The organism is Paenibacillus sp. FSL H7-0703 (genome assembly GCF_038003485.1).
Classification (GTDB): domain Bacteria; phylum Bacillota; class Bacilli; order Paenibacillales; family Paenibacillaceae; genus Paenibacillus; species Paenibacillus polymyxa_B.
In genome coordinates this window covers 3,140,001-3,197,671 of the sequence record NZ_JBBOPF010000001.1, presented here as the reverse complement: position 1 = coordinate 3,197,671, position 57,671 = coordinate 3,140,001, and the positions used below count along the sequence as shown (strand labels likewise).

Below are 57,671 nucleotides of genomic sequence, written 5' to 3'. Positions count from 1 at the left end.
TGACGCATGATGGAGAAATGGAACGTGGTACATTTTCCGGGGTTAAAATCTAGAAAGTCCAAATCCAAAGAGCGTACGGAAGGTTGGTCTTCCAGACTCAAGAAACGGCTGGATTCACATAAAGTGGTGCAATGGGTAACGGCGCAAAGATGGATGCTGCTATTGTCAGCTATGGGAGTTCTACTGGGACGCGCCACTATTTTGGACGAGCTTTCTCCGTTTGCCCTCGCTTATTTTGCGGTCATAACGTTTCTTCGGCGTGATCTGATGCTGCCTGTAGCTGTATCCGTTGTGTTAGGCAGCCTGTTAGCTCCTTACCCATCGTTATTTATGATTGGTGGCGAGCTACTGGTATTTTATCTCCTGTATCGCGGACTACGAACCTTCGACCGTCTGGAATTATCCTATGCCCCGCTTATGGTTTTCTTGTCGGTGTTTATGGTCAATTTATTTAACGCCGTGATGGCTCCAACTTTCACATGGTATGAGCTTATCATTGTGGGAACGGATGCGGTTCTCAGTTTTATGCTTACGCTGGTGTTCACGCAGGCCATACCGTTGTTTACGTACCGCAAGAAGACAAGCCAGCTCAAAAATGAGGAAATTTTATGTCTTATTATTTTATTAGCCTCTGTGATGACGGGAGCAGTAGGCTGGACTGTTCATTCATTGTCTGTCGATCATGTACTGTCGCGATATTTGGTCTTGGTGTTTGCTTTGGTGGGAGGTGCTTCGCTGGGTGCATCGGTCGGTGTAATTACCGGTTTAATTTTAAGCTTGGCCAATATGTCTGCAATTGTGCAGATGAGTTTACTCGCTTTTGCAGGTTTGCTGGCAGGAATGCTGCGTGAAGGGAAAAAGGGTGCTGTTGCACTTGGAATGCTGCTAGGCTCCTCAATTCTGACAATCTATTTGGACGGGACCGGAGACGTGCTGACGTCAACCTGGGAGAGCTGTGCGGCGATTCTATTATTCTTAATGACCCCCAAAAGTTTCTTTAAAGCGGTTTCTACCTATGTTCCCGGTACGCAAGACCACGCCAAATCTCAGCATGAATATGCCAAAAGGGTCCGCGATCTCACCGCAGAGCGGGTAACGAAGTTTTCCCGTGTATTCAGTCAGCTATCCCGCAGCTTTCACCAGATATCTGCGAGTGAGAGCACGAAGTCGGACGGAGAAATCGAACACTTTATGAATGCGGTGGCAGAAGGGACATGTGCCTCCTGCTTCAAGTGTGAGCAGTGCTGGGACGGCAAGTTTATGCAAACCCATCAGTATATGACGGAAATGATGAGCGCCATTGAGGATAACCCGGATTTGGAGCCGGAGCAGATCCCCCCGCAATGGAGCAAGGCATGTGCTAAAACGGGCGCTGTCCTGCAAGTGATGAAGCAGCAGTATAGCCTCTACCAACATAATATGCAGTGGAAGCGCCAAGTATACGATAGTCGTCAGCTTGTTGCTGACCAGCTATCGGGTGTTTCACAAATCATGGAGGATTTAGCGCGAGAAATTCAGCGGGAAGGGCAGACCATGCATCGGCAGGAGGAGCAAATACGAGAGGCTCTTGATAGACTGGGCTTGTCCATTCAATCCATCGAGATTATTAACCTGGATGCAGGTCAGGTAGAAATTGAGATTGTCCATGCCTATACAAGGGGATTTGATGAATGTCGGAAAATCATTGCTCCACTTCTGTCGGACATACTGGACGAGCATATAGCTGTGATGCGCGAAACGGAGGCAGATCGCCGCCAAGGCTTGGCTACAGTCATGTTCGGCTCTGCTAAAACGTATGAGATTGCTACAGGGGTAGCTAGTGCCGCCAAAGGAGGCGATTTTTTCTCAGGTGACAGCTACAGCATGATGGAGCTAGGGAACGGGACTTTTGCAGTCTCATTAAGTGATGGTATGGGGAACGGAGAGCGCGCGCAGCAAGAAAGCAGCGCAGCACTTAACATTTTGGAGGAATTACTGCAATCGGGTATGGACGAAAAGTTGGCGATCAAGTCGGTTAACTCTGTCCTGATGCTGCGATCACCTGAGGAAATGTACGCTACGGTCGATATGGCGCTGATTGATCAGTACACGGCCCAGACAACTTTTATGAAGATTGGGTCTACGCCGAGCTTTATTAAAAGAGGGGAGGAGGTCATCCCTGTATCTGCCAGCAACTTGCCGATTGGCATTATACAGGATATTGAAATTGATTTGGTATCACTGCAGCTCCAGCCAGGCGATATTCTCATTATGATTACAGACGGTATATACGACTCACCGGGTTACGCGGTTAATAAGGAAATATGGATGAAACGCATGATTCAGGAAATTGAAAGCGAAGATCCTCAGCAGTTGGCCGACTGTTTGCTAGAACGGGTTATTCGATACCAACAAAATCAAATCTATGATGATATGACTGTAGTTGTTAGTAAAATCGACCACTTCCGCCCAGAGTGGGCAACTCTCCATGTACCTGGCATGAGGTGGTTGGAACGTCCACGGACGGTGAGCTAAGCCGACATTGCCCGGGAAATTCCTTACCCATTTTTAAAAATCCGCATCCTTCGTTTGAATCGTTCCGGATTAGGCAAAGATAGAATCTATCGGGATAGATTAAGAGGAAGCGGAGGTCAAAAAACGATGAAGCAAATTTTGATCATTACAGACGGATGCTCGAATGTAGGTGTTAGTCCAGTCATGGCGGCTGCCCAGGCTTTACGGGAAGGTATTACAGTGAACGTCGCCGGAGTCATAGATTATGGAACTATTGGCGAGCTTGGCAGTGCGGAGATTCAAGAAATTGCTAAAGCAGGGGGAGGGTTTAGCCAAATCGTAGGGACAAAACAGTTGGCGCAGACCATGCAGATGATGACGCGCAAAACGGTGGTTCAAACCATTCAGCAGGCGGTTAATAGAGAGTTAACGCACATTCTGGGTAGGGGTGGCGCCAAACATATCGGTGAACTTCCTCCGGCCAAACGAGCCCAAGTGGTTGAGGTGATGGATGAACTGACAGAAACAAGCACCCTGGAGATTGCTTTGCTCATTGATGCAAGTGCGAGCATGAAGCCCAAGCTACCTGCTGTAGAGGACAGCATCCGCGATTTGCTGCTCAGTTTACAGTCCAGAAGCGGACACAGCCGTATATCTGTATTTCATTTTCCGGGCGGCAAAATGGGAGAAGACGCAGTCATGGATATCGGTTGGACCTCTGAGCTTAACCAGATCAAATCGATATTTGGACGCTTGCGGATGAAAGGGGCAACACCGACAGGTCCTGCCATTTTACAAGTGATTGATTATTACCGATATGTTACACTAGGAGAACAGAAAGATCTGGAAGAATCCTATGGCAAAGGAGAAGGGATGCTCGGTGACTACGTCGTCTGATCCCGTTCTTGCACCCGGAACGGTCATCAAGGGCAAGTGGAAGCGGAGCAGCTATGTCATCCAGCGCTTGCTGGGCCGGGGAGCGAACGGAACTGTATATTTGGTAAAAGAAGCACAGGCCGATCGGCAATTTGCTCTGAAAATGGGAAAGAACACGCTTGATCTGCAATCAGAGATTAATGTGCTGACCACATTGCAGTCTCAGGGGACTCAGGCCGCCCTTCAGCGAAATGGAAATCCTTCCTTTTTGTTTGAGGTGGATGATGTAGTGTTACGCAGCGGAGAAATCCCCTTTTATGTTATGCGATATGTTAAGGGTGATCCGCTTCATCGTTTTGTGGCAGCCAAAGGGCCGGAATGGTATGGTGTGGCTGGAACCGGTATACTGAATCGTCTGGCGGATCTCCATCAGGCAGGATGGGTGTTTGGCGACCTGAAGCCGCAGAATATTTTGGTCAATGCCTATGGAGAGGCTGAATTAATTGACTACGGTGGGGTGTCTCTTGCTGGTCGGAGTGTTAAACAATTCACAGAGTGGTATGATAGGGGATTCTGGAATGCTGGTAGCCGAAATGCCGATTCCCAGTATGACCTGTTTGCCTTCGCTCTTCTAACGATTCATATATTGGAGAGCGAATCGTTAAAGGCGGCTGCGAGCAGGCTGCCACAGTTGCGTAATACGGCAGAATTGACGGTCATCATTCGCCGTAGCCGTGTATTACGCCCCTATGCCGAATGGCTACTGGGTGCAGTGCGTGGAGAATATTCCGATACTCGTGCAGCGGCCCGATCTTGGTCACGTTTGGCTTCCGCACATGTCAGGCAATCGTCGGTCAAAAAAGGGAACCCACGCTGGCTGGGATATGCTTTCACGGTATCGCTTTTGCTGCTTGCCGGAGCGCTCTGGATTGCGTTAAGGTAGCAGCAGACTTACATAAGATAACAGATGATCATCATTTTTACGGTCGGGAGAAAAGAGGGTCGTAAATGGGAACAACAAAACCGACCGGTGTTGTACAGGAAGTGCTCGCCTTGGCGCGAGATCATTCACTGTGGAGCCCCGGAGACCGCATTGTGGTTGCTGTATCCGGTGGGCCGGATTCGGTGGCCCTTTTGCACATTTTACATGAAATATCCGTTATACATATGCCTTTACAACTCGTCTGCGCTCACGTTCATCATGGCTTCAGACCAGAGGAATCGGATGCGGAGGCTGAAGAGGTACGCAATATTGCCCGAAAGCTCGAACTACCATTTGAAATGACTCGGGTGGATGTACCCGCTTATATGAAGGAGAGCGGGAAGGGACCACAGGAAGCAGCCCGCGAGCTGCGCTACAGCTTTTTACATGATATGGCTACAAAGTGGGAAGCACAGCATATTGCAATGGCTCACCACGGCGACGATCAAGCCGAAACGGTTCTCTTGCACTTGCTGCGTGGTAGCGGCCCAGCAGGTTTGGCAGGTATGCGTTTGGCGCGCAGGGAAAAAAATGTGCAACTCATTCGCCCGCTGCTACGTATGTACAAGGCTGACCTGATTGAGTTTTGTAACTTTTATGATCTTTCCTATGTGATAGACAGCACTAATTTATCATCCAAATACCGTCGTAACGCCATTCGCATGGATGTGCTTCCTTTTTTGGGGCAATATAATGAGCGACTGACACCGTCCCTAAACCGGCTGGCCGAAACGATGGCTGACGAAAATGACTTTATGGAGGCATCCACGCTGTCGGCATACGAGAAAATGGTGCGCTTGGATAATGGCAGGTACATGTTTCCCATCGCTTCATACCGTAAGCTATCCGTTGCTTTACAACGGAGGTTGATTAAACTAATATTAAATTATCTGCCTTCGGACAGTGAAAATTTTGATTTTCGTAAAATTGAGACCGTTCGACTAAGACTTCTCCAAGAGGCATCGTCTACATGGAGTTTGGATTTGGGAGGCGGTGCGGTTGGAGTCCGCGAATATGACCAGGCGGTTTTGTTTGACCGTACGCAAGTCGTTATGGGCGAATGGTGCTATGGACTAAGTGTATTGCCTTTTTCCGGTGAGCTAGAGTTGCCTGAGGCAGGTGGTATACTTCGGTGGCGAAGGGCTTCCTATTCGGATGCGGACCATCCGGCGAATAAGGAGGAAGCGTGGTTCGACGCAGATCAATTGAGTCTGCCTTTGACTGTACGCTCGCGATTACCTGGAGATACCATGTATGTAATGGGATTAAACGGAAGAAAAAAGGTTAAAGATATTTTTATTGATGAAAAAATACCTCCTTCAATGCGTTCCGTTACTCCCATCGTCTGCGACCACGCTGGAGCTATTCTCTGGATTCCTGGCGTACGACGTTCTGTACATGCCGCAGTGCAAAAGCACACGTCTTCGGTTATATATATGTCATGGCAAAGACGAGAGAGTCCGGGGCACCGGTAATTGCGCAGGAACGGCTTTCATAGTATAAACTTAGGAGGTTTACACCGTTGCAAAATGATATTCAGGAAATATTGATCAGCGAAGAAGAAATTCAGAGTAAAATTAAGGAATTGGGTGCACAGCTCAGCGTGAAATATGAAGGTAAAAATCCATTGGTGATTTGCGTACTGAAAGGTGCGTTTATCTTTATGGCTGATTTGGTTAAAACCATTACAGTGCCGTTGGAGCTTGATTTCATGGCTGTATCAAGTTACGGAGCATCCACAAAATCCTCAGGTATCATCAAAATCATTAAGGATTTGGACGCATCTGTAGAAGGACGCGACGTTCTGATTGTCGAAGATATTATCGACAGCGGCCTGACGCTGACCCATTTGATTGAATTGCTTAAAAACCGTAATGCCAATTCGGTATGTGTCGTAACCTTGTTCGACAAGCCTGCACGCCGGACAGTTAATCTTGAAGCAGATTATACTGGATTTACGCTTCCAGATGCGTTTGTTGTCGGCTATGGTCTGGACTATGCCGAGCACTACCGGAACCTCCCATACATAGGGATCTTAAAGCCGGAAATCTACACCAGCTAATCTCAGCCTCCAGTCCTAGGACTAAATAAGGCCCTTTGTTGAGAAGGACTTACAGGCTATGGTAAAATAACTTAAGTGTCTCGAGAGGAGGTAGGGGATGAATCGGTTCATCCGGAATTCTGGTTTTTATTTGATTCTTTTTTTAGTTGTGGTGGGTATCGTTCAGTTTGTTAGCAACAGTAACGAAGCCTCCGATCTCCCTAGATATGACCAATTACGGCAAGAGGTTAAAGCTAATAACATCTCTAAAGTAACGGTCCAATTTGACGGTTACGCCTATCTTGTAACCGGTGCATATAAGAAGCAGCCGGCTAATGCTAAATCGACCAATTTTTCCGTATATGTTCCACCAACGGATCAAGCACTAAGTGAACTGGTGAATGCCAGCGAAACGAACGGGTTTGAATACGTGCAGAAGAAAATGGAAGGCGAAAGCATTTGGCTGACGTTTTTGACTTCTATCATTCCTTTGGTGATCATGTTCCTGTTGTTCTTCTTCCTGTTTAATCAGGCACAGGGCGGTGGCGGCAAAGTTATGAACTTCGGCAAGAGCAAAGCCCGTCTGTATAACGAAGAGAAGAAGAAGGTTACGTTCGAGGACGTGGCAGGGGCTGACGAAGAGAAGCAAGAGCTTGTCGAAGTTGTAGAATTCTTGAAGGACCCACGCAAGTTTGCAGCTGTGGGCGCTCGTATTCCAAAAGGTGTTCTGTTAGTGGGCCCTCCAGGTACGGGTAAAACACTCTTGGCGAGAGCTGTTGCAGGCGAGGCCGGAGTACCGTTTTTCAGCATCTCGGGTTCTGATTTTGTAGAAATGTTCGTCGGGGTCGGGGCTTCCCGTGTTCGTGATTTGTTCGAGAACGCGAAGAAGAACGCACCTTGTATCATTTTCATTGATGAGATTGATGCCGTTGGACGTCAACGTGGCGCCGGATTGGGTGGCGGACATGATGAACGTGAGCAGACGCTCAACCAATTGCTCGTAGAGATGGATGGATTCGGCGCAAACGAAGGTATCATCATCGTAGCGGCTACAAACCGTCCGGATATCTTAGACCCGGCGTTGCTTCGTCCAGGACGTTTTGACCGTCAAATTACGGTTGACCGTCCAGATGTTAAAGGCCGTGAAGCAGTATTGTATGTACATGCTCGCAACAAGCCATTAACGAAGGATGTTAAACTGGACGTAATTGCGAAACGTACAACAGGCTTTACGGGCGCTGATCTGGAAAATCTGTTGAACGAAGCTGCCTTGTTGGCGGCTCGTCGTAACCGCAGAGATATTTCGATGCGAGAAGTAGATGAAGCTATCGACCGTGTTATCGTAGGTACAGAAAAACGCAGCCGCGTAATCAGTGACCGCGAAAAACGAATTGTTGCTTATCATGAAGCAGGCCATACGATTATTGGTTTCTTCTTGGAAAATGCCGACATGGTTCACAAGGTAACGATTATTCCACGTGGACGTGCAGGCGGATATGTCATCATGCTTCCGAAGGAAGACCGCATGCTGACTACCAAGCAAGAATTGCTGGACAAAATCACTGGATTGTTGGGTGGACGCGTATCCGAAGAACTGTTCATTGGTGAGATCGGAACGGGAGCCTATAGCGACTTCCAGCAAGCGACAAGCATTGCACGCAGCATGATCGTAGAATACGGTATGAGTGATAAGCTTGGTCCGATGCAGTTCGGTACTTCACAAGGCCAAGTATTCCTTGGACGCGATATCGGTCATGAGCAGAACTACAGTGATCAGATCGCTTATCAGATTGACCAGGAGATGAATCGCTTCATCACTGAGTCTTATGAGCGTGCTAGAGAACTCCTGACCAAGTATTCCAAAGAGGTTCATTTGATTGCTCAAACCTTGCTGGTAGAAGAAACTCTGGAACTTGAACAAATCAAACGTTTGATCGAGACAGGTTCTTTGGATGGTGGCACGACTGAGGGAGAAGGAACACCGGAAAACGGTGAGCCTGTGATCGACAACATTGGAGACGTCCGTGTACGTATTCAAGGTAAGGATGACGAGCCTAAGAATACAACGGATCAACCGAATGATATCCCTAATCTGAAAAAGCCAGAGGATGATAACAATTCGGGCAACTCCGGTGGTACTCCACCGACAACAACCTAATCATCCGATGGATAGTTGAATAAGCGTATAGGTAAGCTCCGGGGAACCAGGTATTATTGGTTTTCCGGAGCTTTTTAAATGGAAGATTATTGCTAACGTGATTTGACAGACATCGGAACGTTGTGTACATTTATTGTTAAATAAACGGCTGTCGTCTTCTTAGCGTATAAAAGCCAACAGTCGCTGCAATCGACTCTCTATCATTTTGAACATATACGTGAGCGCATACTGTAGAACTTATGGTGTGCGCTATTCTTCTGTGAAATCAGGTGAAGGCATGATTCCAAGATATCTAGTTGATTTTGATGTAGCGGACTTGACCCGATTGGAGGCCGACGTGTTAATTATCGGCTCGGGGATTGCGGGCTTATATACGGCGATTAAGGCTGCGGAGAATCGGAAAGTGTTGCTGATTACCAAGAAGACTTTGATGGAAAGCAACACGCGTTATGCTCAAGGCGGCATTGCTGCTGTCACATCGGACGAGGATACACCTGCTTATCATATGGAAGATACTCTGATTGCTGGTGCAGGTCTGTGTGAATCTGAGGCGGTCAGTACCCTTGTTCATGAAGGTCCAGTTGGTATTCAAGAGTTAATACGTATGGGAACGGCTTTTGACCGTGTGGATGGTGAACTAGCGTTGACACGGGAAGGAGCGCATAGTCACCGGCGTATTTTGCATGCGAATGGAGATGCTACCGGTTATGAAATTGTACGTGCCTTATCAGACCAGGTTGCTGCCCATCCCGGTATCGAAGTGTGGGAAGAATGCATGGTAATTGATCTGCTGACGGAGCATGGTGAGTGTATTGGAGCCCTCGTCCAAAAGCCAGGTGGGGAAAGGTCGTATATCACTGCTAATGCAACGATTTTGTGCTCAGGAGGTAGCGGGCAATTATACCGTTATACGACCAACCCGGATATTGCAACCGGGGATGGTATCGCTATGGCATATCGTGCGGGGGCGATTGTACGGGATATGGAATTCATACAGTTTCATCCTACGGCGTTGTGTCATCCGGGCGCTCCAAGGTTTCTAATTTCCGAAGCTGTACGGGGAGAAGGAGCCGTATTACGCAATATTCACGGAGAACGCTTCATGGACAAGTATGATTCCCGGCAGGAGCTTGCACCCAGAGATATCGTAGCTCGTGCTATCATTCATGAAATGGAACGCATCCAAGCTGCGTTTGTATACCTGGATATTACGCATGAGCCACCTGAGCGGGTGAAGCAACGTTTTCCAACCATTTATCGGACATGTCTGTCATTTGGTTTGGATATGACGACAGACTGGATCCCCATTGCGCCTGCTGCCCATTATATGATGGGTGGTGTTCAGACTAATCTACACGGGGAAAGCTCCATTGCGCGTTTGTTCGCATGCGGGGAAACCTCTTCTACAGGTGTTCACGGAGCTAATCGTCTGGCGAGCAATTCGTTATCTGAAGCTATTGTATTCGCCAGCAGGATTATTGAGCGACTGCATTCATTGCCACCGCTAGTCGGCCATACGTTGATATCTTATAGCGATAACCGTACAGAGTTCCCGGCTTCATCCGTCGCGGAGCAGCGGCATAGGCTGCAAGAAGCAATGGTTCGTTATGCTGGAGTTCGTCGGCACGGCGAAGGGCTGCAAGCAGCATTAGATGAGTTGCAAGGGCTAATGCCTATTTTTGAGGCTGCGATCGCTAGCCGGGAAGAGATCGAATTTGCCAATTTGCTCACCTGTGCTTTATTAGTAACAGATGGTGCGCTGCTGCGTGAGGAGAGCCGGGGAGCGCATTATCGCGAGGATTTCCCTGAGACAGATGATAGCGTCTGGCGAAAGCATGTTCAGCAGCGACGTGAGCAAGGGATAACGGAGGAGTACGTTCATGACATCTAACAGCGAGCTTTATGGAGAGTTTAGTGGATATCAGGAAGAACTGACGGCACAAATTCGCAGCTGGCTGCGAGAAGATACGGGCTCTGGCGATGTGACCACGCGCTGGACGATTGAGCAGGGCCACCAATCCAAGGCTGTCATTCATGCCAAGGAGAGCGGCGTGGTTGCGGGGTTACCCGTGGCTGCCCTTGTATTTCAGGTAGTGGACCCTTCCTTGTCGTTCACTCCGCTGGTAGTCGATGGACAGTGGATTGAAAAGGGGAGCGTTTTGGCAGAAGTAACGGGGAGTACCCATGCAATCCTGACCGGGGAGCGATTGGCGTTAAATCTGCTCCAACGGATGTCTGGTATTGCCACGCGGACTCGGGCTTTTATAGATCAATTGCATGGTCTGTCCACTCGCTTGGTGGATACACGTAAAACAACACCGGGACATCGGCTGCTGGAGAAGTATGCTGTGCGTGTAGGCGGTGGCTCGAATCATCGCTTTGGCCTGTACGATGCTGTTATGATTAAGGATAATCATATTAAGGGTGCAGGTGGAATTGAACAGGCTGTAAGTCGAGCGCGCGCGAATATACCGCATACGATGACCATTGAAGTAGAGACGGAAAACATGAAACAAGTTCAGGAAGCCCTGGAAGCTGGGGCGGATATCATTATGCTGGATAACATGTCTGCCCAAGATATGAAGGAAGCCGTTCGGTTCATTCGGGAACGGGCACCACATGTCAAAACAGAAGCCTCGGGCAATGTATCGCTGGATACAGTGCGTGAGATGGCTGAGAGTGGCGTAGATGTGATTTCTGTAGGCAGGCTGACATACTCTTTTCATAACCTGGATATCAGTCTTGACCTTAACGCAAAGAAAGATAGGTGACACCCATTGATTCTTGTAGTGGATGTAGGTAATACCAATATTGTTCTGGGGATATACGAAGGGCGGGAGCTGTTGCACCATTACCGGATCAGTACCTCCAGACAGGCAACCGCAGATGAATACGGCGTACTCATACATAATCTTTTTAGTATGGGTGGCGTATTAAAGGATGACATCCAGGGAGTGATTATTTCCTCTGTCGTTCCGCCATTGGTCCGTGTATTAGAAGAAATGTGCGATAAATACATAGGCAAAACGCCGTTAATTGTCGGGCCGGGAATCAAGACTGGTCTTAACCTGCGTTATGAGAATCCTCGTGAAGTAGGTGCGGATCGGATCGTGAACGCTGTTGCGGCTGTCGAACGATTCGGCGGGCCGCTGGTTGTGGTGGATTTTGGAACAGCGACGACGTTTGATTGTATTGACGATAAGGGAAACTACTTGGGCGGTGTCATTGTGCCGGGGATCGGGATTTCGACGGAGGCACTGTATCAACGGGCTTCCAAGCTGCCCCGCATCGAGTTGGAGAAGCCCAAAAAGGTTATTGGTCGTAATACGGTTCATGCCATGCAAGCTGGGATTATCTTCGGTTATGCGGGGCAAGTGGATGGCATTGTGAGGCGCATTAAGGAAGAAATGCAGGTGGAGCCTACGGTTATTGCTACCGGAGGTCTTGCAGAGCTAATCGCATCAGAGACAGAGAGCATTCAGAAAGTGTTGCCGATGTTGACGCTCGAAGGATTACGCATCATTTACCAACGTAACGCTGAATAAAAAAAGTGGATATAAGCTGCCGCTGAGTCCAACCGATGATCTTATCGGTTTGGATTAGCGGCGTTTTTCGTCTATACTGAAATATGTTACGTTTTTGAACAATTCGCGTGATCTGTCGATGCAGGTTGTTTATATAATAGGAAATTATGCTTCAATGATGAGCCATACTAACGAAAATAAGCAGCATAGCTGTCCTGGAGAATAGGGGAGGATATCAATATGGAAAATAAGCAGGATCGACTTATTCGTGGCACAGCCATGGATGGAAGGGTTAGAGCTTTTGCTGTTCGGACAACTCAATTGGTAGAGGAATTGCGGAGAAGGCATGATACTCATCCTACGGCAACCGCTGCTTTGGGGCGAACCCTCACAGCAGGTGCTATTATGGGTTCTATGCTAAAAGGCAAAGAGCGATTGACCATTCAAGTTAAAGGTGATGGACCGATTGGGCAAATCGTCGTTGATGCCAATGCTGTAGGGGAAGTGCGAGGTTATGTTACTGAACCGCATGTGCATTTGCCGAGCAATAGTATGGGCAAACTGGATGTAGCGGGTGCCGTAGGTACAGAGGGTTTCATTCATATCATCAAGGATTTGGGGTTAAAAGAACCGTATCGCGGCAGTACTCCGATTATTTCCGGTGAACTGGGTGAGGACTTTACCTATTATTTTGCCAAATCGGAACAGACCCCGTCAGCGGTGGGCTTGGGTGTGTTGGTAGATACGGATAACTCGGTTATTGTGGCAGGTGGATTTATTATTCAGTTGCTTCCAGGCTTGAATGATGATGAGATTACTGCGATCGAAAATGCAGTCAGCTCCATTCCACCCGTTACTGCTTTGCTGGATCAAGGGTTGGAACTTGATGAAATGCTGCGCTGGATGCTGCCGGACGTTCGGATTCTCGATGAATTGGATATTCATTTTCAATGTGAGTGTTCACGTGAGCGCGTGGAAAAAACATTGATCAGTTTGGGAGAAAGCGAATTAGAGCAGTTAATTGAGGAAGAAGGACAGGCTGAGGTCGTATGCCACTTTTGTAATGAGGCTTATCAGTTTAATAAAGATGAATTGCAAAATCTGTTAGATCAAGCCAAAGCCTAACCGGATGGGCGGTGCAAGCGATGACTACACGGGAAAAAGGATTATGGACAGCTGTCATTATTCTGACCGTTAGCGTCGCCGCCTTGGGTGGTCTTATCATGCTTCGGGGGCTGTCAAAGCCGGGTGATGTAAGCAAGGATGACGGCGATCATACTGTGGCGGAGATGGGTCAGGAAGGCATATCGGAGGAACAGTGGGTAGCGGAACTGAAAAAGCGATATGGAACCAATACGCTGTTGCAAATGTTGAATCGTAAAGCCGTGCAGGCTGAAACCAAGCGTCTCGGTATCAAGATCACCCAAGAGGATCTACAGCAGGTGCTGGAGCAGGATAGTAAAGGGTATGACTCAGATCATGCCTATTTTGATGAAATGCAGCGACAGTTTGGCTTAGGTCCGGTTGATTTGCGGAATGAAGCGGAGTACCGGATTGGATTAGAGAAAATAGCTACTCAGGGTATTCAGATTCAGGAAGCGGAGATTGACGAGTATTGGGAGCAGCATCCTGAGGAATTTGCCGTCGGTAAGCAGATCCAATTGGCAGCTCTTTATGTGGATAATGCGGAGGAAGCAGAAGCGTTGCTAGATCGGGTTAAGCAGGGGGAGAGCTTCGATGTGCTGATTCAAGAGCATGCAGGTAAGCCTTTCGACAAAGATAGCAGTGGACAGCTGGGATGGGTGGATGAATATGATCCATTGCAACCGGAGGCGATCATGAAGGCGGCGAGAGAGCTAAGCTCTGGGGATGTTGCAGGTCCGATCTCTGTTAACGATGGCTATGCTGTCATTTATGTACAGGATGTTCGGTTGAAGAATTCTCCGGATAAGCAGCAGATCCGGCAGCAAATTCGCCGATCTCTTGCGCTTGCACAAGCCGCTCCTTTGGAAGAGGTCGAGAAGGGTCTGCGTGATAAATATGGAGCGCGTATTTTATCTGGAAAAAATGCATCCTAAGCTTCTCTGTAACGTAGTGAAAGAATATTGGTTTGAAGGAAGCACGATGCTGATAACGCGGGTTGACAGCATCGCGGCTTATTCACTCGTATTGACATTGGAATTGAAGATTGTTATGATTAGCGTATAAAACCAACTATTTTTATCGGAAATTAATGAACGGCACAAAATGAAAGTAATTGACTAAGAATCATCTACAATATGATTTTGCAATTTTTAATATATCATCTACAGTCAGGGAGGAATTATCATGGCTAAAGTTGTTAATAACATTACCGAACTTATCGGAGAAACACCCCTCGTTCGCCTCAACCGGATCGTACCGGAAGATAGCGCCGAAATCTATTTGAAACTGGAATATCAGAACCCAGGCTCCAGTGTAAAAGATCGTATTGCGATTAGCATGGTAGAAGAAGCTGAACGTGAAGGTCTGCTTAAGCCAGGCGGTACCATTATTGAAGCAACAAGCGGTAATACAGGAATCGGCTTGGCTATGGTAGCTGCTGCGAAGGGCTATAAGGCAGTCATCGTTATGCCAGAAACGATGAGCATAGAGCGTCGTAATTTGTTGCGTGCTTATGGAGCCGAGCTTGTGTTAACACCAGGATCAGAAGGCATGAATGGGTCCGTTAAGAAAATGGAAGAATTGCTGAGTGAAAATCCGGATTATTTTGCTGCTGAGCAGTTCAAGAACAAAGCTAATATCAAAATTCACCGTGAAACGACCGGTCCTGAGATTGTGGAAGCCATTCGTTCCATTGGCGGAACTCTGGATGCTTTTATAGCGGGAATAGGCACTGGCGGAACCATTTCTGGTGCCGGAGAAGTGCTTAAGAAAGAATTCCCTGATATTAAAGTTGTGGCTGTAGAGCCTGCCTCTTCCCCGCTGTTAGCAGGCGGTAAGCCAGGACCCCACAAGATCCAAGGACTGGGTGCCAACTTTATTCCTGAAATTTTAAACCGTGATATCTATGATGAAATTATTCATGTAGAAAACGATGAAGCTTTCGAGGTAGCACGTAGAGTGGCCAAGGAAGAGGGCATTTTGTCCGGTATTTCATCTGGCGCGGCTGTTCATGCGGCTTTGAAACTTGCTAAGCAATTGGGCAAGGGTAAACGGATCGTTGTCATTGTTCCAAGTAATGGAGAACGTTACCTGAGTACGCCACTATACAATTTCGAGCTGTAATTATGTCGTAATTGTGTATACTATACGTAAGGATTCCCTCATTTCCCTGTTGCAGGGGGGTGGGGGTTTCTTTTTAAGGAGAGAATGTAGACTTTTTGAAAAGTAGGGAAGGGGAAGCACACACGGATGAAATCGACAGCTAGAGTGACGGAGGCGCAGTGGCAGGTTTGGCAGGAGGAAGGCTGGAGCATACTTCCCTATATCGCTGAGTACCCATTACCTGTGGGAGGGCTACCGTCATCGTGGCGGAAGGCTTGGGAGGATTCGTCGCCATATGCCTTTTTGCTGGAGAGCGCTAAAGGTGGGCGGTACACCTATCTGGCCTTAAATCCGGTTGCTATATTGGAAGGCAAGGGAGAACATGCAGTTTGGACTGATTTGCAAAGTGGGAAACATGGAGATATACATGGTCAACCTTTGAAAGTCATGAACAACTGGATCGCTCCTTACCGTGCACCGCGTGTACCTGGCATGCCTTTTTTCTCTGGGGGATTTGCGGGTTATCTTGGCTACGATGTAGCTCGCTCGTTGGAGCGTTTGCCATCTCAAGCTGCAGACGATACGGGCATACCTGATTATGTATGGATGAGGGTGAATGAGCTATGGATTTATGATCACGAAAAATCCTGCATATATTGTGCTGTTCATATGCCTGCTCCTGCGCATTCCGATAAAGTCAGCCGTGATACCGATTTGACCAATCCCGTTATACGGGATGGGCCAAATCCCATACTTTGCGAGCATTATGCGGAAGCTGCCCAACGTGCAGAACGTATGCTGATTCAGTGGAATAACATCATAAATGCAGGAGAGATTGATCCTGCGTACCCTCGTCGTTGTGCTAGGCTTGCCGAAGAGGGGTTAGAGGCTGCTCATCAAGAATCTGATGGTTGGACAGCGGCATTCAACCAACAAGATTTTGAACATGCCGTAAGACGTGTGCAGGAATACATTGCCCAAGGGGATGTATTCCAGGTTAACTTGTCGATTCGTCAGCAACGTGCCCTTACAGCCCTCCCTGAAAATATATATGAATGGCTTCGTCTGCTGAATCCTTCCCCTTATATGGGTATGCTGCGTATGCCAGATTTACGGATCGTCAGTGGCTCGCCAGAATTGTTGGTGAAGCTGGAGGATGGACGTGTGAGCGCCCGACCTATTGCAGGTACGAGAAGAAGGGGGCTAACACCGGATGAAGATGCCGCTATGGCAGCAGAGCTTCTATCAAGCGAAAAAGAACGCGCCGAGCATATTATGCTCGTCGATCTGGAGCGTAACGATATCGGACGGATTGCTGAATACGGATCGGTGCATGTGCCTGAACTGCTGACTGTCGAATACTATTCGCACGTTATGCATCTGGTATCTCAGGTTGAGGGAAAATTAGCCCAGGGTCGTACAGCTATAGATGTAATTGCTGCTACCTTTCCAGGCGGAACCATTACCGGGGCACCCAAGGTGCGTACCATGGAAATTATTGAAGAATTAGAGCCCGTTCGCCGGGGTCCTTATACAGGGTCTCTTGGATGGATTGACTATAACGGCAATATGGAATTAAATATTATAATAAGAACACTAGCTGTTAAAGGCAGCACTGCCTATTTACAGACAGGTGCGGGGATCGTCATTGATTCAGACCCGTACAGGGAATATCGGGAATGTCGGAACAAGGCCAGAGCTGTCATGAAGGCGGTACAATGTGGTGAAGAAGAAGCTGCTTTGAGCAGAAGCGGTATCACAGGAGGGTGAGTCGTATGATTTTGGTGATTGATAATTATGATTCGTTTACGTACAATCTTGTTCAATATTTGGGTGAACTTGGCGAAGAAGTAACCGTAAAACGGAACGATGAGATTGATGTGAAGGGCATAGAAGAACTGGCACCAGAGCATGTTTTGATCTCGCCGGGTCCATGCACGCCGAATGAGGCGGGGATATCATTGGATGTGATCAGCCATTTTAAAGGTCGCATTCCGATTTTTGGCGTTTGCCTCGGCCACCAGGCCATCGGACAGGCTTTTGGCGGTAAGGTTATCCGGGCTGAACGACTCATGCACGGTAAAACATCACCGATTCTTCATCACAATACATCGGTATTTGAAGGCTTGCCTTCTCCGTTCACAGCAACCCGGTATCACTCATTGCTGGTGGAGCGCGAGAGTCTGCCTGAGTGTCTAGAGATTACCGCAGAAACCGCAGAAGGTGAAATTATGGGTTTGCGGCATAAAGAATTTGCCGTAGAAGGAGTTCAGTTCCATCCAGAATCCATTATTACGGATTACGGGCATCAACTATTACGCAATTTCCTAAAACGCAAGGTAGGCGTCTGATTCATGAAATATATCGGAGTCAACGGCGTCCTCACGGAAGCCGCAAAAGCCGTGATTCACGTAAGTGATCACGGCTTTTTATACGGAATGGGCTTGTTTGAAACATTCCGCACCTACAAGGGTGTCCCATTCTTGCTGGATCGGCATCTGCATCGACTGCAGGAAGGTTGCCGAATGCTCGGCATTCCTTTTCAACCGGATGAGGAGCAGCTTACGAGACACATCCAACATCTGATGGTGGCGAATGGACTGGATGAAGCCTATGTTCGTTACACCGTATCAGCGGGCGAAGAGGTGCTAGGATTGCCGACGGGGGACTATACGCGCCCCAACCATATTTTGTTTGCGAAACCGTTGCCCTCTACCAATACACAAACCGGGCAATCCATTTCCACATCGGCGCTTCAGTTGTTGCGAACCTCCAGAAACACTCCAGAGGGTGAGGTTCGTTTAAAGTCGCTCCATTATATGAATAATATTCTTGCGAAGCGGGAACTTCAGCAGTATGCCGAGGCTGTCCGTTATAAGGCTGAAGGAATGATGCTTACGGCCAATGGTTTTCTGGCGGAGGGAATGGTCAGCAATCTGTTTTTTGTGCGGAATAATACGCTGTATACCCCTGACTTGTCTACAGGGATTCTGCCAGGCATTACGCGTGAGTTCATTTTGGAGCTGGCGCATTTGCGAGACATTCCTTGTGAGCAAGGCCTGTACCGCTGGAACGAGCTTAAACAGGCTGATGAAATTTTTATGACCAATTCTATACAAGAAATACGGCCCGTGGATTTATTGTTGGAGCCGGGAGGAGCAACGAACCATGTATCGGTTCCCTTGACGCAGCCCAGGTCCATAACAGCTTTGCTGTTGCACGATTATAGACAGAAAGCAGGGATCAAGTGAACATACCGACCCTTTATCAACGTAGTTACCGAATGGGGGATGCCGAGCTTACGCTCGGACATTCCACACAGATCATGGGTATACTGAATGTGACCCCGGATTCATTTTCCGATGGAGGATTACATTATAGTCCCGAGATTGCTGTTTTACATGCATTGAAGCTGGTGGAAGATGGAGCCGATATCATTGACATTGGTGGGGAGTCTACCCGTCCGGGTCATGACCCAGTAGGTGTGGAAGAGGAACTGGCACGGGTCATTCCGGTCGTCCAAGCCATCCATCGTATTGCACCGCACATTCCGTTATCTGTAGATACTTACAAAGCCGAAGTAGCCAGGCAGGCGCTTGAAGCTGGTGCACATATCATTAATGATGTCTGGGGGTTTAAGGCAGACCCCGATATGGCACGTGTAGCTTCCGAATTCGATTGCCCGGTCATTTTGATGCATAATCGTCATGATCGTAATTATAGTGATTTGGTTTCTGATATGCTGTCTGATTTAAAAGAGAGTATCCGATTAGCGCTGGATGCGGGGGTACGTGAGGAACAGATCATTTTAGACCCAGGTATCGGTTTTGCCAAGGATTATGATGAAAATATCCATGCCATGACTTCTCTCGATACATTGAGTCAGCTAGGCTTCCCACTGTTATTGGCTACGTCACGCAAAAGATTTATTCGTACAGCACTCGATTTGCCTGTGAATGATGTGGTGGAGGGCACGGCGGCTACTGTTGCTTTTGGCATTGCTCAAGGGTGCCAGATTGTGCGTGTACATGATGTGGCACAAATCAAGCGCACCGTACGTATGTGTGATGCGATGGTGTACGGGTCTAAAAATGCACTGAGTTATGACGGGTAAAGCCCGCTCCACGAATGATTTGATCCTACGATCGCTGCAAAGGCGAACGCTCCGCTACCACCAACATAAAGTCACTTGATTAGAAAAATCTAATAAAAAACAGGGGGTCTACCCACGATGGATAAAATGGTTTTGCATCGTATGGAGTATTACGGATATCATGGCGTTTTTCCAGAGGAGCGCAAGCTGGGACAGCGTTTCTATATTGATTTGGAACTGGAGCTTGATCTGCGTGAAGCGGGTGAGCAGGATGCTTTGGACAAAACGGTTAATTACGCCGAGGTGCATTACACCGTTAAAAATATTGTAGAAAAAGAATCTTACCAATTGATTGAAGCTTTGGGCGAACGTATTGCATCTTCCCTACTGGACACTTATACTAGTGTCAATGCACTGACTGTCAAAGTCACGAAGCCGCATCCGCCGTTTGATATTCATTTTCAAGGCGTGACGGTTGAGCTTTATCGCGCAAGAAAGTAGGAACGATACATGAATGCACATTCGACCTCTGAGGGATCAGAGGCTTATATTGCTTTAGGGGCTAATTTGGGGGAGCGCGAGCATACCCTGTATGAAGCCATTACGGCGCTGGACGAACATCCGGGTATACGGGTGCTGCGGTGCTCCAGCCTGTACGAAACAGAGCCTGTTGGGTATCTGGATCAACCTTCTTTTTTGAACATGACGGTAGCCGTATCTACAACACTTGCTCCAGAGGAGCTTCTGGTATATATGCTGGAGGTGGAGAGTCGTCTGGGGAGAGTAAGACATATTCCTAATGGTCCACGAACCATTGATCTGGACTTGTTATGGATGGGAGCGGCGCAACTGGCTACACCGGATTTGGAGCTTCCTCACCCTCGTATGTTGGAGCGTGCTTTTGTGCTGGTGCCTTTGGCTGACATCGTTCCGAACCAAGATCCGTCCGGTCTGTACAGTATCGTGCATACTGCATTGAATTCTGTGGATGGAAAGGACGGCATACAGCTTTGGAAAACATGCAGCTGGCGCAACGACTCCGCGCCTTTCGGAAGCTAAAAGGGTTCACACAGCAGGAGTTGGCAGAACGTACTGGTATATCTTTGACTGTATTAGGTGCTGTGGAGCGAGGCAATCGTACAGTAGATCCAGACATGCTGAACATCATCGCCCAAACGCTAGAGATTGAAGTCCGGGAATTGACGGATTGACGATAAGTATACGATATAAAAGAAGGAATAAAGGGGTGAACAGATATGTTGAAAATCGGCGATATTGAAATGAAAAACCAAGTCGTCTTGGCACCCATGGCAGGCGTGTGCAATCCTGCTTTTCGCTTGATCGCCAAGGAATTCGGTACAGGCTTGGTATGTGCAGAGATGGTTAGTGATAAGGCCATCATTCACGGCAACAAGCGTACACGTGAGATGCTGTTTGTAGATGAGCGCGAGAAGCCGCTTAGCTTGCAAATTTTTGGAGGCGACCGCAAATCTTTGGTGGAAGCGGCGAAAGTCGTAGACCAGGAGACGAATGCAGATATTATTGACATCAATATGGGCTGCCCGGTTCCCAAAGTGACCAAATGTGATGCAGGCGCTCGTTGGCTGCTTGATCCAAACAAGATTTATGAGATGGTATCGGCGGTAGTGGAATCGGTAAGCAAGCCGGTTACCGTCAAAATGCGTATTGGTTGGGATAGCGAGCATATTTATGCCGTAGAGAACGCTCGCGCTGTTGAACGTGCCGGAGGTCAGGCCGTTAGCGTACATGGCCGTACACGGGAGCAACTGTATACGGGACATGCGAATTGGGATATTATAAAAGAAGTTAAAGAAGCAGTTTCCATTCCTGTAATTGGAAACGGTGATGTGGCATCACCGGAAGATGCCCGCCGTATGCTGGATTTGACCAATTGTGATGGCGTTATGATCGGACGTGGTGCTCTGGGGAATCCGTGGATGCTCTACCGTACGATTGAGTACCTGCAAACGGGCGAGCTGTTGCCCGATCCTTCACCGGAAGAAAAAATTCGTATTGCCATTCTGCATATGGATCGTCTGGTTGCATTGAAGGGTGAAGCAGTAGCTGTCCGTGAAATGCGTAAGCATCTGGCTTGGTACCTCAAAGGGTTTAAAGGTTCGGCACGTATTAAGGATGTTATTATGGAAGAAACAAAGCGCGACGATATGGTACGCATTTTGGATCAATTTGTATCTCAATTGCACATGGTAGATAACGATGAGCCTTCTACAAGCGCTGCTTCTCCTGCTGCTGTTGCGCAATAAGGAAGCTGTTCCGGCCTGTACACGCGATTGACTTTTCCAATTGCTTGCCCTATAATCGTTCAGTATAAAATCTTGATGTATGCTACAAATTGTGTGCAGCTCTCAAGACAACAGCAGGAAATGTTCTCATTCCCTCAGAGTGGCATATTATGTTTTGAAAGCGTGCATTCCGATGCACTTTTAAACTTTTCCCATGACAGGAGAATCGGTTAAGATGAGCGATAAAGAAGTCATTCTGACACAGGAAGGTCTTAGAAAGCTCGAAGATGAGCTTGAGAACTTAAAGTCTGTCAAACGCCGCGAAGTGGCTGAACGGATTAAGGTAGCCATCGGATACGGAGATATTAGTGAAAACTCCGAATATGAGGATGCGAAGAATGAGCAGGCCTTTATTGAAGGCCGTGTAATTACGTTGGAAAAGATGCTACGCAATGCCCGCATTATCAATAGTGATGAAATTGACACCGATGTTGTGGGAGTAGGCGCAACTGTGACCGTTGAAGATTTGGAATTCGGAGATATTACAGAGTATGCTATCGTAGGTTCAGCCGAATCTGATCCGCTACAAAACAAGATTTCGAATGAAAGTCCGGTTGGCAAGGCAATTCTCGGTAAGAAAAAGGGAACTGTTGTGGATGTCACCGTTCCAGCAGGCGTTATTCAATATAAAATCGTGGATATCAAGAAATAAGACACGGACTTTGGAATTTAATGTAAAAGCTTCCTTGTGGAAGCTTTTTTTCTCTACACCCGGACGGACCCCGGCCCGTCTATTCATATTGAAGGAGCTGATTTAGCACCATGTCGGATGAAACTACTAACCAGGAATCACAAGAAAATCGCGAGGAATTAAGTGAACTATTGCAAATTCGCCGTGCCAAATTGGACGAGCTTCGCTCATTGGGCATTGATCCTTTTGGACGCAAATACATACGCACGGCTGAAGCGGGCGTACTACTGAGCAAGTATGACAGTTTGACTAAGGAAGAACTGGAAGAAAAGAATATTGAAGTTAGCATAGCAGGCCGTATTATGGCTAAACGTGTGATGGGGAAAGCCAGCTTTGCTCATATACAGGATCTTAGTGGACGTATTCAAATTTATGTTCGTCAAGACACGGTACCTGAATCCAAATATAAAGCATTTGGTATTTTGGATCTGGGCGATATTGTTGGTGTTAAGGGTGTGCTCTTTAAAACCAAAACAGGCGAAACGACAATCAAAGTGCTGGATATTGAGGTCTTGTCCAAATCCTTGTATCCATTACCAGAGAAATATCATGGCCTGAAGGATGTTGAATTACGTTACCGTCAGCGGTATGTCGATTTGGTTATGAACCCTGAAGTACAAAAAACGTTCATTACACGGTCCCGTATTATTCAATCCATGCGTCGTTATCTCGATTCGCTCGGCTATTTGGAAGTTGAAACTCCAACATTGCATTCTATTGCTGGCGGGGCGGCAGCGAAGCCATTTGTTACGCACCATAATGCATTGGACATGCAGCTTTATATGCGTATTGCTATTGAACTCCATTTGAAACGACTAATTGTCGGCGGAATGGAGAAAGTATATGAGATCGGTCGTGTTTACCGTAATGAAGGTATTTCGACCCGCCATAACCCTGAGTTTACGATGATTGAACTGTATGAAGCGTATGCTGATTATAAAGATATCATGCAATTGACGGAAAACATGGTTGCACATATTGCGCAGGAAGTACTAGGCACACAACACATTCAATATCAAGGCCAGGAAGTGGATCTGACGCCGCAATGGCGCAGAGTCTCCATGGTTGATGCTGTTAAAGAAGTAACAGGCGTAGACTTTAGCGTGCAGATGAGTAATGAAGAAGCTCATCGTCTTGCGAAAGAGCATAAAGTTTCGGTTGAACCGCATATGACATTTGGCCATATCCTGAATGCATTCTTTGAGCAGTTCGTAGAGGAAACGCTTATTCAACCGACCTTTATTACTGGACATCCGGTTGAAATCTCACCGTTGGCCAAGAAAAACGAACAAGATCCGCGGTTTACGGATCGCTTCGAGTTGTTCGTGGTTGCTCGTGAGCATGCGAATGCGTTCACTGAGCTGAATGATCCAATCGATCAGCGCCAACGTTTTGAAGCACAATTGCTGGAACGTGAGCACGGTAACGACGAGGCGCATGAAATGGATGATGACTTTATCCGCGCCTTGGAATACGGGATGCCACCAACAGGTGGACTGGGCATCGGCATCGATCGTTTGGTTATGTTGCTGACAGATGCGCCTTCCATTCGCGATGTGCTGCTTTTCCCGCATATGCGTAACCAACAGTAGAATAACATAACATTATGAATATAGAGGATCAGCCGGGCTTCCCGTGTCTTGTTCCTCTTTTTCATAAGAACGGATGGAGAGAATACTCTAATGAAACGCAGCGTCAAGCTTAGTCGGTTCGCATCGCCTCCTTTTATATTGGTCATCGGATATTTATTGATTATTGCATTGGGTACTTTGCTACTGATGCTTCCTGTTGCCAATCATAGTGGTCATGCTCCGCATTGGATTGATTCGCTTTTTACGTCCGTCTCAGCCGCTTGTGTCACAGGACTGGTCGTTGTTGACGTCGATTCAACGTATACGATGTTTGGCGAAACCGTCATTTTGGTGCTGATGCAGCTAGGCGGTCTGGGGTTTATGACCTTAGCGACCTTGTTTGCGCTGTTGTTGGGGCGACGATTATCGTTAAAGGATCGATTGCTGCTTAAGGAAGCTATTAATGCCGATAGCATGGAAGGGATCGTGCGTATTATTCGCAAGGTGCTGATCTTTTCTTTTACCATTGAGGCGATAGCTGCCGTCGTCTTAGCTTTGCGGTGGATGCGAGAGATGCCTGTCGGACAAGCGATCTATTATGGAATATTCCATTCCGTATCCCTCTTTAATAACGGGGGATTCGATCTGTTTGGGACTAGCTTCCAACAGTACGCTGGAGATTTTGTTTTCAATATGATTGCATCTGTGCTCGTTATATCTGGAGGCTTGGGTTTCCTTGTACTTAGCGATTTGTTCGATTTTCGCCGTACCCGAAGACTGTCTCTACACTCCAAAATGGTGCTTAGCGTGTCGGGAGTGCTCATTGCGATTGGTGCGCTGGTTATATTTATTTTTGAGTTTACCAATGCACGAACCTTGGGCGCGCTGAACTGGGAAGGCAAAGTATATGGAGCTGTCTTTCAATCGGTCTCCACGAGATCATCGGGTACGAGCACAGTCGATATCAGCGGGTTAAGGCAAGCAAGTCAGTTTTTTATTATGTTGCTGATGATTATCGGTGCTTCTCCAGGCTCCACGGGAGGAGGAATCAAAACGACTACGTTTCTGCTTATGGTAGGTGCGCTAATCGCCGTCATGCGAGGACAGAAGGAAATTGTGTTTTTCCGCCATAGGGTCCCCAAAGATATCATGATGCGGGCGCTGACCATTATTGTACTAGCCCTATTTATATTCTCGATTGTGGTTATACTGCTCTTAATGACAGAGGATGCCCCATTTCTCTCCCTTGCATTTGAGGCTGCTTCCGCAATCGGAACGGTAGGCTTGTCCGTAGGAGTAACGCCAGGATTGTCTGATGCAGGCAAGCTGATTATTTGTGTGACCATGTTTATTGGTCGGATTGGTCCTCTTACGATTGCCTATGCCATTCGTCCACGCTCGACCAAGACATTGTACCGTCGTCCCGAAGGGCATATTGTAATTGGATAGTGTATCTGTAGAAAAGATGTACCCGTGCTGATTAGCATAGGTACATCTTTTTTCATTTCAGATCATCATAATTCTTTATGGGTAGCATATCATGTAAAATGCCCATTTTGAGAACAAAACGAAATGTTCTGAACAGATACTGTTTTTCGCAGAAAAAAACGGCTATTTGTTTCCTTTTATGTAATTATAGACAAAATACTAGGAATATTATGTATAATATTGTATGATAGTGGGCATGAAAGGGGGATAGTTTTGGTAAATACCAATTTCTAATTTGAAAGGAATCATCTATTATGTATTTATTTATTATTAGTGCTGAAGTTTTATTTTGGGTTTTTGTTGTTGCAGGCTTGATCGCAAGGTATATGTTTGGCTTGAAGAAGTTAGGCGGTCTTCTTTTACTATTTACCCCCATTATTGATATCCTGTTACTGATTGCGGTGTTCATCACGGTGAAAAGTGGCATGGAGATTACGACTGCTACTGGCTTGGCGGCCTGTTATTTTGGTATTACAGTAGCATTTGGTCATAGGTTAATTAAGTGGGCGGATGTACGGTTCTCCCATTGGTTTGGTAAGGGACCCAAGCCTGAACGCAAGTATGGTGCTGCTCATGCAAAAGAGGAACGGATAGGTTGGTTGCTTCACCTTTTGGGTTGGGCTATAGGTAATGCTTTGTTGCTCGCCATCATTGTGTATGTTGATGATCCTCAGCGTACGATGTCTTTGGAGGGCATTATGCAAACATGGGCAATCGTTCTGGCAATCGACTTTGTTGTCTCCTTTAGCTATACTTTAGCTCCCAAAAAACAAAAGCGTAGTCTATAAAGGTTAAGGCTTACACTTAGATGATATCTGGCTGGTCACTCAGGATGTTCAAATCGGAAGAGTCATTGTTGGTGAAAATGAAGTGGTTACTTCCGGTAGGTGGGTGATTCTGTCATCGGAATGTAAATATTTACAAAAATATACGGATTTTATGTTTAAGTCGCTTTGACAGTCACCTTGTTTTTGCCTCGCTACCTTTTTTCACATACATGTATTCCTTTCGATTTGAACACAGACCAACAGAAGCAACACAACTATTTCTTGTGAGATGACAGACAGCATACACGATATGTTACACAAATTTTAAAATAAATTTTGTGATTTGCCTAAAACGTCGCCTATCCAAGTTTGGCAATTAACGCGATAATATTCCAGGAAAGATTACATATGTCTATAAATGTAGACATACGCAATTAAGTTGTTATTTTGTTTAAAAATGTAAAAAAGAAAGGTGGTTTCTGTGGCAGTACTACTGAGCGGTAAGAACATTTTGATTATGGGCGTGGCTAATAACAGGAGTATTGCCTGGGGGACAGCTCAATCTTTAGCTGCTGAAGGAGCACAGCTCATTTTTACTTACGAAAATGAGAGGGTTGCAGAGCGGGTACTAAAGCTCGTTCAAACCATTCCGGGAGCACTGGTCTGTCCTTGTAATGTACAAAGCAATGAAGAGCTTGATGCATTGGCAGATTTTCTAAAAGAAAAAGTAGGCGTATTGCATGGTTATTTTCACAGTGTCGCCTATGCTAAGGCTGAGGATTTGGATGGCTTGTTCGTTGACACTTCTCGCGAGGGATTCGCCGTTGCACAAGAAATCAGTGCCTATTCTCTGGCTGCTGTATCCCGTCGAGTATACCCACTGATGACAGAGGGTGGAAGTATCGTCACCATGACGTATATTGGCGCAGAACGAGCGATCAAAAATTACAACGTTATGGGTGTAGCGAAGGCTTCACTGGAAGCCAGCATGCGCTATCTGTCGAATGATCTAGGCACATATGGCATTCGTGTAAATGCGATTTCCGCTGGTCCGATACGGACCTTGGCTGCCTATGGCATTAAAGATTTTAACACAATGCTCAAACATATTGAAGGAACTACGCCCCTACGCAAGACGGTTGATACGTCGGAAGTCGGAGATACGGCGTTATTCCTATTTTCCCATTTATCGAGAGGCATTACGGGTGAAGTTATCCATGTAGATGCTGGATACCATATTACGGGGATGTAAGGAGGGAACGTTGTGCTTATTACGCATACGGATTGCCGTATTATCTCACCTGAAGGAGTTATGACTAGGGAGCGTCTGGAGCGAGACGTTACGATCTTCTCCCGGATGTTGACGCTCAGGGGAATTCCCGAAGACGGTAGAGTGATTCTGAAAGCGGCCAATTCCTATTGGTTTGTTGTGTCTCTGTTCTCCCTGTGCAATATTGCTGTTTCGGTGACTGTGGTGGACGAGCAGACTGTGCTCGATGAGGTGGCCCAAATCTATGATGAAGCGGGTGCCTGTTGCATCCTTACGGATTCCGATTTAGAACTTCCTCATGCTCTCGTTATTCTGATTCAAGATCTGATTCAAGAAGAAGCAGTACACCCGGATTGGGTGGGAGAGCCAAAGCTTGAAGCCCTCGACTTTAGCAAGTGGTGCGAGAGGTCAGATGCGCTCATTCTGTATTCTTCAGGTACGACGGGCAAACCCAAGGGAATCGTGAAAGCTGGTTCAGCTTTTATGGAGAATATCAGGCATTCCATACACGCCATGAACTACCTACCGTCTGACCATATGCTCCCCGTTGTGCCTTTTTCTCATTTTTATGGAATCTCACTTATCTTCTCCTGGTGGTTAACTTCATGTTCTCTCATCATCTGCAATCCAAAAAACCTCTGGAGCGTCATTGCAAGTATTACGAAAGACCGGGCGACGGTCGTAGACGCTAACCCCTCTGCTTTTTACACCTTGTTGCGTATGCTAAACCGAAAACCCGAACAACTGGAAATGGTCAAGGAAGCTCCGGTGCGCATGTGGTGCGTAGGCGGTTCCCCACTTACCCAGGACCTTGAAGAGAAATTTAACAACATATTTGGACAGCCCCTGCTGAATGGTTACGGCCTTTCTGAACTGGGCAACGTTACGCTGGGGACGCTAGAGTGTCCGAAGGGTTGTGGCCTACCATTACCTGGTGTGGATCTGAAAATACTAGATTCTACAGGCAACCAGCAGGCGGACGGTATCGTAGGCGAAGTGTGGATACGCAGTGCTGGATGCATGGAAGGTTATCTAAATCGTCCAGACCTGACGCAATCCGTTCTACAGGACGGCTGGTTCAAGACGGGGGACCTGGGCTATCTGGATGACGGAATGCTGTATGTCATTGGTCGCAGCGGTAAGACGGTCAACCGGATGGGCTACATGGTATCTCCGGTCTATATTGAGGACCGAATTGGTTCGCTAGGCTACCGATCCTGCGTGATTACCTTGGAGGATGAGGCTAAAGGGACATTGCTTGTCGCATTCATCGAAAGTGATTCCTCACAGGTCGTGCCTGTGCTCCGCAAAGAGATGAGTCAGGTACTCCCTTCATACATGTTTCCCGATCTTTTGCTTCCGCTCGATCATTTTCCTTTAAATCGCAATGGAAAAGTAGATCGTCTGGAGATGGAGCGTGTTGCTCTAGAGAAAGCTGCTTCTCGCAAAGCATAACAAGATATATACCAAAACTGCATACAGGAAAGGGAGAATGTGCCATGAGTATAAATCCAGAACTGGCAGAAAACACACTGTTTCTGAAAAGGCATGAATCTATTCTGAAATGCCTCAATTATTTGATTGAAAATCGGCAGGAAGTGATGGATATTCTCACACAATTTTCATCCTATCGGGCTGCCAATGCAGAAATTGACTCCACGATCTTCACACTTCAAGGTGCTCTGCAAGAAGTGCAGACCTATCAGCCAAGCTGGCAACGATCTATGGCTGTATTTATGCCTTCCAACGTCATTTTGTACTCCTATGCATTATACCTCTTGATTCCGTCCCTGTACGTTGAAAATATAGACTTTCGCCCTTCTTCTCACGTAAACGAGTACGTCAACATGCTGCATGAAAAACTTCAGGCTGTACATGGATTACCCATCTATATTCGTAAAGTTAGCCAGAAGGTGTTCATGGAGAATTCCGTTATGCCAGCTGATATTGTGGTGTTCACCGGAAGCTATACCAATGCAGAGAAGATCAAAAAACAGATTCGAAAAGATCAGCTCTACATTTTTTACGGACAAGGGCTAAATCCTTTCATCATCGGACCTGATGCAGACCTGGAGCTGGCGGTTACCGATGTGATTCGAATGAGATTGTTCAACTCTGGACAAGACTGCCTAGGCCCCGACATCATTCTGGTACATCAAGATGTGAGTGAGCATTTCAAAGATCTGCTGATTCAACAGCTTGACCAACTCGTGTTTGGAGCCAACGATGATCCGAACGCAAACTATACCCCTATATTCTATAAAGACACGCTATATTCGGTTTCCGAATATTTTAACACGAACGATAAGTTTATTATTTACGGCGGCGGCATTGATTTCCGCACGAAAAAGATGGAGCCGACGGTTGTATATAGTGAATTGGATCAGAATCTGGAGATTATTGAGTATTTTTCGCCAGTCTTCAATGTAGTTAGCTACCAAGACGACGAGCAATTGATCAAGCGTATTTCCTCCAGTTATTTCAGTGAACGTGCAATGGGTTGCAGCTTATACGGATCGGAGCACTTGACTGACGTTCTACGAAAGAAGCACACATTGACCATTAATCAGACGCTTGAGGATGTGGATCAAGGCAATAAGCCTTTTGGTGGCTACGGAACGATGTCGAACTATATTTTTTACGATTTCAAGCTCATTTCGAAGCCGATCTTGATTTCAGAAATTGTCGCAGAATATTTATCGGAAAAGAGGAGTTTGGTATGACTGCGAGCTTCTCTCCCTGGGATGCCATCATTGGCTACTTAAAATCGGCTGGGGTTCAGCATCTCTTTGGATTACCAAGTGATGATCTCAAAATCGTATCGTCACTCCCCTCATCCGGTATGGATTTTATTTTGTGCAAAGATCAACGTAATGCTGTGTTCATGGCAGCAGGTTATGCGCTCACCACCAACCAGATGTCCGTATGCGTTGTGGGGAAAGGCCCTGCGCTCAGTAATACACTCACAGGGCTGCTGGAAGCCAAGAACTTAGGCGCTCCGCTCCTGCTTCTGGCGCTTGGTACCGGAGGAGACAAGCTGGGTACCCGATCCTTTCAGGAAGCGGATCAAATCTCACTCGTGAAGCCGCTCGTAAAATGGGCTTATCGTGTCGAGCATGTGGACCGGCTTGTATGGGCGATGGAGCGGGCTGCCTTTTTGGCTATCAATGGAGCACCAGGTCCTGTCTATATCGAACTCCCTGAAAACCTGATGGACCAGCCTGTGCCAACAGGGCTTCAGTTTACCCCACCAGAAAAGCTGTCGTGCTCTCCGTCTCGTCGGGAGTTGGATGCATCGTGGGGAATTATTGAGAACGCCCGCAGGCCACTCATTCTAGTCGGAGGCGGAATGAAGTCAGGTACAGGTGATGTGATTGAACTGTTTGCTAACCAACATGGAGCGGCCTTGTTCGCAACCGCCTCGGGACGGGGTGTAGTTGATGAAGACCACGAACTCTTCTGTGGTGTTGCGGGACTCTATACAGATCTTAGTCTAAGACAAATCTGGAAGGAATCTGATGTGGTAATCACACTGGGCAGTCGATTGGAAGAAACGGCTACTTTCGAGTGGGATATTTTGCTACGGGATACACCTTTGATTCAAGTCAATGTAAATCTGGAGGATTTTGCACACGAGTACAGGGGTATCAAGGTGCTTGGTGATGGATATGCAGCGGTGGAGCAGTGGCTTGAACGGCGCGGCCAGGAGCCTGATGGAGTGTGGCTTGAAACGATTAGGAGCTGTAAACAGGAGGCTTTTTCTCACAGGGCTATTTATTTGGAAGAGCTGAAAAAGACCCCTGGAATCCACGTTCCTGAGCTGTTGGACATGATTCAGACGGAGTTTCCTGAAAATTTGGTGCTTCTTCAAGAGAATGGGTTGCAGGATATGTGGTCCTATTTTTATCCATATTTTCGCTTTGCCCAAGGCTCTCTTTCGATTGTTCCTAGTGATCAAACGAGTCTTGGATTCGGTGCGGCTGCTGCTCTGGGAGCAAGCGTGGCAACACAACGTCCAGTAGTAGCACTCGTAGGTGACGGTGCGTTCAATCTCTTCAGTTCGGATTTTATGACGGCGGTGGAGTATCAAATACCGTTAATCTATCTCGTACTCAATAATGGTGGGTATGGTTGGTTACAGAATCAGATGAATTATAAGCATCTCACAGGGCAGTCCCTCCCGTTTGTTTCTGAGGCGGCCAAGACAGGAATTCAAATTCCTCAGTACGAGTTTGTGGAAAGTCTTGCAATTCGGAGTAAGGGAGAGGCACGGGAACAGCTTCAGCTTGCTTGGCAAAAGTATCAGGAGAACAAGCTTGTGATCGTCGAGGTATATGCTGATCTTGCGGATGTGCATGAAAAAATCAGTCATGTGTATGGCGACTTTCCTCTCTACGAGCAACAGGCTTCTAAGAATTAATTTCAACGAAGGACGTGGATACAGTGAGAAGACGTGTTGTAGTGACTGGACAGGGAGTCGTAACGCCGGTCGGGCTTAATCTTACGGATTTCTGGAATTCACTGTTGGAAGGAGAAAGTGGAATCGGACCTGTCACTGCTTTCGATACAGCGGACATTCCGACAAAGATCGGTGCACAGGTTACGGGCTTTGACCCATTGCAATATATGAGCAAGAAGGAAGCTAATAAAGTCGCACAGTTCACTCAGTTTGCTTTGGCGGCTGCCCGGCAGGCAGTGGAGCAATCAAAATTAGTGATTGATGAGCGGAATGCAAGTCGCGTGGGAGTTATTGTCGGCTCTGGAGCAGGCGGCCTCGACGTTATAGAGGAGAACTTTGGGAAATTAACAAAGCTTGGTCCCAAAAGAGTTTCTCCTTATTTTGTTTCCTCGATGATGATTAATTCAGCACCTGGTGAAATCTCCATTGCTATTGGAGCCAAGGGGCCTTCTTTTGCTGTGGTTACGGCTTGTGCCACAGGAAGTAATGCCATTGGTGAGGCATTACGTACGATCCAGTACGGCACGGCTGATGTCGTGGTTGCCGGTGGAGCAGAAGCCAATTTTAGTCAGCTCGATCTGGCATCTTTTGCGAATATCCATGCTCTCTCCAGACGTAATGATGAGCCGCAGAAGGCTAGTCGTCCGTTTGATGTGGATCGCGATGGATTCGTCATCGGTGGAGGAGCAGGAGTCTTGGTGCTGGAGGAGTTGGAGTATGCTTTGAACCGCGGAGCCACCATTCTGGCCGAAGTTGTGGGTTACGGATGCACAACTGATGCGTATCATATCACGGCTCCAGATCCCTCTGGCTCCGGCCCGGCAGAAGCGATCAATATCGCACTGCAGGATGGCGGCTTAACACCGCAGGAAATCGACTACGTCAATGCCCACGGTACGAGTACGCCATTTAATGATCGTATGGAGATTAATGCTATTCAAAAAGTATTCGGGGAGCATGCCCCCCGTTTGGCGATATCGTCTATTAAATCCATGACTGGTCATTTAATGGGCGGTGCAGGGGCAGTCGAATTAATTGCGACTGTGCAGAGCATGATTCACAGCAAAGTACCACCGACACTCAATTGCGATAATCCTGAAGCTCCTGAATTGAATTTTGTGCCGCATGTATATCAGGAACGCGAGGTCCGCGCGGCGATTAGCAATTCATTTGGTTTCGGAGGGCACAACGTCTGCCTTGCTGTTCGCAAGTGGGAAGGGGAATAAGCCTGTGAGCGAAGAGCTAATCCATATCCCGGATGTGCTTCCGCACCGGTACCCATTTCTTCTGTTGGATGGCGTGACCGGGTACGAAACGTCGCAATGGGCGAAGGGATACAAGCTTGTCACCTGGAGTGAGTGGTTCATTACTGACACTAACCCATACATGCCTCCTATGTTGATTGTGGAGTCGCTTGCACAATTAGCGGCATTCGCTGCGATTGATAAAAAAGGCATTTCATACCTGACTAACCTCAATGGAATTCGATTCCACAGCTTGGCCAAACCTGGGGACCGAATTGATCTCTATTTTGAAGTGATCAAGCGTCGGCGGGGCTATATTCTCGGAAGCGGTCGGGCTTCCGTAGGGGATCGATTGGTGGTTGAGGCGGAAGAAATTGTTTCACTGGATCAATGACGGGGTGGAAGCGCACGTTAAACTGTCCTTTTGTCCTCCTGACTGCCAGGTGCAGCGGGAGGATATTCACATCATGGAATAGGAGTGAATGAGATGAATGACATGCAGTTATATGATTTAACAAATGCGCAGAAGCGTATATGGTATACCGAATTACTCTACCCAGATACGTCAGTGTCACAGCTTTCCGGTACAGCTAAGATGAAGGGGCATATCAATATTGCTGCCTTTATGCAGTCCATTAATTTGATTATCAAACAGTATGATGCGTTCCGCATCCGTATTACCTCAGTGGATGGAGTGCCTCAGCAGTACGTCGTTCCTTATGAAGAGAGACAGTTGGAGTGCCTGGATCTTAGTCACTATGAAAGTGTATCTGAGGTGGAAGCCTTACTTGAGCAACACAAAAGAAAACCCTTGCCCCTGCTGGATTCTGAGCTCTTCCAGTTTTTAATTGTGAAGATTAGCGAGGAAGAGTATTGGATTAATATCAAGATGCACCATATTATTTCTGACGGGATCTCAATGGTGGTCTATGGCAATCAGCTGACAGCATTTTACATGGAGTTAATTCAAGGAAATGAACCGGAGCTGGGCGACGATTGCTCGTATATTCAATATATTGCAGATGAGAATGCATACGAACTTTCTGACAGATACCAAAAGGATAAGGCTTACTGGCTAGATAAATTTTCCGATTTGCCTGAGCTTACGGGTTGGAAGTCATATAATCCGTTATCTTTAAGCACCCACGCCGTTCGGGAGCATTTTACCGTACCAGAAGTGCTATATCACGAGCTGCAAGCATTTTGCCAACAGAATAGGATTTCTTTGTTCCAGTTCTTCATGGGTGCGATGTATATCTACATACACAAAATGACGAATCAGCCGGATGTGGTGATTGGCACTTCGTTCGCTAACCGGGGGAACAAAAAAGAGAAGCAAAAGATAGGTATGTTCGTCAGCACCGCTGCTGCCAGAACATACGTCAAAAAGGATATAGATGTGTTGAGCTTCCTGCAGGATGTAGCCAGAGATCAGATGTCAGTCCTGCGGCATCAGAAATATCCATACAATCAGTTAATTCAGGATCTTAGAGAAATGCATGGGAACAAGGATATTCAGCGGCTTTTTGGCGTTTCAATGGAATATCGTCTTATCAATTGGGTTGATTTGGATGATGTGCGTATTTTGACAGATTATGATTTCTGCGGGGACGAAGTGAACGATTTCGTGCTTCATATCGTGGAGATCCTGGATGAAGGCGAACTGGTACTGGATGTCGATTATCGGACAGAGCTGTTTGAACGCAGTGAAGTTAAGGACATGGTTTCCCAGTTGCTTACGATCGCCGAGCAGATCATTCATTCACCTCAGCTTTCTATCGCAGAGGTAAGCTTATTAGGTGAACCAGAAGAGCAATCCATTTTGGCTCTTTCGGAAGGCGCCGCAGTCGATTATCCACGAGAGAAGACCATTCATGGCTTATTCGAGGAACAAGCCGAGCGCACGCCAGATCACGTAGCCGTTCAGATGGACGAGCAGAGCATTACATACCAAGCTCTAAACGAGCAGGCTAACCAGCTTGCGAGATATTTGCGCTCCGAGGGAGTAGGGGCAGATACGCTCGTAGGGATTATGGCTGACCGTTCCTTGGAGATGGTCATCGGGATGTTGGCCATTTTGAAAGCAGGTGGTGCCTATGTACCAATTGACCCCGATTATCCCGAAGAGCGTATCCACTATATGCTGGAGGATTCAGGTGTAAGTCTGTTGCTCACCCAAAGTCATCTATGGGAGAGCACCACTTTTGACGGAAAGCTTGTGAGTCTGGACGAAGCTGCAACGTATACAGGAGATGCTTCCAATCTGGAGAGTATTTCGGGACCAAGCCATCTGGCCTATGTTATCTACACGTCGGGTACGACTGGCAAGCCGAAGGGCACGCTGATTGAACACAAAAATGTAGTTCGACTGCTCTTTAACGATAAAAATTTATTTGACTTCAACTCTCAGGATACGTGGACGCTGTTCCATTCGTTCTGCTTCGATTTCTCCGTTTGGGAGATGTACGGAGCGCTTCTTTACGGAGGGAAATTGGTGATTGTTCCATCTCTCACAGCCAAGAGCCCAGCAGCTTTCCTGGAGTTGTTGAAAGACAACCAAGTCACCATCTTAAATCAGACGCCGACGTATTTTTATCAGGTGCTACAGGAAGAGTTAATGCACTCTTCGACAGAGCTTGGCCTTAGAAAAATCATTTTTGGTGGAGAGGCTTTAAGTCCATCTCTTCTGAGGAACTGGCGGGTCAAGTATCCTGATGTGCAGCTGATTAATATGTACGGAATTACGGAAACAACAGTTCATGTCACCTATAAGGAAATCACGGAACATGAGATTGAAGCGGGGAAAAGCAATATTGGCAGAACGATCCCCACACTTAGCGCTTACATTCTCGATGAGCAAAGACGCCTGCAGCCTGTTGGGGTTCCAGGAGAGCTATACATTGCGGGAGACGGTCTTGCCCGTGGGTATTTGAATCGGCCGGATTTGACGTCTGAGAAATTCGTTGAGCATCCGTATCGGGTGGGAGAGCGGCTGTACCGAACTGGGGATCTTGCTCGTTGGTTGCCTGATGGCAATATTGAATATTTGGGGCGGATCGACCATCAGGTCAAAATTCGCGGCTACCGAATTGAGCTTGGCGAGGTAGAAGCCCAAATTCTCAAGGCTCCAAGCGTACGAGAAACGATTGTTCTCGCACGGGAAGACGAACAGGGCCAAAAATTGCTGTGCGCCTACTATGTAGCCTCCAGTGATCTTTCGCCGGGGGAATTGCGGGCTCAGCTGGCGGCGGAACTCCCCGCTTACATGATTCCTTCTTATTTTGTCCGGCTGGAGCAAATGCCGCTTACACCAAATGGCAAACTGGATCGCCGTGCGTTGCCGGCTCCTGAAAGCAGCGTACAATCCGGTGAGGCTTATTTGGCTCCGAGAACTGCTGTGGAAGCTCAGATGGTACTCATCTGGCAAGATATCTTGGGCGTTGCTCGTGTCGGTGTCAGAGATAATTTCTTTGAAATTGGTGGTCACTCTTTGCGGGCAACAGTGCTCGTTTCACGGATTCACAAAGAATTGGGATGTAGCATTTCGCTGCGTGAGGTGTTTCAGTCACCTACGGTCGAATCCTTGGCGCAACTTGTGAAAAAACACATTCCGACCATGTACGAATCCATCCCACAGGCAACGGAAAGCGAGGCTTACCCAGTGTCCTCAGCGCAAAAGCGGTTATACGTGCTGAGACAGATGGACGGGGGAGAGCTCAGCTACAATATGCCAGGGGTCTTCACAGTGGATGGACCGTTGGATCGCACGCGGCTGGAGTCTGCGTTCCAGGCACTGATCCAGCGTCATGAATCCCTGAGAACTGGCTTTTATATGCAGGATGGAGAGCTTGTTCAGCGTGTGCATAGGAATGTGCCGTTTGCGTTGAACTACACAGAGGCTTTGGTGGAGGAGACGGATACGCTCATTCACAACTTTATTCGTGCCTTTGATCTGAGCCAGGCTCCATTACTGCGTGTTAGCTTGGTGAAGCTCCAGGAGGAGCGTCATCTGTTGCTGTTTGATATGCATCACATCATTTCAGATGGGGTTTCTATTCAAATATTGATAGAGGAACTTACTCATTTGTATCAAGGAGAACAGCTCCCAGAGCTGCACATCCAGTACAAGGATTATGCCGTATGGCAACGGGAACAGTCAGAGAACCAATGGCAAGATCTTGAGGAATATTGGTTGCAATCCTTTGAAGGAGAGTTGCCGGTATTGGATTTGCCTACAGACTTCCAACGACCTTCAGTTCGGAGCTTCGAGGGTAGCCGAATTGATTTTACATTGGATGAGTCTGGCAATAAGGCGATACAAGAGCTTGCATCCCGTACAGGTACTACACTGTATATGGTATTGCTGGCCGCCTATTCGGTACTACTGCACAAATATACAGGACAGGAGGACATCGTCGTAGGTTCTCCAGTAGCCGGAAGACCGCAGGCTGAGCTTGAGGGCATCATCGGGATGTTTGTCAACACACTGGCCTTGCGCAGCTACCCGGCAGGAGATAAAACCTTTCAGGATTATCTTCTGGAAATCAAGGAAACGGCGCTCAAGGCGTTTGAGCATCAGGATTACCCTTTTGAAAAATTGGTCGAAAAGCTGGGCGTAGGACGTGATGTCAGCCGCAATCCGCTCTTTGACACCTTATTGGTATTACAAAATACCGAGCAGGAAGAGCAGGAAATGGACGGAGTGCACTTTACTCCTTACTTGATGGACACCGTCACAGCCAAATTTGACCTGTCCCTCAATGTAGAGGAGAAGGGGTCAAAATTAGCCTTTGGCCTCGAGTATAGTACGGCTTTATATCGGCGTGAAACCGTAGAGCGACTTGCAACGCACTTGCTCCGGGTTCTGCATGCAGTCGCGGCCAATCCTCAGTTGCAACTGGCCGAGATAGAAATGATCACACCGGAGGAGAAAGTACAGATCGTTGAAGTATTTAACGCGACATCGGCTCCTTATCCAAGGGACAAGACCATTCATGAGCTGTTCGTAGAACAAGTCAATCGTACACCAGAGCAGACGGCGCTTGTATTCGGCGATGTCCAGCTAACGTACCTTGAATTGCAAGACAAGGCGAGCCGACTGGCCCAAACACTGCGTCGTTTGGGAACGTTGAGGGAGCAGCCTGTGGCCGTGATGGGCGGACGAAGCATTGAGATGGTCATTGGTATGCTCGCGGTGCTTCAAGCGGGTGGAGCCTATGTGCCGATTGATCCTGATTACCCGGAAGATCGGGTTCGTTATATGCTTAATGATTCCGACGCCAAGCTATTATTGGTGCAAAAGGGCGAGCTTATAAGTGTAGACTACGGTATACCGATTGTCGATCTTAGCAGTGAAGAGGCCTATGCAGCTGAACCTGCCCAGCCGGAGACTGCTCAGGGATCGCAGGGGCTTGCTTATGTCATCTATACATCGGGTACGACGGGTAGACCGAAGGGCGTTATGGTTGAACACCGGAACGTGGTCCGTCTAGTCAAAGAGACCAACTATGTGGAGCTGAATGAATCCACACGAATTTTGCAGACAGGAGCCGTGGCCTTTGATGCTTCTACATTCGAAATATGGGGAGCGTTACTTAACGGTGGGCAGCTCTATTTCGTGGAGAACGACGATATCCTGATTGCCGATAGGCTAAAAGCGTCCATTACCAAGTACGGGATTACAACAATGTGGCTTACTTCACCGCTTTTCAATCAGCTTTCCCTGCAGGATGAGTACCTGTTCAGAGGGCTAAAAACATTGCTGGTCGGCGGAGACGTACTGTCCATATCTCATATGAATCGTGTAATCGAGGCTAATCCTGATCTTGTCCCTATCAATGGCTATGGTCCGACAGAGAATACGACCTTCTCCACCACCTACAAGATTCTGGGTCGTGCCGAAGGGGTCGTGCCGATTGGTCGCCCAATTAGTAATTCTACCGCTTATGTGGTCAACGGATCACTGCAATTACAGCCTATTGGTGCTTGGGGTGAACTCATTGTCGGCGGTGAAGGTGTAGCGCGCGGATATCTCAATCGTCCTGATCTCACAGCAGAGAAATTTGTTCCTAGTCCTGTGAAGGACGGAGAACCCTGCTACAGAACTGGGGATTTGGTACGCTGGCTTCCAGATGGGAATTTGGAGTTTAAAGGAAGAATTGATGAGCAGGTCAAAATACGTGGTTACCGCATCGAACTCCCTGAAATCGAGGCCCAACTGGCCAAGGTGGAGTCAGTAATCGACGCCGTAGTGGTCGTTCGCGCGGATGAGCTGGGCGAGAAGCAGCTTTGCGCTTATTATGTGGCGGATCGTACGCTCACGGCAGGCGAAGTACGTCTTTCCCTATCGCAGGTACTTCCAGGCTATATGATTCCATCCTACTTTATCCAGATGGATCGTATGCCATTAACGTCAAACGGAAAAGTGGACCGCAGGTCTCTGCCGGCTCCTCAAGTAGGCGCGCATACAGGACGGAAGTATACAGCTCCTCGTACACCGGCTGAAGAAGCTTTGGCATCTGTCTGGCAAGGGGTGCTGGGTGCCGAACAGGTGGGTATCCATGACAATTTCTTTGAATTGGGCGGAGACTCCATAAAAGCTATTCAGGTGTCGTCACGGTTACTGCAGGCCGGCTATCGGTTAGAGATGAAGCAGCTGTTCAAATCGCCAACCATTGCCGAGCTAGGCGCGGAAATACAAACGGCTGTGCATATGGCTGAACAGGGAGTTGTGCGTGGAACGACTCGCTTGACTCCAGTCCAACAGTGGTTCTTTGGACGGAAGCAGGCAGAGCCTCATCACTTCAATCAAGCGGTTATGTTGTATCGTGAACAGGGATTTGAGGAAAAGGCCTTGCATCAGGTGCTAAGAAAACTCGCTGAGCATCATGACGCCCTTCGCATGGTTTTCCGTCAGACAGAGCATGGCTACGAAGCTTGGAATCGTGATCTTGAAGAAGGAGAGTTGTATAGCCTATTCACCGCTGATTTACGGAATGAATCCGATCCGACTGTAGCCATTACATCGCTGTCGGATGACATTCAGTGCAGTATCAATCTGGCAGAAGGTCCGCTGCTGAAGTTAGGACTTTTCCATTGTCAGGATGGAGACCACCTTCTGATCGTGATCCACCATTTGGTGGTGGACGGAGTATCCTGGCGGATTTTGTTCGAGGATATTGCAGCAGGTTATGAGCAGGTGATTCAAGGACAAGCGCTGACATTCCCGCAGAAGACGGATTCCTTCCGTGATTGGGGAGACGCCCTTGCTCGTTATTCGGAAGGTCCAGAAATGGAGACTCATCGGGCGTATTGGAGAGAGCTGGAGGATCAGCCACTCGAACAGTTGCCGAAGGATGAGGCTGTGGAAAGCCTTCTTGTACAGGATAGCAAAGTAGTAACAGCACAATGGACTCTAGAAGAAACCGACCAATTATTGAGAAAAGCCCATCGTGCTTATCAAACAGAGACGAATGATCTGCTATTGACTGCTCTGGGCATGGCGGTATCCAAATGGTCTGGCATCGGAAAGGTTGCTGTGAATCTGGAAGGACACGGTCGTGAGCCGATTATACCGAATATCGACATCACCCGTACCGTAGGCTGGTTTACAAGTCAATATCCGGTGATTTTAGACTTGGGGAATAACCCGGAAGTGGCCTCCTTGATCAAGTCTGTGAAAGAAGGGCTGCGCCGAATTCCGAACAAAGGTATTGGCTACGGGTTGCTCAAAACGATGGCAAGTCAGTTGGATGAAGGCAGCTTCAGCTTGCAGCCTGAGATTTCTTTTAACTATCTGGGGCAATTTGATCAGGATTTGCAAGGAAGCTCGTTGCAGATTTCTCCTTATCCGACCGGAAGCGCCCAAAGCTTGTTGGAGGAACCGGCCTATACGCTAGATATCAATGGCATGGTGACGGACGGAGCCCTGACTCTGACGATTACTTATAACGGAAAACAGTATAAGTCATCTACGATGGAACAGCTCGCTGGATATATTGAAGAAAGCCTGCGGGAACTTCTCCAGCATTGCGTAACCCAAGAAAAAACCGTATTGACACCAAGCGACGTGCTAGCGAAGGGTCTGAGCATTGCCGATCTGGAGGAGCTTTCTAAGCAGACGAGTCACATTGGCGATATTGAGAATGTATATAGTCTGACGCCAATGCAGAAGGGCATGCTGTTCCATGATATGTTTGAGCCGCATACAGGTGCTTATTTTGAGCAGGCCGCTTTTGATTTTAAGGGTAGCTTTGATCCGATCGCCTTCGGGCACAGTCTGGATGCAGTAGTGGAGCGTCATGCTATCCTGCGCACGAACTTTTACAGCGGATGGGGCAGCGAGCCTTTGCAGGTTGTATTTCGACACAGAGGCGCTAAATTGGTGTACGAAGACCTGCGTGAGATGAATGCATCGCAGCGCGAAGCTTACCTGAAGACATTTGGTGCTAAGGACAAAGCACAGGGCTTCAACCTAGCTGAAGACGAGCTTCTCCGTGTATCCATTTTACAAACAGATGAAGAGAGCTTCCGCCTCTTATGGAGCTTTCACCACATCGTCATGGATGGGTGGTGTGTTCCGTTAATTACGCAGGAGGTATTTGAACACTATTTTGCCCTCCTGGAAGGAAGAGAGCCGCAGCTGGCAGAGGTCCATCCGTACAGTCGATATATCGAATGGCTGGAACAGCAGGATGAAGCAGTTGCGTCCAACTATTGGAGCCGATATCTGGCCGGTTACGAGCAGCAGACGCTTTTACCTCAAGTCGGTGGAGCAAGTAAGGGAGAAGGCTATATAGCAGAAAAGCTGAATTATCCTCTCAGCAGGGAATTGACTGAGCGCCTTGAAAAGGTGGCCAGGGATGCTCATGTCACGATGAATATATTGCTGCAGTCCCTCTGGGGCATTGCGCTTCAACGCTATAACGGTAGCCGAGATGTCGTGTACGGAAGTGTAGTATCAGGCAGACCAGCAGAAATTCCGGGCATTGATCGGATGATCGGTTTGTTCATCAATACGATTCCCGTTCGTGTGAAGACAGAGGAGAATCTCCCCTTCACCGTTCTGATGAAGCAGCAGCAGGAACAATATATGGCTTCTCATATGTATGACACCTACCCGTTGTTTGAGATTCAGGCTCAGACGGATCAGAAGCAGGATCTAATCTCCCACATTATGGTGTTTGAGAACTATCCTGTGGAGGAGGAGGTAGAGCGTCTGGGTGGTGGCGAGGCTGCCTTTGAGATTGAGGAAGCGGAGCTTCTTGAGCAAACGAATTATGATTTTAATTTAATTGTCCTCCCTGGCGAAGAAATGAGATTGCTGTTCCAGTACAATGCACTTGTTTATGACCCAGTGACAATTGAGCAAATCAAGGGCCATCTGGTTTACCTCATGGAACAAATTGTAGAGAACCCTGCCATTTCCGTGGATGCACTAGAATTAGTCACGCCGCAGGAGAGAGAACAGATTCTGAACGTATGGGGAAATACAAAAGGCATTTACGAGCACTGTAACACGTTCCACGGGCTGTTGGAGGAACAGGCGGGACGAACGCCGGATGCGACTGCCCTTTGGTTCGAGGACGAGAGTCTGACCTATGCCGAGCTCAATGCAAAAGCCAATGGACTGGCGAGAAGGCTCCGTACTCAGGGAATCAAGACGGGAGATCTGGTGGGACTGATTGCTGAACGGTCGCTCGAAATGATCGTTGGGATCTACGGCATTATGAAAGCCGGGGGTGCCTATGTTCCAATCGATCCAGAGTATCCGAAAGAACGAATCAGTTACATGCTTGAAGATTCCGGGGCGAAGCTGATCCTTACACAGGCCCATCTCTTGGAGCATCTCGGATGGACGGAAAATGTTTTGCTGCTGGATGAATCATCGACCTATGATGCCGACACCTCGAATTTGGAGGCTACTGCTGGCCCGGATGATCTGGCTTACGTGATCTACACTTCAGGTACGACGGGTCAGCCTAAGGGCGTATTAGTCGAGCATCGGGGACTACCGAATCTTTCGGACGTATACGGGACACACTTCGAAGTTACACCGCAGGATCGGATCGTTCAGTTTGCAAGTCTGTCGTTTGATGCATCGGTTTCGGAAATTTTAACGGCGCTGAGCCACGGGGCTGTTCTGTGCATCCCTTCTACACAAGATATTTTAGATCATGCCCTGTTCGAGCAGTTCATGAACGATAAGGGGATTACGGTAGCGACTTTGCCACCCGCTTACGCTATCCACCTTGATCCAGAGCGTTTGCCAACACTGCGGTGCCTGCTAACCGCTGGATCGGCCGCATCCGTCGAGTTGATCGAAGAGTGGAGGAAGCATGTACGTTACTCTAATGGCTATGGCCCAACAGAGGACTCCGTATGCACCACAATCTGGTCTGTCCCGGACAGTGAGGAAGCAACGGATATTGTATCTATTGGGCGACCTATTGCTAACCACAGTGTGTACATCTTGGATGACCATTTTAGATTGCAACCTGTCGGTGTAGCTGGAGAGCTATGCATTTCGAGTATCGGGTTAGCACGGGGGTATCATAATCGGCCTGAGTTAATGGATGAGAAGTTCGTGGACAATCCGTTTGCTCCAGGAGAGCGCATGTATCGGACGGGTGACCTGGTTCGCTGGTTACCGAATGGAATCATCGAGTACTTAGGTCGAATAGATCACCAAGTCAAAATCCGCGGTTACCGTATCGAGCTGGGCGAGGTAGAAGCACAAATGCTCAGAGTGCCGTCCGTTCAGGAAGTCGTAGCCATGGCTGTAGAGGGCGATGACGGCTACAAAGATCTAGTCGCTTACTTCGTAGCCGCTCAGAAACTTGAGGTGTCCGAACTTCGGACTGTTCTGTCGGAGATGTTACCTGGATATATGATTCCTTCCCGCTTCATACAACTGGAGGTCATGCCTTTGACGTCGAACGGAAAAATCGACCGAAAAGCGCTGCAGGGCGAGCGTGGATGGGCAGTGGCTTCATCTGAGGCTCCAAGGACACCTGTGGAAATTCAATTAGCTGAAATCTGGCAAGAGGTGCTGGGTGTAGAGAGCGCGGGAGTGAAGGATAATTTCTTCCATTTTGGAGGTCATTCACTGCGTGCAGCCCTGCTAGTCTCACGAATTCGCAAGGAAATGAATCGCGAGATTAGTCTGAGAGCAGTGTTCGAGTCTCCTACTATTGAAGGATTGGCTCGTGCCATTGAGGGCTATACACCGCTGAATTTCGAAGAAATTCCTACAGCGGGAGCGAGAGAGCATTATCCATTGTCCTCGGCTCAAAAACGACTGTTTATTCTAAGTCAGCTGGAAGGTGGAGAGCTGAGCTACAATATGCCGGGTATCCTTACCGTTGAGGGAGCTTTGGATCGGGAACGGCTAGAGCAGGCATTCCGTCGTCTAATTCATCGTCATGGTTCGCTGCGAACTCGTTTTGTGACTGTGAACGGTGAACCTGTACAGCAGCTCCTGACGAATGTTCCGTTTACTGTGGAATATGCGGAGTTGAGCGAGGAAGAGGCAGGAGCTACCCTTCAGCAGTTTGTCCGCCCTTTCGATCTAGGTGTAGCTCCATTGCTGCGGGTTGGCCTTATTCGAATTGCACATGAGCGCCATTTACTATTGTTTGACATGCATCATATTGTCTCAGATGGGGTTTCTATGAATATTCTCATAGAAGAGTTTCTCCGCTTCTACCAAGAGGAGGACGTATTTCCTGAGCTACAGATCCAGTACACAGACTATGCTGTATGGCAGCAAGAGCAGCTCGAAAGCGAGCGTCTTAAGGCCCAGGAAGCTTACTGGCTGGATGCTTTCCGTGGAAGCTTGCCAGTGCTGGATTTGCCAGGAGATGAAGTTCGTCCTGCGGTGCGAAGCTTTGCGGGCGATCGAATCGACTTCCAAATTGATTCTTCTCTGAGTGCTTCACTTCAGGAGCTGGCTACCCGAACGGGTTCCACTCTGTTCATGGTACTGCTGGCAGCCTATACAGCGCTCTTGCACAAGTACACAGGTCAGGAAGATGTCATCGTCGGTTCACCTGTGGCAGGAAGATCCCATGCGACACTCGAAGGCCTCATCGGTATGTTCGTCGGCACAGTGGCACTTCGTACTTATCCAGAAGGAGAGAAGCCTTTCGAGGCTTATCTGCAGGAAGTGAAGGAAACAGCGCTGCGGGCCTATGAAAACCAGAATTACCCGTTCGAGGAGCTGGTAGAAAAGCTGGAGCTTCAGCGTGATTTGAGCCGTAACCCGCTATTTGATACTATGTTTGTCCTGCAAAATATCGAGCAGGGAGAACAAGAAATAGAAGGATTGCGCTTCACTCCTTACGATAATGTACATCCGGCTGCCAAGTTCGATCTTACGCTGACCGTGAGTGAAGCAGACGGGGTATTGAACTGCACGCTTGAGTATGCGACTGCGATCTACAAGCAAGAGACTGCTGAGCGGATGGCAGGCCACTTTGTACAGCTTATTCGGGAAGCCATCGCCAATCCGGCACTGCCGTTGTCATCCCTTGATATCGTGACACCTCAGGAAAAATCAAGGCTGATGAAAGCGCCGGACGAAGCCAAGGCAGATTATCCTCGTGACAAGACGATCCATGCGCTGTTCGAGGAGCAGGCCGCACATACTCCGAATGCAGTGGCAGTCGTATGTGAAGATGCGACCCTGTCCTACAGCGAGCTGAACGAGCGGGCCAATGGACTTGCCCGAACGCTGAGGGAACGTGGTTTGCAACCAGACGGTTTGGCTGGAATTATGGCGGATCGTTCCCTTGAAATGGTGGTCGGAATTTTAGCCATCTTGAAGGCAGGCGGGGCCTATGTCCCTGTAGACCCTGAATATCCAGAGGACCGCATTCGCTTTATGCTTGAGGATTCGGGAGCCAAGCTACTGCTGACACAAGCGCATCTGGAGCAACGTGTCTCCTTCGCCGGGGATATCGTAAGTCTGGACAAAACGGCTTCCTACAAGGAGGATGTCTCAAACCTGCAGCCTGCAGCTGGACCGGAGCATCTTGCCTACGTCATCTACACATCGGGTACGACAGGCAAGCCAAAGGGAACACTGATTGAGCATAAAAATGTAGTTCGCTTGCTCTTTAATGATAAAAATATGTTTGATTTTGGTCCTCAGGATACGTGGACACTGTTCCATTCATTCTGTTTTGACTTCTCTGTATGGGAAATGTACGGAGCATTGCTGAACGGAGGAAGGTTGGTCATCGTTCCATCGCTTACCGCGAAGAGTCCAGATCGTTTCTTGCAATTGCTTAAGGATCAGAAGGTCACCGTTTTGAACCAGACACCGACGTACTTCTATCAGTTGCTACAGGAAGAGCTTGGTCATCAGGCGGCAGAACTGAGCCTCCGTATGATTATCTTCGGTGGAGAGGCATTAGCCCCGGCCCTGCTCAAGGACTGGAGAACGAAGTATCCGCAAGTGCAGCTCATTAACATGTACGGCATTACCGAAACGACCGTGCATGTAACCTACAAGGAAATTACAGAGTTGGAAATTGAACAGGGCCGCAGCAATATCGGCACCACGATTCCGACGCTGCGAGCGTACATTTTGGATGAACAACGCCGTCCACAGCCGATTGGCATTCCAGGTGAACTCTATGTGGCGGGCGTAGGTCTGGCGCGAGGTTATCTGAACCGACCGGAATTGACGGAAGAGAAGTTTGTCGCTCATCCGTTTGAAGCGGGCGAGCGCATGTACCGCTCGGGTGACTTGGCACGCTGGTTGCCGGATGGCAGCATGGAGTATTTGGGACGGATTGACCATCAGGTAAAAATCCGTGGTTACCGTATCGAGCTGGGCGAAGTGGAAGCGAAGCTGCTCCATGCTCCGTCTGTAAGGGAGGCCGTTGTGCTCGCCCGAGAGGATGGAAGTGGACAAAAAGTGCTTGTCGGCTATTTCACTGCCGATCAGATGCTGACGGTAGGCGAGTTGAGAAAAGCCTTGGCTGCCGAACTGCCGACTTATATGATTCCATCTTACTTTATGCAATTGGAACAGATGCCTTTGACGCCAAATGGCAAGCTGGATCGCAAAGCGCTTCCGGCTCCAGAGGCCAATGTGCAGACTGGAGCGGTTTATGAACCGCCAAGGACGAAGGCTGAGGAAGCCTTGGCTTCCGTATGGCAAGGTGTGCTGGGAGCGCAGCAGGTCGGCATCCATGATCATTTCTTTGATCTGGGTGGTGATTCCATCAAGGCGATCCAAGTGTCCTCGAGATTGTTCCAAGCCGGATATAAATTAGAGATGAAGGATCTCTTCAAATATCCGACAATTGCCGAGCTAAGCCCGTATCTTCAGGCAGCCGGACGTACAGCGGAACAGGGCGAAATTAAAGGTGCAGCAGAGTTAATGCCAATTCAGCGTTGGTTCTTTGAACGCCATACAGCGGAGCCGCACCATTATAATCATGCCGTCATGCTCTATCGGAAAGACGGCTTTGATGAAGCTGCACTCCGGTTGACAATGGACCAAATTGCGATCCATCATGATGCGCTGCGTATGGTTTTCCGGTCTACAGAAGCTGGGTATGTAGCTTGGAATCGGGGAACGGACGAAGGCGAGCTCTACACATTGGACATTGCCGATATGCGGCAGGCGGAAGACCAGACAGCTGCGGTTCAGGCCCAAGCCGATGCCATTCAGGCAAGTTTTGACTTGGAAGGTGGCCCACTGTTCAAGCTAGGCCTGTTCCATTGTGACGATGGCGATCATTTGTTGATTGTCATTCATCACCTCTTGGTTGACGGCGTATCCTGGCGCATCCTGTTTGAGGACATTGCAGCGGGGTACGAGCAGGCATTGAATGGACAAGCAATCGTCCTTCCACAAAAGACCGATTCGTATCTTGTATGGTCTGAGCAAGCGACGAAGTATGCAGCAGGGCCTGCTCTGGACAAGGAGCGTGCATACTGGCAGCTGATCGAAGAGGCGATTTTGGCCCCACTGCCGAAGGATGAGGATCAGAAGCCGGGCACCATCCGGGATACTGAATCGGTTACGGTAACGTGGTCTGCGCAGGAAACAGACCTGCTGTTGCGGCAAGCGAACCGGGCGTATCATACGGAGACGAACGACTTGCTCTTGACTGCTCTGGGGGCAGCCATTCAGCGCTGGACAGGCATGGAGCAGATTTTGGTCAATCTTGAAGGGCATGGACGGGAAATGATCGTACCAGACCTGGATATTACCCGTACCGTCGGTTGGTTCACAACCCAGTATCCAGTTCTGCTGAACCTGCAAGGCGGACAGGAAGTATCTGCGCGCATCAAGCGCATCAAGGAGAATTTGCGAGAGGTTCCGCACAAAGGAATCGGCTACGGTCTTCTGAAGTATATGGCACCGGAGAAAAGTGTCGGATTTGGCGTGGAGCCGGAAATTTCCTTCAATTATCTTGGGCAGTTTGATCAGGATCTGGAGGGTAATGCCCTTAGCCTATCCACACATTCAGTTGGTAAGGCGCTCAGCGACCTCACACCACAGCAATATGCTCTGGATGTGAATGGCATGATTACTGAAGGCCGGCTATCACTGACGATTACGTACAGCAGCAGGCAGTATCGTAACGAGACGGTGAGTCATTTTGCTGAATTATTACAGTCAAGCCTTAGTGAGGTCATCCGTCATTGTGTGGCTCAGGAGCGTTCACAGCTTACACCAAGTGATGTTCTGTTCCAAGGATTAACATTGGAGCAGCTTGATCGACTCACGGCGCAGACGGCTCACATCGGAGAGATTGAGGATGTGTACAAGCTGACGCCAATGCAGAAGGGAATGCTGTTTCACAGCCTGCTGGAGCCGGACTCCTCTTCATACTTCGAACAGGCAACGTTTGAGCTGCGTGGTAGCTTCGATGTAGATATCTTCTTCGAGAGCTTCCAGGCTTTGGTGCAACGACATGCCATACTACGTACCGGATTTTACAACAACATTGCTGATGTACCGCTACAGGTTGTCTTTAAGCAACGGTTAATCCCTCTGCACTACGTAGATTTGCGCGACGCATCTACGCAGGAACAAGAAGCCCGAATCAAGGCTTATATTGCTGAAGATATGGTTAAGGGGTTCAGCTTGTCAGAAGATCCGCTGATGCGGGTGACCGTCTTGCAGAAGGATCAAAGCTGTCTTGTATTGTGGAGCTTCCACCATATTGTCATGGATGGCTGGTGTATCCCGATCATTACACAGGAGCTGTTCGATTATTATTCTGCCAAGAAACAGCAAGCACAGCCTGTCCTACCGCCAGCTCAGCCCTATAGCCGTTATATCGAGTGGCTTGATGCGCAGGATGATCAAGAAGCTTCAACATATTGGAGCCAATATCTTGAAGATTATGACGGGAACACCGTATTACCGGAAGGTAAAACGAAATCTCAAGCAAAAGAAGCGGGCTATGTTCTAAAAGAGCATGTTCTCCATCTGGGTGCATCTTTGACAGGTAAAATGGATGTTGTCGCGAAGCGCAATCACGTGACCGTCAACACACTCATGCAGACAGCCTGGGGACTGATTCTTCAACGTTATAATGCCAGCTCGGATGTCGTTTTCGGCGGCGTTGTGTCGGGTAGACCTGCTGAGATTGCAGGGATCGAAAATATGGTGGGTCTGTTCATTAATACAGTACCTATCCGTGTACAGTCATCCAAAGACGAAGCCTTTGTCGAGGTGATGAAACGTACACAGGCACAGTCATTGGCTGGTCGTGCCTACGACACCTATCCATTGTATGAGATTCAGGGGAAAACAACCCAAAAGCAGGACCTGATTTCTCATATTATGATCTTTGAAAATTACCCGCTCGACGAGCAGGTGGAGCAATCGGGTAATCAAACGGAGGACAATCTCGAAGTCGCCAACTTCACCATGTTTGAACAAACCAACTATGACTTTAACCTGGTTGTGATTCCAGGCGAAGACATCAAGGTCTGCATTCGCTATAATGCTTCGGTTTACGAGCAAGAAAGCATTGCACGTATCGGAGGACACTTGTTGCAGATGCTCGATCAGGTGGCTGCTCGTCCGCAGGCGACGATACAGGAACTGGAGATTGTAACATCCGAGGAACGGATGAACCTGCTTGACTGGGGCGGCAAGGCCCATACCTATCCAAGTGATCAGGGTCTGCATACCTTGTTTGAAGAACAGGTTGTCCGTACGCCGGATAAGATTGCGGCTGTAAATGGGGACACTCAGATCACGTATCGGGAGCTGAACGAGCAGGCGAACAGACTAGCTTCCACCTTGATAGACCAAGGACTACGGAGTGAACAAGTGGTAGGTCTGTTGGCAGATCGGTCTGTAGAGCTGCTTGTCGCCATCATGGGTGTGCTCAAAGCGGGTGGAGCCTATGTACCTATTGATCCTGAATATCCGCAGGAGCGGATTCAGTATATTCTGAAGGATTCTGGCGCTGAAATTCTGCTCACACAGAGCCACCTGACGGAGTTGGCCTCTTTTGAGGGAACGGTTATGGAATTGGATTCCCCGCACATCTACGGAACCGAGGTGGATAATCCCAATATTCCTGTTGGAGGAAACGATCTGGTGTACTTAATCTATACCTCGGGTACAACCGGAAATCCGAAGGGAACCATGATTAACCACAAAGGGATCGTGAACTACATCTGGTGGGCCAATAAGGTCTATTGTGCTGGGAAACCAACGGATTTCCCGTTGTATTCATCCATTTCGTTTGACTTGACGATGACATCAATGTTTACTCCGTTAATAAACGGAGGAATAGTACGGATTTATGATGGTATAGATAAGGCAGAGGTCGTTCAGCATATTTTGCGCGAAAATGCGGTCGATATTCTCAAGCTGACGCCGACGCATCTCAGTCTCATAAAAGACATGACCATTCCAGCAGAAAGTCGCATTCAACAGCTCATTGTGGGTGGAGAGAATTTGACCACACATTTGTCCAAAACGATTACCGATCTCTTTGGTGGCAACATCAAAATCTACAATGAATATGGACCAACCGAAACGGTCGTCGGCTGCATGATTCACCTGTACAATCCTGCGAAGGATACGCGTGAATCTGTACCGATTGGGTTGCCAGCAGACAATATATACATCCATATTCTGGATGAACAGCTTCGTCTCGTACCGTTAGGCGTGGAGGGTGAAATGTACATCGCCGGGGACGGGGTAGCCCGTGGATATCTGAACCGTCCTGAGCTTACCGCAGATAAATTCATTAGAAATCCGTTCGCTTCGGAAGGAAATATGTATCGCACTGGGGATTTGGCTCGTCGCCTTCCTAATGGAGACATTGAGTACATTGGACGCATTGACCACCAAGTTAAAATACGGGGCTATCGTATTGAGCTTGGTGAGATTGAGGCCAAGCTGCTGGACATTCCACTTGTCGAGGAAGCTCTCGTTGTTGCGTGGGCAGATGCTCATGGGCAGAAATCGCTGTGTGCTTACTTCGTAGCTAATCGCGAAATGTCTGTCAGCGAGCTGAGAGACGAACTGTCTGCCGGACTGCCTGCATATATGATTCCGTCTTACTTCGTCCAACTGGACGTGATGCCTCTGACACCGAATGGTAAGCTGGATCGCAAGGCACTGCCTGAACCGAACTCGGGTATAAAGGCGGGAGCAGACTTTACCGCTCCGCGCACGGATGTGGAGAACATTTTGGCTTCAATCTGGCAGGGTGTACTCGGCGTGCCGCTTGTCGGCATTCATGATAATTTCTTTGAGCTTGGAGGTGACTCGATCAAATCCATTCAAGTATCCTCAAGGCTTCTCCAAGCAGGCTATAAGCTTGAAATGAAGGATTTGTTCGGTTATCCGACAATTGCAGAGCTGGCACAGCGCGTTAGTGTGGTCAGCCGAATTGCGGACCAAAGCGAGGTACACGGAGCGGTAAGACTGGGACCTGCTCAGCACAGATTCTTCGATGAACAGTCGATGGATCTGCATCACTTTAATCAGTCGGTCATGTTGTACCGACGGGATGGCTTCAATACCGATGCGCTCGCCGAGGTTGTTCGGAAAATTGCAGAGCATCATGATGCTTTACGACTGGTGTTCCGCCAAGGAGAGCAGGGATTGGAGGCCTGGAACCGGAGCATGGATGAGGGTGAGCTCTATAGCCTCCAGATCCACGACCTGCGGGATGAGACAGACCCGGCTTCAGCAATAGAAGCAGGTGCGGAAGCCATTCAGCGCAGCATCTCTCTGGAGGATGGACCTCTCTTTAGACTGGGTCTGTTCCGCTGTGCGGAAGGTGAACATCTGTTGATCGTTATTCATCATCTGGCTGTGGATGGCGTATCCTGGCGTATTCTCTTTGAGGACCTGCAGGATGGCTACGAGCAGGCAGCACGTGGAGAAGCGGTCAAGCTTCCACAGAAGACGGATTCGTACCGTGCATGGGTTGAGGGAATCACACAATTTGCGAATAGTCTGGCGGCTGAACAAGAACGCAGCTATTGGGCAGAGGTAGAGGGAGATGGCTTTGTCCCTCTTCCCAAAGACAAGGTAGACGGCGCTCTTCTCATCAAAGACAGTGAGGCTGTCACGGTGAGATGGTCACCAGAAGAGACAGAGCAGTTCCTGAAAGAAGCGAACCGCACTTACAATACGGAGGTCAACGATCTGCTCCTGACGGCTCTGGGTATGGCTGTTCACGAGTGGACGGGAATCGAACGTGTAGGCATCCTTCTGGAGGGACATGGACGGGAGCCTGTTGTGCCGGAACTGGATATTACTCGCACAATAGGCTGGTTTACAAGTCAATACCCTGTCGCCCTTGAGATGGGAGGGGAATTGGAGATCGGCGCCAGAATCAAGCACGTCAAGGAAGGCTTGCGTCGTATCCCGAACAAAGGTGTCGGATATGGTATTTTGAAATATTTAAGCGACGGTTCCGATATCTCCTCCTTCTCGGCTGAACCGGAGATTACCTTCAACTACTTGGGACAGTTCGACCAGGATCTTGCAGGAGGGATGATGGAAGTATCGCCTTACTCAGTAGGACCTGAGGTCAGTGAGCAGATGGTGCAGCATCAGGCATTGAACATTAATGGACTGATTGCCGAAGGACAGCTTCAACTTTCGGTCAGCTATAACCGTCATCAGCTCGACGGGGAGTCCGTGGCTAAGTTTGTTGGCATTCTGAAGAACCGTCTTAGCGAAGTTATTGGACATTGCGTAAGTAAGGAAAGAACAGAACTTACACCAAGCGATGTACTCCTCAAAGATATCAGCTTGGAAAAGATTGAGGAGTTAGAAGAGCAGACACGGCATATCGGCAGTATTGAAAATATGTATAAACTGACGCCGATGCAAAAAGGAATGTTGTTCCACAGCTTGCTGGAGCCTCATTCGGAAGTCTACTTTGAGCAGGCCAAATTTGAAATTCAGGGAGCATTCTATCCTGAGGATTTCAAACGCAGCGTAAAATATCTGATGAAACGGCATGCCATATTGAGAACGAATTTCCATGCCGGGTGGGGCGATTTCCCTATTCAGATTGTGTTCAAAGAAAGAGCGTGTGACTTCGTATACGAGGATCTGCACGAGCTGGAAGCCGATGAAATTCAAGCGCGTCTTGCAGCTTATACTGCTCAGGACAAAGCAAGAGGCTTTAATCTTGCTGAAGAAGCATTGCTGCGTGTTGCTATTCTACGTACAGCAGAAGAGGCTTACCATCTGCTGTGGAGCTCTCATCACATCATTTTGGATGGCTGGTGTATGCCGCTTGTGCTCCAGGAAGTGTTTGAGACGTATGGGGTTCTGCGTGAGCAAAGGGAGCCTGAGCTTCCTGCAGCTGTATCGTACAGCCAGTATATTCAATGGTTGGAGAAGCAAGGCGAGGAAGAGGCATCCTCTTACTGGAGAGGGTACCTGGAAGGCTACGAGCAGCAGACGAAGCTGCCACAAGCCATCACACAGCCATCAGCAAAAGCAGAAGCCTATGTGTCGGAGAAGCTAGTATTCACGTTGGATGCGGAATTGACCGATCGCCTGGAACAGGTGGCCAAACAGCATCAGGTGACGATGAATACATTGATGCAAGCAGCCTGGGGAATCGTGTTGCAGCGCTACAATAGAAGCCAGGATATCGTCTTCGGAAGTGTAGTATCGGGGAGACCTGCCGAGATTCCGGGTATCGAAAGTATGATCGGTCTCTTTATCAATACAGTTCCGGTTCGGGTTCAGGCCGAGGGAAGCGATTCGTTCTCCCATGTGATGAAAAGACAGCAGGAATTATATTTGGCAGGACATGCTTATGATTCCTATCCGCTCTATGAGATTCAAGCACAGAGCGAACAAAAGCAAGATTTGATTTCTCATATTATGGTGTTCGAAAATTACCCGGTAGAAGAGCATCTGGAAGAGAAAATTGCTAGTGAAGAGGCTGAATACAGAATTACGGATGTTCAGATGTTTGAACAGACGAATTATGATTTTAACCTCATTGTGCTGCCGGGCCGTAATCTGGAGTTCTTGTACCGTTACAATGCCCGCGTCTATGATCGGGAGAGCGTGGAACGCATTCAAGGACACTTGACGAGAATTCTGACAAGCGTTGCTGTTCAACCTACCATCCGTATTGATGAGCTGGAGTTGATCACGCCAGAAGAGAAATCGCAGATTATAGAGGTGTGGGGCGATACAGCAGCTCCTTATCCGCGTGAGCAGACCCTTCACGGTATATTTGAGGAAAAAGCAGCGCTCACACCGGATCGTACAGCACTTATTTACGGTGAAACGGAGCTTACCTATGGAGAACTCGATCAGCAGGCGAACCGTCTCGCACGTACGCTGCGTGCCCAAGGGGTCAGACCGGACCAACCAGTCGGCATCATGGTCGAGCGCTCGCTTGAGATGATCATTGGTATTCATGCCATTCTAAAAGCTGGCGGGGCCTATGTACCGATTGATCCGGAGTTCCCAGAAGATCGTATTCGCCACATGCTGGAGGATTCGGGAGCGAAGCTTCTGCTGACGAAGAACCATCTCCAAGATCGTTTTCCGTTCACTGGCACGATCCTGGCACTTGATGATCCGCAGGCGTATCATGCGGATAGCTCGAAACTGGAGCCAATTGCGGGGCCGGAGCATCTGGCGTATATCATTTACACGTCAGGTTCAACCGGCAAGCCGAAAGGGGTAATGATTGAGCATCGCGCTGCCGTCCATACGCTGAGTCAGTTGGAAGCTGAATATCCGATGTTGGCAGGCGACCGTTTCCTGCTCAAAACGACATTCACCTTTGACTTCTCCGTGCCGGAGCTGTTCTGCTGGTTCTTTGGACAAGGGACTCTCGTGATCCTGCCACAAGGCGTGGACAAAGACCCGATGGCACTGCTAGAGGCCGTGGATACGAACCGTATCACGCATCTCAATTTGGTGCCGTCGATGCTCAGTGTGCTCGTTCAATACTTGAAAGAAAGCGGCAACCAAGGATTCCTTACTCTGAAATACCTGTTTGCCTGCGGCGAGACGCTGCCTGCCAAACTTGTTGAAGAGTATTATAAAGTATCTCCTTACGCAGTACTGGAAAACATCTACGGTCCTACGGAAGCAGCCGTATATGCGACTCGGTATACAACGAGCCTTGAGACTGCGGCTCTAACGCATGTGCCGATCGGCAAACCGTACGCTAACGTCCAAGTATGGATGATGGACAGCGCTTCTCAGGTATCACCTGTGGGGGTACCGGGAGAACTCTGCATTGCGGGCGAAGGGGTAGCGCGGGGGTATTTCAACCAGCCAGACCTGACGGCAGAGAAGTTCATTCCTCACCCGTACAAACCGGGAGCACGAATTTACCGAACGGGCGATTTGGCTCGATGGCTACCAGACGGGAATATTGAGTATTTGGGGCGGATCGATCACCAGGTAAAAATCCGCGGTTACCGCATTGAGCTGGGAGAAGTGGAAGCACAAATTCTGAAGGTTCCATTGGTGCAGGAAGCGGTTGTTCTAGCACTGGCTGACTCCACCGGAAGTACTCAACTTTGTGCATACTTTGTGGCCGAAGAGGGGCTTGCAGCGGGCGTACTACGCGAGGCACTGGCCAGCGAACTGCCAAGCTACATGATTCCGACTGCTTTCGTACAGTTGGCACAAATGCCACTGAATCCAAATGGCAAATTGGATCGCAAAGCGCTACCGGCACCGGAAACACTTCTGCGGAGCACAGCGGAGTATATCGCGCCGCGTACGCAGACAGAAGTAGAGCTCGCTCAGATTTGGTCCGAGGTGCTCGGCGTACAGGAAATCGGGATCAGAGATCATTTCTTCGAACTTGGGGGCCATTCCCTGAAAGTATTGGGCTTGATCCAAAGGATTTCGTCCGGTATGGGCGTCCAGCTACCACTCCAAGTCGTGTTTAATCTGCCGACTGTGGAAGAAATGGCGCATGAAATATCCAAGTTGCAGGCAACAACTGCTGCTAATGAAGAGGAAATGGAAATTATCCGCTTCCCAGGGAAAGGAACACTCAAAGTGTTTTGCTTCCCTCCACGGGTAGGCCACTCTCTGGGGTACTATGAGATGGCCAAGGAGCTGGAAGGGCTTTGCGAGGTGTACGGGATGGAATTTATCGGCGATCGGTACCAGGGTCAAGATATGCTGGATCGATACATTGATGCCATTGTGGATATTCAAGCAGAGGGCCCATATGTATTCCTGGGATACTCACTTGGAGGAAATCTCGCCTTCGAGGTAGCTAAAGCCATGGAAAGCCGAGGTCACCATGTTAGCGACCTTATTATGGTAGATGCTATGAGAAAGATGTCCAAGGATGAATCGACACCGGAGGAGCTTGAAGAGATTGTCGAGATGGTACTGGACAGCATTAGGGACCAGTACAAAGCATTCCTCGCCGATCCAGTGGACAGGGAGCGAGTCATGGACAAAATGTTGGTTTACTCCGTCTACCGCGATGAGCTTATTAACTCAGGTGAAGTTCATGCGAATATCCATGCTCTGATTGCAGAGGATGATAGTATTGGTCCAGATACATCATTAGATAAATTGTTATGGCAACAGGCGACACTTGGTCAATACAAAGAATACGAAGTCATCGGAACGCATGATGTGCTGCTTGATTCCGGTTTTATTGGGGAAAATGCTAAAGTACTGAGACAGATACTTGGCAAGGTCACAGAGGCTTCATCTAAAAACAAGCCCATTTTGTCCTAAGCTCAATCAAGCATAATAAGTGTTAGGCAGCAAAGACGCCCGAATTCCTTTATATAGAAGGAACTCGGGCGTCTTTTGTTTTTTTAAGCTGTCCTTAACATATAAAGTCCCTAATCATCTGTGTATGCTTTAGACGTGGTTGACTGAAAGTGACTGGTGTCGGTGATGAGTTCACGGATAACTTGGATGACAAGCTCCGGTTGATCATGGATGATCATATGCTCGCTCTT

32 protein-coding genes (1 of these 32 only partly in view) are annotated in these 57,671 nt (G+C 48.3%); 31 read left to right on the top strand and 1 reads right to left on the bottom strand.

What is annotated here, in order from left to right; translation table 11 throughout:
• Positions 1 to 6 precede the first annotated feature (6 nt).
• From spoIIE to MHB46_RS13855, 31 genes are all read left to right on the top strand, one after another.
• Positions 7 to 2,514: a stage II sporulation protein E gene (spoIIE, locus tag MHB46_RS14005; protein WP_023986443.1), complete on the top strand. Its 2,508-nt coding sequence runs from the start codon at positions 7 to 9 to the stop codon at positions 2,512 to 2,514.
• A gap of 126 nt (positions 2,515 to 2,640) precedes the next feature.
• Entirely contained in the window at positions 2,641 to 3,390 is a 750-nt protein-coding gene (locus MHB46_RS14000) for a hypothetical protein (protein WP_341162625.1), read from the top strand.
• Complete coding sequence (locus tag MHB46_RS13995; protein ID WP_103049279.1) at positions 3,374 to 4,312, top strand: protein kinase domain-containing protein; 939 nt, start codon at positions 3,374 to 3,376, stop codon at positions 4,310 to 4,312. The genes MHB46_RS14000 and MHB46_RS13995 overlap by 17 nt, the downstream gene beginning before the upstream one ends.
• Before the next feature lie 65 nt (positions 4,313 to 4,377).
• Positions 4,378 to 5,826 carry a tRNA lysidine(34) synthetase TilS gene (gene tilS, locus MHB46_RS13990; RefSeq protein ID WP_053324327.1) on the top strand — a complete coding sequence of 483 codons (1,449 nt, stop codon included), beginning with the start codon at positions 4,378 to 4,380 and terminating at the stop codon, positions 5,824 to 5,826.
• A gap of 47 nt (positions 5,827 to 5,873) precedes the next feature.
• A complete protein-coding gene (gene hpt / locus MHB46_RS13985) occupies positions 5,874 to 6,413 on the top strand; it encodes a hypoxanthine phosphoribosyltransferase (protein ID WP_025721686.1) in 540 nt (179 codons plus the stop codon).
• A gap of 97 nt (positions 6,414 to 6,510) precedes the next feature.
• Complete coding sequence (ftsH, locus tag MHB46_RS13980) at positions 6,511 to 8,550, top strand: ATP-dependent zinc metalloprotease FtsH (RefSeq protein ID WP_341162624.1); 2,040 nt, start codon at positions 6,511 to 6,513, stop codon at positions 8,548 to 8,550.
• A gap of 277 nt (positions 8,551 to 8,827) precedes the next feature.
• Entirely contained in the window at positions 8,828 to 10,441 is a 1,614-nt protein-coding gene (gene nadB, locus MHB46_RS13975) for an L-aspartate oxidase (RefSeq protein WP_341162623.1), read from the top strand.
• On the top strand, positions 10,431 to 11,321 hold the full coding sequence (gene nadC / locus MHB46_RS13970) for a carboxylating nicotinate-nucleotide diphosphorylase (RefSeq protein WP_341162622.1): 891 nt from the start codon (positions 10,431 to 10,433) through the stop codon (positions 11,319 to 11,321). The genes nadB and nadC overlap by 11 nt, the downstream gene beginning before the upstream one ends.
• Before the next feature lie 6 nt (positions 11,322 to 11,327).
• Positions 11,328 to 12,095, top strand: a complete 768-nt coding sequence (locus MHB46_RS13965; RefSeq protein WP_013368697.1) for a type III pantothenate kinase — start codon at positions 11,328 to 11,330, stop codon at positions 12,093 to 12,095.
• A gap of 219 nt (positions 12,096 to 12,314) precedes the next feature.
• Entirely contained in the window at positions 12,315 to 13,199 is an 885-nt protein-coding gene (gene hslO / locus MHB46_RS13960; protein ID WP_061831243.1) for an Hsp33 family molecular chaperone HslO, read from the top strand.
• 20 nt (positions 13,200 to 13,219) lie between these two features.
• Positions 13,220 to 14,152 (top strand): peptidyl-prolyl cis-trans isomerase, encoded by a 933-nt coding sequence (locus MHB46_RS13955; protein WP_341162621.1) that lies wholly within the window; start codon positions 13,220 to 13,222, stop codon positions 14,150 to 14,152.
• A gap of 250 nt (positions 14,153 to 14,402) precedes the next feature.
• Positions 14,403 to 15,341: a cysteine synthase A gene (gene cysK / locus MHB46_RS13950; protein ID WP_061831241.1), complete on the top strand. Its 939-nt coding sequence runs from the start codon at positions 14,403 to 14,405 to the stop codon at positions 15,339 to 15,341.
• A 126-nt stretch (positions 15,342 to 15,467) separates the two neighbouring features.
• Positions 15,468 to 17,090 (top strand): anthranilate synthase component I family protein, encoded by a 1,623-nt coding sequence (locus MHB46_RS13945; protein ID WP_069290762.1) that lies wholly within the window; start codon positions 15,468 to 15,470, stop codon positions 17,088 to 17,090.
• A 5-nt stretch (positions 17,091 to 17,095) separates the two neighbouring features.
• Complete coding sequence (pabA, locus tag MHB46_RS13940; RefSeq protein ID WP_341162620.1) at positions 17,096 to 17,671, top strand: aminodeoxychorismate/anthranilate synthase component II; 576 nt, start codon at positions 17,096 to 17,098, stop codon at positions 17,669 to 17,671.
• Between the two features lie 3 nt (positions 17,672 to 17,674).
• Complete coding sequence (locus tag MHB46_RS13935; RefSeq protein ID WP_341162619.1) at positions 17,675 to 18,571, top strand: aminotransferase class IV; 897 nt, start codon at positions 17,675 to 17,677, stop codon at positions 18,569 to 18,571.
• A complete protein-coding gene (gene folP / locus MHB46_RS13930; protein ID WP_075153520.1) occupies positions 18,568 to 19,434 on the top strand; it encodes a dihydropteroate synthase in 867 nt (288 codons plus the stop codon). Before MHB46_RS13935 ends, folP begins: the two co-directional genes overlap by 4 nt.
• Before the next feature lie 117 nt (positions 19,435 to 19,551).
• Positions 19,552 to 19,914: a dihydroneopterin aldolase gene (gene folB / locus MHB46_RS13925; RefSeq protein WP_341162618.1), complete on the top strand. Its 363-nt coding sequence runs from the start codon at positions 19,552 to 19,554 to the stop codon at positions 19,912 to 19,914.
• Between the two features lie 9 nt (positions 19,915 to 19,923).
• Entirely contained in the window at positions 19,924 to 20,472 is a 549-nt protein-coding gene (folK, locus tag MHB46_RS13920; protein ID WP_069290765.1) for a 2-amino-4-hydroxy-6-hydroxymethyldihydropteridine diphosphokinase, read from the top strand.
• The gene (locus MHB46_RS13915) at positions 20,424 to 20,624 is read left to right on the top strand and encodes a helix-turn-helix domain-containing protein (RefSeq protein WP_235306857.1); all 201 of its coding nucleotides are present in this window, start codon (positions 20,424 to 20,426) and stop codon (positions 20,622 to 20,624) included. The genes folK and MHB46_RS13915 overlap by 49 nt, the downstream gene beginning before the upstream one ends.
• 45 nt (positions 20,625 to 20,669) lie before the next feature.
• Positions 20,670 to 21,698 (top strand): tRNA dihydrouridine synthase DusB, encoded by a 1,029-nt coding sequence (dusB, locus tag MHB46_RS13910; RefSeq protein WP_250259961.1) that lies wholly within the window; start codon positions 20,670 to 20,672, stop codon positions 21,696 to 21,698.
• 214 nt (positions 21,699 to 21,912) lie between these two features.
• Positions 21,913 to 22,389, top strand: a complete 477-nt coding sequence (gene greA, locus MHB46_RS13905) for a transcription elongation factor GreA (protein ID WP_013308160.1) — start codon at positions 21,913 to 21,915, stop codon at positions 22,387 to 22,389.
• Between the two features lie 110 nt (positions 22,390 to 22,499).
• Positions 22,500 to 24,020 (top strand): lysine--tRNA ligase, encoded by a 1,521-nt coding sequence (gene lysS, locus MHB46_RS13900; protein ID WP_061831234.1) that lies wholly within the window; start codon positions 22,500 to 22,502, stop codon positions 24,018 to 24,020.
• 90 nt (positions 24,021 to 24,110) lie between these two features.
• Positions 24,111 to 25,448 (top strand): TrkH family potassium uptake protein, encoded by a 1,338-nt coding sequence (locus MHB46_RS13895; protein WP_341162617.1) that lies wholly within the window; start codon positions 24,111 to 24,113, stop codon positions 25,446 to 25,448.
• 293 nt (positions 25,449 to 25,741) lie between these two features.
• A complete protein-coding gene (locus MHB46_RS13890; RefSeq protein ID WP_165179770.1) occupies positions 25,742 to 26,275 on the top strand; it encodes a hypothetical protein in 534 nt (177 codons plus the stop codon).
• 460 nt (positions 26,276 to 26,735) lie between these two features.
• Positions 26,736 to 27,506, top strand: a complete 771-nt coding sequence (locus tag MHB46_RS13885; RefSeq protein WP_341162616.1) for an enoyl-ACP reductase FabI — start codon at positions 26,736 to 26,738, stop codon at positions 27,504 to 27,506.
• A gap of 12 nt (positions 27,507 to 27,518) precedes the next feature.
• Positions 27,519 to 28,979, top strand: coding sequence for a class I adenylate-forming enzyme family protein (locus MHB46_RS13880; protein WP_053324333.1), 1,461 nt, complete (start codon positions 27,519 to 27,521; stop codon positions 28,977 to 28,979).
• A gap of 44 nt (positions 28,980 to 29,023) precedes the next feature.
• On the top strand, positions 29,024 to 30,247 hold the full coding sequence (locus MHB46_RS13875) for an aldehyde dehydrogenase family protein (protein ID WP_341162615.1): 1,224 nt from the start codon (positions 29,024 to 29,026) through the stop codon (positions 30,245 to 30,247).
• Complete coding sequence (locus MHB46_RS13870) at positions 30,244 to 31,944, top strand: thiamine pyrophosphate-binding protein (RefSeq protein ID WP_341162614.1); 1,701 nt, start codon at positions 30,244 to 30,246, stop codon at positions 31,942 to 31,944. Before MHB46_RS13875 ends, MHB46_RS13870 begins: the two co-directional genes overlap by 4 nt.
• Positions 31,945 to 31,967: 23 nt before the next feature.
• The gene (fabF, locus tag MHB46_RS13865; RefSeq protein ID WP_341162613.1) at positions 31,968 to 33,209 is read left to right on the top strand and encodes a beta-ketoacyl-ACP synthase II; all 1,242 of its coding nucleotides are present in this window, start codon (positions 31,968 to 31,970) and stop codon (positions 33,207 to 33,209) included.
• Positions 33,210 to 33,213: 4 nt separating this feature from the next.
• Positions 33,214 to 33,621, top strand: coding sequence for a 3-hydroxyacyl-ACP dehydratase FabZ family protein (locus tag MHB46_RS13860; RefSeq protein ID WP_025721676.1), 408 nt, complete (start codon positions 33,214 to 33,216; stop codon positions 33,619 to 33,621).
• Between the two features lie 93 nt (positions 33,622 to 33,714).
• Entirely contained in the window at positions 33,715 to 57,441 is a 23,727-nt protein-coding gene (locus MHB46_RS13855) for a non-ribosomal peptide synthase/polyketide synthase (RefSeq protein WP_341162612.1), read from the top strand.
• 110 nt (positions 57,442 to 57,551) lie between these two features.
• Here the strand turns inward: MHB46_RS13855 and MHB46_RS13850 are convergent, their stop codons facing one another.
• Positions 57,552 to 57,671: the 3' portion of an alpha/beta hydrolase gene (locus tag MHB46_RS13850; protein WP_341162611.1), read on the bottom strand. The gene runs 915 nt beyond the window's last position; only the last 120 of its 1,035 coding nucleotides appear in the window; its start codon lies beyond the right edge, outside the window; it ends in the stop codon at positions 57,552 to 57,554.

Coding starts and splice junctions, on each gene's coding strand:
- MHB46_RS13955 (WP_341162621.1), top strand. CDS start 13,220: ATGACTACACGGGAAAAAGGATTATGGACAGCTGTCATTATTCTGACC.
- tilS (WP_053324327.1), top strand. CDS start 4,378: ATGGGAACAACAAAACCGACCGGTGTTGTACAGGAAGTGCTCGCCTTG.
- MHB46_RS13875 (WP_341162615.1), top strand. CDS start 29,024: ATGAGTATAAATCCAGAACTGGCAGAAAACACACTGTTTCTGAAAAGG.
- folK (WP_069290765.1), top strand. CDS start 19,924: ATGAATGCACATTCGACCTCTGAGGGATCAGAGGCTTATATTGCTTTA.
- hslO (WP_061831243.1), top strand. CDS start 12,315: ATGGAAAATAAGCAGGATCGACTTATTCGTGGCACAGCCATGGATGGA.
- MHB46_RS14000 (WP_341162625.1), top strand. CDS start 2,641: ATGAAGCAAATTTTGATCATTACAGACGGATGCTCGAATGTAGGTGTT.
- cysK (WP_061831241.1), top strand. CDS start 14,403: ATGGCTAAAGTTGTTAATAACATTACCGAACTTATCGGAGAAACACCC.
- nadB (WP_341162623.1), top strand. CDS start 8,828: ATGATTCCAAGATATCTAGTTGATTTTGATGTAGCGGACTTGACCCGA.
- MHB46_RS13870 (WP_341162614.1), top strand. CDS start 30,244: ATGACTGCGAGCTTCTCTCCCTGGGATGCCATCATTGGCTACTTAAAA.
- nadC (WP_341162622.1), top strand. CDS start 10,431: ATGACATCTAACAGCGAGCTTTATGGAGAGTTTAGTGGATATCAGGAA.
- MHB46_RS13895 (WP_341162617.1), top strand. CDS start 24,111: ATGAAACGCAGCGTCAAGCTTAGTCGGTTCGCATCGCCTCCTTTTATA.
- folB (WP_341162618.1), top strand. CDS start 19,552: ATGGATAAAATGGTTTTGCATCGTATGGAGTATTACGGATATCATGGC.
- MHB46_RS13890 (WP_165179770.1), top strand. CDS start 25,742: ATGTATTTATTTATTATTAGTGCTGAAGTTTTATTTTGGGTTTTTGTT.
- spoIIE (WP_023986443.1), top strand. CDS start 7: ATGATGGAGAAATGGAACGTGGTACATTTTCCGGGGTTAAAATCTAGA.
- dusB (WP_250259961.1), top strand. CDS start 20,670: ATGTTGAAAATCGGCGATATTGAAATGAAAAACCAAGTCGTCTTGGCA.
- ftsH (WP_341162624.1), top strand. CDS start 6,511: ATGAATCGGTTCATCCGGAATTCTGGTTTTTATTTGATTCTTTTTTTA.
- lysS (WP_061831234.1), top strand. CDS start 22,500: ATGTCGGATGAAACTACTAACCAGGAATCACAAGAAAATCGCGAGGAA.
- MHB46_RS13935 (WP_341162619.1), top strand. CDS start 17,675: ATGAAATATATCGGAGTCAACGGCGTCCTCACGGAAGCCGCAAAAGCC.
- pabA (WP_341162620.1), top strand. CDS start 17,096: ATGATTTTGGTGATTGATAATTATGATTCGTTTACGTACAATCTTGTT.
- greA (WP_013308160.1), top strand. CDS start 21,913: ATGAGCGATAAAGAAGTCATTCTGACACAGGAAGGTCTTAGAAAGCTC.
- MHB46_RS13945 (WP_069290762.1), top strand. CDS start 15,468: ATGAAATCGACAGCTAGAGTGACGGAGGCGCAGTGGCAGGTTTGGCAG.
- MHB46_RS13855 (WP_341162612.1), top strand. CDS start 33,715: ATGAATGACATGCAGTTATATGATTTAACAAATGCGCAGAAGCGTATA.